This window comes from Pseudochelatococcus lubricantis, assembly GCF_042432495.1.
Taxonomy (GTDB): Bacteria; Pseudomonadota; Alphaproteobacteria; order Rhizobiales; family Beijerinckiaceae; genus Pseudochelatococcus; species Pseudochelatococcus lubricantis.
In genome coordinates this window covers 1-57,671 of the sequence record NZ_JBHLXC010000002.1, presented here as the reverse complement: position 1 = coordinate 57,671, position 57,671 = coordinate 1, and the positions used below count along the sequence as shown (strand labels likewise).

The 57,671-nt window shown below is 66.5% G+C and carries 49 protein-coding genes (1 of these 49 running past the window's edge); 31 read left to right on the top strand and 18 right to left on the bottom strand.

Annotated features, from left to right (window positions below; all coding sequences use genetic code 11):
- Positions 1-200: the 5' portion of a class I SAM-dependent methyltransferase gene (locus tag ACFFJ7_RS03170; RefSeq protein WP_377590734.1), read on the bottom strand. 589 nt of this gene lie to the left of the window's left edge; the window shows 200 of its 789 coding nt (coding positions 1-200); it begins with the start codon at positions 198-200; its stop codon lies off the left edge, out of view.
- A 139-nt stretch (positions 201-339) separates the two neighbouring features.
- On the opposite strand from ACFFJ7_RS03170, the gene gloB reads away from it, so the two are divergent.
- A complete protein-coding gene (gloB, locus tag ACFFJ7_RS03165) occupies positions 340-1,110 on the top strand; it encodes a hydroxyacylglutathione hydrolase (RefSeq protein WP_377590733.1) in 771 nt (256 codons plus the stop codon).
- Positions 1,111-1,181: 71 nt separating this feature from the next.
- Here the strand turns inward: gloB and phbB are convergent, their stop codons facing one another.
- Positions 1,182-1,916 (bottom strand): acetoacetyl-CoA reductase, encoded by a 735-nt coding sequence (phbB, locus tag ACFFJ7_RS03160; RefSeq protein ID WP_166954860.1) that lies wholly within the window; start codon positions 1,914-1,916, stop codon positions 1,182-1,184.
- Between the two features lie 528 nt (positions 1,917-2,444).
- Positions 2,445-3,623: an acetyl-CoA C-acetyltransferase gene (locus ACFFJ7_RS03155; protein WP_166954767.1), complete on the bottom strand. Its 1,179-nt coding sequence runs from the start codon at positions 3,621-3,623 to the stop codon at positions 2,445-2,447.
- A 329-nt stretch (positions 3,624-3,952) separates the two neighbouring features.
- On the opposite strand from ACFFJ7_RS03155, the gene phaR reads away from it, so the two are divergent.
- Positions 3,953-4,555: a polyhydroxyalkanoate synthesis repressor PhaR gene (gene phaR / locus ACFFJ7_RS03150; protein WP_166954769.1), complete on the top strand. Its 603-nt coding sequence runs from the start codon at positions 3,953-3,955 to the stop codon at positions 4,553-4,555.
- 3 nt (positions 4,556-4,558) lie between these two features.
- Here the strand turns inward: phaR and ACFFJ7_RS03145 are convergent, their stop codons facing one another.
- From ACFFJ7_RS03145 to tkt, 5 genes are all read right to left on the bottom strand, one after another.
- Entirely contained in the window at positions 4,559-4,951 is a 393-nt protein-coding gene (locus tag ACFFJ7_RS03145; protein ID WP_246225382.1) for a GNAT family N-acetyltransferase, read from the bottom strand.
- 177 nt (positions 4,952-5,128) lie between these two features.
- Positions 5,129-6,193, bottom strand: coding sequence for a class II fructose-bisphosphate aldolase (gene fba, locus ACFFJ7_RS03140; RefSeq protein ID WP_377590732.1), 1,065 nt, complete (start codon positions 6,191-6,193; stop codon positions 5,129-5,131).
- Between the two features lie 75 nt (positions 6,194-6,268).
- A complete protein-coding gene (locus ACFFJ7_RS03135) occupies positions 6,269-7,498 on the bottom strand; it encodes a phosphoglycerate kinase (RefSeq protein ID WP_377590731.1) in 1,230 nt (409 codons plus the stop codon).
- Between the two features lie 53 nt (positions 7,499-7,551).
- On the bottom strand, positions 7,552-8,559 hold the full coding sequence (gene gap / locus ACFFJ7_RS03130) for a type I glyceraldehyde-3-phosphate dehydrogenase (protein WP_166954775.1): 1,008 nt from the start codon (positions 8,557-8,559) through the stop codon (positions 7,552-7,554).
- A 69-nt stretch (positions 8,560-8,628) separates the two neighbouring features.
- Positions 8,629-10,620, bottom strand: coding sequence for a transketolase (gene tkt / locus ACFFJ7_RS03125; protein WP_377590730.1), 1,992 nt, complete (start codon positions 10,618-10,620; stop codon positions 8,629-8,631).
- 216 nt (positions 10,621-10,836) lie between these two features.
- On the opposite strand from tkt, the gene ACFFJ7_RS03120 reads away from it, so the two are divergent.
- The 20 genes from ACFFJ7_RS03120 to ACFFJ7_RS03025 all read left to right on the top strand — a co-directional run bounded on the left by ACFFJ7_RS03120 (position 10,837) and on the right by ACFFJ7_RS03025 (position 31,899).
- Positions 10,837-11,109 carry a DUF4164 domain-containing protein gene (locus ACFFJ7_RS03120; protein ID WP_166954779.1) on the top strand — a complete coding sequence of 91 codons (273 nt, stop codon included), beginning with the start codon at positions 10,837-10,839 and terminating at the stop codon, positions 11,107-11,109.
- A gap of 2 nt (positions 11,110-11,111) precedes the next feature.
- Positions 11,112-11,504, top strand: coding sequence for a cell division protein ZapA (locus ACFFJ7_RS03115; RefSeq protein WP_377590729.1), 393 nt, complete (start codon positions 11,112-11,114; stop codon positions 11,502-11,504).
- 79 nt (positions 11,505-11,583) lie between these two features.
- Positions 11,584-12,111 (top strand): crossover junction endodeoxyribonuclease RuvC, encoded by a 528-nt coding sequence (gene ruvC / locus ACFFJ7_RS03110; RefSeq protein ID WP_166954781.1) that lies wholly within the window; start codon positions 11,584-11,586, stop codon positions 12,109-12,111.
- Positions 12,108-12,725 carry a Holliday junction branch migration protein RuvA gene (ruvA, locus tag ACFFJ7_RS03105; RefSeq protein ID WP_377590728.1) on the top strand — a complete coding sequence of 206 codons (618 nt, stop codon included), beginning with the start codon at positions 12,108-12,110 and terminating at the stop codon, positions 12,723-12,725. The genes ruvC and ruvA overlap by 4 nt, the downstream gene beginning before the upstream one ends.
- Positions 12,722-13,795: a Holliday junction branch migration DNA helicase RuvB gene (gene ruvB / locus ACFFJ7_RS03100; protein WP_377590727.1), complete on the top strand. Its 1,074-nt coding sequence runs from the start codon at positions 12,722-12,724 to the stop codon at positions 13,793-13,795. Before ruvA ends, ruvB begins: the two co-directional genes overlap by 4 nt.
- Positions 13,785-14,273 carry a tol-pal system-associated acyl-CoA thioesterase gene (gene ybgC / locus ACFFJ7_RS03095; protein ID WP_166954787.1) on the top strand — a complete coding sequence of 163 codons (489 nt, stop codon included), beginning with the start codon at positions 13,785-13,787 and terminating at the stop codon, positions 14,271-14,273. The genes ruvB and ybgC overlap by 11 nt, the downstream gene beginning before the upstream one ends.
- Before the next feature lie 315 nt (positions 14,274-14,588).
- A complete protein-coding gene (tolQ, locus tag ACFFJ7_RS03090) occupies positions 14,589-15,302 on the top strand; it encodes a protein TolQ (RefSeq protein WP_166954789.1) in 714 nt (237 codons plus the stop codon).
- Positions 15,303-15,321: 19 nt separating this feature from the next.
- Positions 15,322-15,795 (top strand): protein TolR, encoded by a 474-nt coding sequence (gene tolR / locus ACFFJ7_RS03085; RefSeq protein WP_166954791.1) that lies wholly within the window; start codon positions 15,322-15,324, stop codon positions 15,793-15,795.
- Positions 15,796-15,806: 11 nt separating this feature from the next.
- Positions 15,807-17,036 carry a cell envelope integrity protein TolA gene (gene tolA / locus ACFFJ7_RS03080; protein ID WP_377590726.1) on the top strand — a complete coding sequence of 410 codons (1,230 nt, stop codon included), beginning with the start codon at positions 15,807-15,809 and terminating at the stop codon, positions 17,034-17,036.
- Between the two features lie 157 nt (positions 17,037-17,193).
- A complete protein-coding gene (gene tolB / locus ACFFJ7_RS03075; RefSeq protein ID WP_377592057.1) occupies positions 17,194-18,516 on the top strand; it encodes a Tol-Pal system beta propeller repeat protein TolB in 1,323 nt (440 codons plus the stop codon).
- Positions 18,517-18,671: 155 nt separating this feature from the next.
- Positions 18,672-19,187, top strand: a complete 516-nt coding sequence (gene pal / locus ACFFJ7_RS03070) for a peptidoglycan-associated lipoprotein Pal (protein ID WP_377590725.1) — start codon at positions 18,672-18,674, stop codon at positions 19,185-19,187.
- A gap of 177 nt (positions 19,188-19,364) precedes the next feature.
- Positions 19,365-20,411 (top strand): tol-pal system protein YbgF, encoded by a 1,047-nt coding sequence (gene ybgF, locus ACFFJ7_RS03065; protein ID WP_377590724.1) that lies wholly within the window; start codon positions 19,365-19,367, stop codon positions 20,409-20,411.
- 40 nt (positions 20,412-20,451) lie between these two features.
- Entirely contained in the window at positions 20,452-21,564 is a 1,113-nt protein-coding gene (tilS, locus tag ACFFJ7_RS03060) for a tRNA lysidine(34) synthetase TilS (RefSeq protein ID WP_377590723.1), read from the top strand.
- Between the two features lie 163 nt (positions 21,565-21,727).
- Positions 21,728-23,641 (top strand): ATP-dependent zinc metalloprotease FtsH, encoded by a 1,914-nt coding sequence (ftsH, locus tag ACFFJ7_RS03055; protein WP_166954801.1) that lies wholly within the window; start codon positions 21,728-21,730, stop codon positions 23,639-23,641.
- 207 nt (positions 23,642-23,848) lie between these two features.
- Positions 23,849-25,216, top strand: coding sequence for a phosphoglucosamine mutase (gene glmM / locus ACFFJ7_RS03050; protein WP_166954803.1), 1,368 nt, complete (start codon positions 23,849-23,851; stop codon positions 25,214-25,216).
- A gap of 121 nt (positions 25,217-25,337) precedes the next feature.
- Positions 25,338-26,099, top strand: a complete 762-nt coding sequence (locus tag ACFFJ7_RS03045; RefSeq protein WP_377590722.1) for an outer membrane protein — start codon at positions 25,338-25,340, stop codon at positions 26,097-26,099.
- A 401-nt stretch (positions 26,100-26,500) separates the two neighbouring features.
- A complete protein-coding gene (locus ACFFJ7_RS03040) occupies positions 26,501-26,713 on the top strand; it encodes a hypothetical protein (protein WP_377590721.1) in 213 nt (70 codons plus the stop codon).
- Between the two features lie 64 nt (positions 26,714-26,777).
- On the top strand, positions 26,778-29,093 hold the full coding sequence (locus tag ACFFJ7_RS03035; protein ID WP_166954807.1) for a DUF3141 domain-containing protein: 2,316 nt from the start codon (positions 26,778-26,780) through the stop codon (positions 29,091-29,093).
- Between the two features lie 27 nt (positions 29,094-29,120).
- Complete coding sequence (locus tag ACFFJ7_RS03030; RefSeq protein WP_166954809.1) at positions 29,121-30,542, top strand: bifunctional enoyl-CoA hydratase/phosphate acetyltransferase; 1,422 nt, start codon at positions 29,121-29,123, stop codon at positions 30,540-30,542.
- A gap of 106 nt (positions 30,543-30,648) precedes the next feature.
- Positions 30,649-31,899 carry an acetate/propionate family kinase gene (locus ACFFJ7_RS03025; RefSeq protein ID WP_377590720.1) on the top strand — a complete coding sequence of 417 codons (1,251 nt, stop codon included), beginning with the start codon at positions 30,649-30,651 and terminating at the stop codon, positions 31,897-31,899.
- A 90-nt stretch (positions 31,900-31,989) separates the two neighbouring features.
- Here ACFFJ7_RS03025 and ACFFJ7_RS03020 read toward each other — a convergent pair whose 3' ends face one another.
- The 3 genes from ACFFJ7_RS03020 to ACFFJ7_RS03010 all read right to left on the bottom strand — a co-directional run bounded on the left by ACFFJ7_RS03020 (position 31,990) and on the right by ACFFJ7_RS03010 (position 34,214).
- Positions 31,990-32,406: a YkvA family protein gene (locus ACFFJ7_RS03020; protein WP_246225383.1), complete on the bottom strand. Its 417-nt coding sequence runs from the start codon at positions 32,404-32,406 to the stop codon at positions 31,990-31,992.
- An 88-nt stretch (positions 32,407-32,494) separates the two neighbouring features.
- Positions 32,495-33,547, bottom strand: a complete 1,053-nt coding sequence (locus ACFFJ7_RS03015) for an aldo/keto reductase (RefSeq protein WP_166954870.1) — start codon at positions 33,545-33,547, stop codon at positions 32,495-32,497.
- Between the two features lie 64 nt (positions 33,548-33,611).
- Positions 33,612-34,214, bottom strand: coding sequence for an arylesterase (locus tag ACFFJ7_RS03010; RefSeq protein ID WP_166954872.1), 603 nt, complete (start codon positions 34,212-34,214; stop codon positions 33,612-33,614).
- A gap of 279 nt (positions 34,215-34,493) precedes the next feature.
- On the opposite strand from ACFFJ7_RS03010, the gene ACFFJ7_RS03005 reads away from it, so the two are divergent.
- The 3 genes from ACFFJ7_RS03005 (at position 34,494) to ACFFJ7_RS02995 (ending at position 38,664) form a co-directional block, all read left to right on the top strand.
- A complete protein-coding gene (locus ACFFJ7_RS03005; RefSeq protein ID WP_377592054.1) occupies positions 34,494-35,174 on the top strand; it encodes an ABC transporter ATP-binding protein in 681 nt (226 codons plus the stop codon).
- Positions 35,175-35,177: 3 nt separating this feature from the next.
- Positions 35,178-37,751 (top strand): ABC transporter permease, encoded by a 2,574-nt coding sequence (locus ACFFJ7_RS03000; RefSeq protein WP_377590719.1) that lies wholly within the window; start codon positions 35,178-35,180, stop codon positions 37,749-37,751.
- 124 nt (positions 37,752-37,875) lie between these two features.
- Positions 37,876-38,664, top strand: coding sequence for a Bax inhibitor-1/YccA family protein (locus tag ACFFJ7_RS02995; RefSeq protein ID WP_166954817.1), 789 nt, complete (start codon positions 37,876-37,878; stop codon positions 38,662-38,664).
- A 59-nt stretch (positions 38,665-38,723) separates the two neighbouring features.
- On the opposite strand, the gene ACFFJ7_RS02990 is transcribed toward ACFFJ7_RS02995, so the two are convergent.
- A complete protein-coding gene (locus ACFFJ7_RS02990; RefSeq protein ID WP_377592051.1) occupies positions 38,724-39,113 on the bottom strand; it encodes a DUF2794 domain-containing protein in 390 nt (129 codons plus the stop codon).
- Positions 39,114-39,842: 729 nt separating this feature from the next.
- Here ACFFJ7_RS02990 and ACFFJ7_RS02985 point away from each other — a divergent pair.
- The 4 genes from ACFFJ7_RS02985 to nhaA all read left to right on the top strand — a co-directional run bounded on the left by ACFFJ7_RS02985 (position 39,843) and on the right by nhaA (position 48,900).
- Positions 39,843-44,693, top strand: a complete 4,851-nt coding sequence (locus tag ACFFJ7_RS02985) for an NAD-glutamate dehydrogenase (RefSeq protein WP_377590718.1) — start codon at positions 39,843-39,845, stop codon at positions 44,691-44,693.
- A 218-nt stretch (positions 44,694-44,911) separates the two neighbouring features.
- The gene (gene nspC, locus ACFFJ7_RS02980; RefSeq protein WP_377592049.1) at positions 44,912-46,012 is read left to right on the top strand and encodes a carboxynorspermidine decarboxylase; all 1,101 of its coding nucleotides are present in this window, start codon (positions 44,912-44,914) and stop codon (positions 46,010-46,012) included.
- 48 nt (positions 46,013-46,060) lie between these two features.
- The gene (locus ACFFJ7_RS02975) at positions 46,061-47,338 is read left to right on the top strand and encodes a saccharopine dehydrogenase family protein (RefSeq protein ID WP_377590717.1); all 1,278 of its coding nucleotides are present in this window, start codon (positions 46,061-46,063) and stop codon (positions 47,336-47,338) included.
- Positions 47,339-47,550: 212 nt separating this feature from the next.
- On the top strand, positions 47,551-48,900 hold the full coding sequence (nhaA, locus tag ACFFJ7_RS02970; protein WP_377590716.1) for a Na+/H+ antiporter NhaA: 1,350 nt from the start codon (positions 47,551-47,553) through the stop codon (positions 48,898-48,900).
- On the opposite strand, the gene folK is transcribed toward nhaA, so the two are convergent.
- Genes folK through mnmA form a run of 5 tightly spaced genes read right to left on the bottom strand, consistent with a single transcriptional unit; the run spans position 48,901 to position 52,225 of the window.
- A complete protein-coding gene (gene folK, locus ACFFJ7_RS02965) occupies positions 48,901-49,392 on the bottom strand; it encodes a 2-amino-4-hydroxy-6-hydroxymethyldihydropteridine diphosphokinase (RefSeq protein WP_166954823.1) in 492 nt (163 codons plus the stop codon).
- Between the two features lie 4 nt (positions 49,393-49,396).
- On the bottom strand, positions 49,397-49,798 hold the full coding sequence (folB, locus tag ACFFJ7_RS02960) for a dihydroneopterin aldolase (RefSeq protein ID WP_377590715.1): 402 nt from the start codon (positions 49,796-49,798) through the stop codon (positions 49,397-49,399).
- Between the two features lie 8 nt (positions 49,799-49,806).
- Positions 49,807-50,325, bottom strand: a complete 519-nt coding sequence (locus ACFFJ7_RS02955; RefSeq protein WP_377590714.1) for an HPP family protein — start codon at positions 50,323-50,325, stop codon at positions 49,807-49,809.
- A gap of 52 nt (positions 50,326-50,377) precedes the next feature.
- A complete protein-coding gene (locus ACFFJ7_RS02950; RefSeq protein ID WP_166954827.1) occupies positions 50,378-51,028 on the bottom strand; it encodes a class I SAM-dependent methyltransferase in 651 nt (216 codons plus the stop codon).
- Positions 51,029-52,225 carry a tRNA 2-thiouridine(34) synthase MnmA gene (mnmA, locus tag ACFFJ7_RS02945; protein ID WP_166954882.1) on the bottom strand — a complete coding sequence of 399 codons (1,197 nt, stop codon included), beginning with the start codon at positions 52,223-52,225 and terminating at the stop codon, positions 51,029-51,031. It abuts the gene before it with no gap.
- A 321-nt stretch (positions 52,226-52,546) separates the two neighbouring features.
- Between mnmA and sciP the strand changes: the two genes are divergently transcribed.
- Entirely contained in the window at positions 52,547-52,822 is a 276-nt protein-coding gene (sciP, locus tag ACFFJ7_RS02940) for a CtrA inhibitor SciP (RefSeq protein ID WP_166954829.1), read from the top strand.
- Between the two features lie 130 nt (positions 52,823-52,952).
- Here the strand turns inward: sciP and ACFFJ7_RS02935 are convergent, their stop codons facing one another.
- Complete coding sequence (locus tag ACFFJ7_RS02935) at positions 52,953-53,621, bottom strand: S24 family peptidase (RefSeq protein ID WP_166954831.1); 669 nt, start codon at positions 53,619-53,621, stop codon at positions 52,953-52,955.
- Between the two features lie 829 nt (positions 53,622-54,450).
- Here ACFFJ7_RS02935 and polA point away from each other — a divergent pair.
- A complete protein-coding gene (gene polA / locus ACFFJ7_RS02930) occupies positions 54,451-57,420 on the top strand; it encodes a DNA polymerase I (protein ID WP_377592045.1) in 2,970 nt (989 codons plus the stop codon).
- The last annotated feature ends 251 nt before the right edge of the window (positions 57,421-57,671 follow it).

Genomic DNA, 57,671 nt, shown 5'->3' with positions numbered 1-57,671 from the left:
GCCGCCGGCATGAAGGCAAGGAGCCGGTCCGCGCTGCTGCGGTAGGCCGAGAGGTAGGGCGTGGCGTAGCCGAAGCCGAGCACGGTATGGCCGCGCGCATCCGGCCATATCCGCTCGACAGCCTTCTTCACAAGCCGGCGCGCGACTGTGCCGAGCGGGCTCGCGTAGAAATCTCTCAGTTCGACGATGTCCACATCCATGACCGATACAGCTTTAGACCATTTCCAGCGCCAGATGTAGTCTTGTATTATAAAGCGTAAATATCACGGGTGTGCGGGCGCCGGGAGAAAGATCGGCGGGCGGCTGCCGCTTTTCATACGGAACGGAGGCACTGGCACGATGACGGCTGAAACGCATGTATTCCTGGCCCGCACCGACAACATCGGTGTGCTGCTGCACGATCCGCAGACCGGCGCAACCGCCGCCATCGATGCGCCCGAGGAGGCCGCTGTCGTCGATGCGCTGGCGCGCACCGGCTGGCAGCTCACCGATATCCTCGTCACACACAAGCATGCCGATCATATCGACGGCATCCTGCCTCTGAAGCAACGCTTCCCCGCCGTCCGCGTCACCGCGCCCGCGCTGGAGCGGGACGCGATCCCGGCCGTCGACGCGACGGTGGAGGAGGGCGACAGTGTGCCGGTCGGCTCCCTGACGGCGCAGGTCATCGCCACGCCCGGTCACACGCGCGGCCATGTCGCCTACTGGTTCGCGCAGGACAGGGCGCTGTTCGCGGGTGATACGCTGTTTTCGCTTGGCTGCGGCCGTCTCTTCGAAGCCGACGCGGCAACGATGTGGGCGTCGCTCGAAAAGCTGCGGGCGCTGCCGGACGATACGCGCCTGTTCTGCGGGCACGAATATACGCTGTCGAACGCCCGTTTCGCGCTCGCCGTCGATCCGGACAATCCTGCGTTGCAGGCGCGCGCCGCCGCCGTCGAAGCCGCCCGCCGCGAGGGGCGGTTGACCGTTCCTTCCTTCCTTGGCGGCGAGAAGGTGCAGAATCCGTTCCTGCGCGCCGACGACGCGGCCTTCGCCGCCCGACTGGGGCTTGCGGGACAGGCACCGGCGCAGGTCTTCGCCGAGCTGCGGGCACGCAAGGACAGGGCATGAGCAGCAGACAAAGCCCCGGGGAAACTCCCCGGGGCAATCGTGAAACGTAGTGAAGGGCCTGTAAAGGCCGCTCAGCCGTTGGCGATGTACTGGGCGCCGTTGACGGTGAGCACCGATCCGTTGAAGAAGCTCGCCTTCTCGGAGGCGAGGAACGACACCGTGGCGGCAATTTCGTCGGCCCGACCGAGACGGCCAGTCGGGATGGTGGCGATGATCTTCTTCAGCACGTCCTCCGGCACGGCGGCGACCATCTCGGTGTCGATGTAGCCGGGCGCGATGACATTGGCGGTTATGCCCTTGGAGGCGTTCTCTTGCGCCAGCGCCTTGGTGAAGCCGATGATGCCGGCCTTGGCGGCCGAATAGTTCGTCTGCCCCGCCTGGCCCTTCTGGCCGTTGATCGACGAGATGTTGATGATGCGGCCCCAGCCGCGCGCCCGCAGGCCCTCGATCACCGGACGGGTGACGTTGAACACCGAATCGAGGTTGGTGCGCAGCACCTGCGACCACTGTTCATACGACAGGCGGTGGAACGTAGCGTCGCGCGTGATGCCGGCGTTGTTGACCACGATGTCGATGGGGCCGTGCTCCGCCTCGATCTTGGCGATGCCTTCCGCCGACGAAACCGGATCGGCGACGTCGAACTTGATGACCGGAATGCCAGTTTCGGCGTTAAACTTGGCCGCGGCCTCTTCGTTGCCTGCGTAATTGGCGACGACCTTGTGTCCGTCCGCCGCCAGTGCCTTGGAGATCGCCGCGCCGATGCCGCGCGTACCCCCGGTTACTATCGCTACCCGTGCCATGGTGATCCCTTTTCTTTTTTTGTGTGTGAGGCGGCACAGGTATTGTTGCTGAGGAGACCGATGCCGCCCGAAAGTTCTGCCAAGATCGCAGCTGTGGAGCCCTGATTCAGAACATTGTCAGGATATTACGAAACTTTAGCATTGTCTCCCGCTCAATCATTATTATGGATCAATTTTTTAGACTTGTTTCTATTGCGACTATTCAGGCGGAAGACAGAAAACGTTTACTCAAACCGAAATGCGCGCTCAGCCGGGGATAGCCGCCGGAACGCCGCGGAAAACTGCGTCATGCCAAGGCTCCCGATCCCCGGCCGCTCCGCGCAGGCTTGGCTCAAGCGCCGCACGGGCCAGTCCGATTTCCGATGAGTCGCGCCCGCCGGGAATCGGTCTTATGCTGTGGCCGCGAAATCATGTGCGCCAAGCGGACCGCCCCTTCGAGCGGACCGCCCCTTCGAAAGGCGCCGATCCGCTTCATCTTCCCGTCTCTTGTCGCTGCCAGGGGAGAAGCGTCTCACGCCTCTCCCCAAACCGGCTTTAGCGTTCGACGGTCAGCGCGACACCCATGCCGCCGCCGATGCAGAGCGTGGCGAGGCCCTTCTTGGCGTCGCGGCGCTGCATTTCGTAGAGCAGGGTGGTGAGGATGCGCGCGCCCGAAGCGCCGATGGGGTGGCCGATGGCGATGGCGCCGCCGTTGACGTTCACCTTCGACGTATCCCAGCCGAGATCGCGATTGACCGAGATCGCCTGTGCTGCGAAAGCCTCGTTGGCCTCGATCAGGTCGAGGTCCTCGACCTTCCAGCCGGCCTTCTCCAGCGCCTTGCGGGCGGAGGGGATGGGGCCGGTGCCCATGATCGCCGGGTCGACGCCCGCCGTCGCCCACGAGGCGACGCGCGCCAGCACCTTCAGGCCGCGGCGCTCGGCTTCCGCCGCCGTGGTGATGACGAGCGCTGCTGCGCCGTCGTTGAGGCCGGAGGCGTTGCCGGCGGTGACGGTGCCGTCCTTCGTGAAGGCGGGGCGCAGCTTGGCGACCGCGTCATAGGTCGCGCCGTCGCGGATGTACTCGTCGGTATCGACGATCACGTCGCCCTTGCGGGACTTCACGGTGACCGGCGCGATCTCGTCCTTGAACTTGCCGGCGTCGCGGGCGGCTTCCGCCTTGTTCTGCGAGGCGACGGCGAACTCATCCTGCTCCTGGCGGGAGATCTGGTACTTCTGCGCGACGTTCTCGGCCGTCTGGCCCATGTGGTAGCCGTTGAAGGCTTCCCAGAGGCCGTCCTTGATCATGGTGTCGATGAAGTTCAGGTCGCCCATCTTTTGGCCGGCGCGCAGGTAGGCGGCGTGGGGAGCGAGCGACATCGATTCCTGGCCGCCTGCGACGATGAACGTGGCGTCGCCCGTGGCGATCTGCTGGGCGCCGAGCGCAACGGCGCGCAGGCCCGAACCGCAGACCTGGTTCAGCGTCCATGCCGTCTTCTCGACCGGGATGCCGGCGTGAACGGCGGCCTGGCGGGCGGGGTTCTGGCCCTGAGCGGCGGTCAGCACCTGCCCGAGAATCACTTCGTCGACATCGCCCGCCTCGATACCGGCGCGGGCGATGGCGGCCTGAATGATCTGCGCGCCAAGCTCATGAGCCGGCACGGTTGCGAAGGAACCGTTGAAGGAGCCGACGGCGGAACGCGCTGCGGCGACGATGACGATATCGTTGAAGGCCATGAGATCAGTCTCCAGTTGAGCGTTTTTTAAAAAACGTTCTGCGGGGCTTTCTGCCCGGAGCGGGCGGTGAAAATCCTCCCCCCGTCGCTAATGTGGACGCGGCACGTGGGGCGTCAAGCGTTGAAACCGTGAAGGGGGCGCCCGTATCCCTCGCGAGAGCTGCGGACACCCGTGTGAAACCACACCGAAGCAACGGGTTGCTGCGAAAAGTGTTTGCCAGAACGCGCGAACGGCCTATCGTCCCCGACTCAGGGGCCGGAGCAATGACTTGCGTCAATTCGCAGGACGCTGCAAAAGACCGGCGGGGACAAGAGACGGTAAGGATGCTCATGGCGACCGATAAACAACCCACGGTTATCAAGAAGTACGCTAATCGCCGCCTGTACCACACGGGAACCAGCACTTATGTGACACTCGAGGATCTGGCCGGCATGGTGCGCCAGGGAGAAGACTTCATCGTCTTCGATGCGAAGTCGGGAGAGGACATCACCCGCTCGGTGCTGACCCAGATCATCTTCGAGGAAGAGGGCAAGGAGGGACAGTCCTTGCTGCCGGTCGCTTTCCTGCGCCAGCTCATCCGTTTCTACGGCGACAGCATGGAAGCGCTGGTGCCGAGCTATCTCGAATTCTCCATCGAGAATTTCACGCGCGAGCAGCAGAAGCTGCGCGAGAAGATGGCGCAGTCTTTCGGTCCCGCCGCCGCATTCCATGCCATCGAGGAGCAGGTGCGCTCGAATATGGCGATGTTCAGCGAAGCGCTGCGGCTGTTCACGCCTTTTCCGCAGAAGACAGCCGAGGACGAACGCCGCGTCGTGCCGCCCGTCACCGATGCGTCTGATCTCGAAGTGCTGAAGAAGCAGATGGCCGACATGCAGGCGCGCCTCGATGCGCTGGTGGGGCGGAAGGGGGAGCAGGACAAAAGCGGCGGCTGAAAATCAACGGCTGCTTCGCTCAAGGCGAAGCAGCATGCCAACCCGGCGAGCGGGGTCAAGGCCTCGCTCAATCTCCGATTGCAATACAGCAGCAAGGTCTGGTGGCAGCAAGGCGCCGCTGACTTCGCGAAAACCCAGCGATTCGTAAAACGGTCGGTTGAAAGGCGCGAAGCGGTCGGTCGTCAGCGTGGCCGTCCGCAAGCCCCTTCGCCTCGTTTCCGCGATGGCCGCCAGTATCAGCGCGCGGCCGATACCGCGCCCCTGCCAGCGCCGCCACACGTCGATCTCGCCGATATAAAGCGCCCCGTTGCGCGCCTCCGCGGCCAGAAACCCAAGCGGCGCATCGTTTTCATCCGCGGCCACAAACAGCAGGCCATCGGCGGCGCACCGTTCCATCAGGTCGCGCTGCGTTGCCGAAAGGTCGTCGGGCGGAATGGCGCCAGCCTCAATCAGCGCATGGGTGGCATCGATTTCAAGTGCCGCCAGGCGGTCCAGCTCGTCAAGCCGCCCGGCCCGGACAGGGCGGGACCAGACTGCTCTTGCCGGGGGGACCGCCGGCCGCGTCCATGCCGATCAGCCGAACGTGGGATCAAGCTCGCCCGAGGCGTAGCGCCTGGCCATAGTGGACAGCGGCAGCACCTTGATCTTCGAGGCGTTGCCGGCCGTGCCGAACTGTTCGAGACGCAGCTTGCACAGCTTCGTCATCGCCTCCATGGCGGGCTTCAGGTACTTGCGCGGGTCGAACTCCGCCTTGTCGGTGGCGAGCACCTTGCGGATGGCGCCTGTCATGGCGAGTCGGTTGTCGGTGTCGATGTTGACCTTGCGCACGCCATGCCGGATGCCGCGCACGATCTCTTCCACCGGCACGCCCCACGTCTGCGGCATCTCGCCGCCGTAGGCGTTGATGATGTCCTGCAGGTCCTGCGGCACGGACGAGGAGCCGTGCATGACGAGGTGGACGTTCGGCAGGCGCTTGTGGATTTCCTCGATGACGTTCATCGCCAGAATCTCGCCGTCCGGCTTGCGGCTGAACTTGTAGGCGCCGTGCGAGGTGCCCATGGCGATGGCAAGCGCGTCGACCTTGGTCTTCTTCACGAAGTCGACGGCCTGGTCCGGATCGGTCAGCAACTGGTCGTGCGAGAGCTTGCCCTCGGCGCCGTGGCCGTCTTCCTTGTCGCCCTCGCCGGTTTCCAGCGAGCCGAGCACGCCGAGTTCACCCTCGACGGAGACGCCGCCCCAGTGGGCGATATCGGAGACGCGCCGGGTGATGCCGACGTTATAATCATAGTCGGCCGGCGTCTTGCCGTCTGCGAGCAGCGAGCCGTCCATCATCACGGAGGTGAAGCCGTTCTGGATCGCCGTGACGCAGGTGGGCTCACCATTACCGTGGTCGAGATGCATGCAGACCGGGATGTGCGGGTAGATTTCCACCAGCGCGTCGATCAGGCGCGCCAGCACGATGTCGTTGGCATAGGCACGCGCGCCGCGGCTCGCCTGGATGATGACCGGCGCGTCGACGGCGTCGGCGGCGGCCATGATGGCGAGGCCCTGTTCCATATTGTTGATGTTGAACGCCGGCACGCCATAGCCGTGCTCTGCCGCGTGGTCGAGAAGCTGCCTCAGGGTAATGCGGGCCACGATCGTCCTCCTGAACGAAAGGTGTAAGCGTCTGCAATAACTCGCCGACGGCGCAGCGCCACCGGCGACCGTTCATCAAGCCTGCCCGGCTGCCGCACGGGCGCGTTCGGCCGCCAGCGACAGGGCGGCGATGCCGGGCAGGGGCTTGCCCTCCAGCCATTCCAGAAAGGCCCCGCCCGCGGTCGAGACATAGGTGAAATCTTCCACGGCGTTCGCCTTGTTGAGCGCCGCGATGGTGTCGCCGCCGCCGGCCACCGACACGAGCTTGCGTTGCCGCGTGCGCTCGGCCGCGTGGCGGGCCGCCTCGACGGTGCCCCGATCGAACGGTTCGAGTTCGAAGGCGCCGAGCGGCCCGTTCCACACCAGCGTCATGGCGTCGTCGATGGCGGCGCGCACCCGCTCGATGGACTGCGGGCCGATGTCGAGGATCATGCCGTCGTCGGGAATGGCGTCTAGGCCGTAGGCATGGCTTTCCGTGCCCGCCTTGAACTCCCACGCCACCACGCCGTCAACCGGCAGGATGACGCTGCAGGAGTGCTTTTCGGCAGCATCGAGAATGCGCAACGCCGTGGGCGCGAGGTCGCGCTCCGCCAGCGACTTGCCGACAGGCACGCCCTGCGCCAGCAGGAAAGTGTTGGCCATGCCGCCGCCGACCACGAGCGCGTCGACCCGGGTGACGAGGTTTTCGAGCAGCGCGAGCTTGGTGGAAACCTTCGCGCCGCCGACGATCGCCACCACGGGCCGCTGCGGTGTCTCCAGCCCCTTCGCCAGCGCCTCCAGTTCCGCCTGCATGGTGCGCCCGGCAAAGGCCGGCAGCACGTGGGCGAGCCCTTCTGTCGAGGCGTGGGCGCGGTGGGCGGTGGAGAATGCGTCGTTGACGTAAAGATCGCCAAGCTTCGCAAGGTCCGCGACGAAGGCAGGATCGTTCTTTTCCTCGCCGTCGTGGAAGCGCGTGTTTTCCAGCAGCACGATGTCGCCGTCGCCGAGCGCGGCAACAGCCTGTTCGGCGGCCTCGCCGACGGCCTCGTCGGCGAAGGCGACGGGCCGCCCGAGGATTTCGGCGCAGACGGGCGCGAGCGCGCGCAGGCTTTCCTTCGGGTCGCGGCCCTTCGGGCGGCCGAAGTGCGACAGGACGACCACGCGGGCGCCCCTGTCGGCGAGTTCGCCGACGGTCGTCATGGCGCGGGCGATGCGGGTGGTGTCGGTCACGCGGCCATCGTCATCCGTCGGCACGTTGAGATCGACACGGACGAGCACACGCCGACCTTTCACATCGGCGTCGTCCAGCGTGCGAAAAGCGGTCATCGGGCATAACTCCGGTCGTGGAAAAGGCGCGGCATCCGCCGCGCCTCAGGTGATCAGATCAACTTGCCGAGGAGAACGGCGACGTCCGACATGCGGTTCGAGAAACCCCATTCGTTGTCGTACCAGCTCAGCACACGCACCAGCTTGCCGTCTATAACCTTGGTCTGGTCCAGCGCAAAAATGGACGAGCGCGGATCGTGATTGAAGTCCACCGATACGTTGGGCTGGTCCGTGACGCCGAGAATGCCCTTGAGCGCCCCGCCAGCGGCGGCCTTGACCGCCTCGTTGATCTCCTGCACCGAGGTCGCGCGGCTTGCGACGAACTTGAAGTCGATCACCGAGACATTGGGGGTCGGCACGCGGATCGAGCTGCCGTCGAGCTTGCCGGCGAGTTCCGGCAGCACGAGGCCGACGGCCTTGGCTGCGCCCGTCGAGGTCGGGATCTGCGACAGCGCCGCCGCGCGTGCACGGTAAAGGTCCTTGTGCACCTGGTCCAGCGAGGGCTGGTCGTTGGTGTAGGAGTGGATGGTGGTCATGAAGCCACTCTCGATGCCCACCGCCTCATGCAGGACCTTGGCAACGGGCGCGAGGCTGTTCGTGGTGCACGACGCATTGGAGATGACGAGGTGCTCCTTCGTCAGCTTGTCGTGGTTCACGCCGTAGACGACGGTGAGATCGGCGCCGTCGGCGGGCGCCGAGACGATGACGCGCTTCGCGCCGGCCTCAAGGTGCGCGGCCGCCTTGTCACGGGCGGTGAAAATGCCCGTCGATTCGAGCGCGATGTCGATGCCGAGATCCTTGTGGGGCAACTGCGCCGGATCGCGCACGGCCGTGACCTTGATCGGCCCGCGGCCCACGTCGATGGTGTCGCCGTCGATCTTCACCTCGCCGGGGAACCGCCCGTGCACGGAATCGAAACGCAGCAGGTGGGCGTTCGTCTCCACGGGAGCGAGATCGTTGATCGCCACGACCTCGATGTCGGTGCGGCCGCTCTCGACAATCGCGCGCAGAATGTTGCGCCCGATACGACCAAACCCGTTGATTGCTACCCGAACCGCCATTTTCTCGTCTCCTCGCAATAGATGCTCACTCGGTTATTCTGGCTCGGCCGAATTTTACAGCCCATATCGTCAGCTATTGTGGCGCTTGATCACCTTTTCGACGACGGCTTCGGGCGTGATGCCGAAATATTTGTAAAGTTCCTTGTAGGGAGCGCTGGCGCCGAAGCCGCTCATGCCGACGAAAATGCCGTCCGAATCGATCACGGCATCCCAGCCGAAGCGCACGGCCGCCTCGATGGCGACCTTGATCCGGGCGTTGCCGACGACGGCCCTGCGCACGTCTTCCGGCTGTTCGAGGAAAAGTTCCAGCGACGGCACCGATACGACGCGCGCCGCGATACCCTGTTCCTTCAGCAGTTCCTGCGCCTTGAGCGCGATCTCGACTTCCGAGCCCGAGGCGAACAGCGAAGCCACCGCCACGCCTTCCGCGGGCGACAGTTCGTAGGCGCCGGTGGCGGAAAGGTTCTGCGGCGCGGGCTCGGTGCGCACGGTCGGCAGGTTCTGGCGGGTGAGGGCGAGCAGCGTCGGCCCCGTGGTGCGGCCAAGTGCGATCTGCCACGCTTCCGCCGTCTCCACCGCGTCCGCCGGCCGCAGCACGCGCAGGTTGGGGATGGCGCGAAGCGCCGCCAGATGCTCGACGGGCTGGTGCGTGGGCCCATCTTCGCCGAGACCGATGGAATCGTGCGTGAACACATAGATCGCCGGCGTTCCCGTCAGCGCAGCAAGGCGGATTGCCGGGCGCGCGTAGTCGGAGAACACAAGGAAGGTGCCGCCGGCCGGGCGGTAGCCGCCGTGCAGCAGGATGCCGTTCATCGCCGCGGCCATGCCGTGCTCGCGGATGCCGTAGTGGATGTAGCGCCCCGCATAGTCGCCGGGCGCGATCTCCTTCAGGCCCTTGGTGCGGGTGTTGTTGGAGGGCGTGAGGTCGGCGGAGCCGAGCAGCAGTTCCGGCACCTCGCCGACAAGCGCTTCCAGCGCCAGCTCGCTGGCCTTGCGGGTGGCGATGGCCGGCTTTTCGCCGTTGAAGCGGGCCTTCAGCGCATCGCTGGCCGCATGCAGGCGCCGCGTGTCGGGCTCGCCGGTGATGCGGCGGGCGAACTCGGTGCGCACCGCCTCCGACTCGCCGGCGAGCCGCTTCTGCCAGGCCTCGCGTGCCGCCCGCCCGCGTTCGCCGAATGTCCGCCACGCCTTCAGGATGCCGTCGGGCACCTCGAACGGGCCGTGGTGCCAGCCGAGGGCCTCCTTGGTGGCGAGTATCTCTTCCGCGCCGAGCGGCTCGCCATGAGCCTTCGACGTGCCCGCCTTCTTCGGCGAGCCGTAGCCGATGACGGTTTTCGCCGCGATCAGCGTCGGCCGGTCGGCATTGCGCGCGGCCTCGATGGCGGCGGCGATCGCGTCGGGGTCGTGGCCGTCGACATGCACCGCGTGCCAGCCCGCCGATTCGAAGCGCTTCGCCTGATCGACCGAATCGGAGAGCGACAGCGGCCCGTCGATGGAGATGCCGTTGTCGTCCCACAGCACGATCAGCCGGTTCAGCTTCAGGTGGCCGGCGAAGGCGATGGCCTCCTGGCTGATGCCTTCCATCAGGTCGCCATCGGAGGCGAGGACATATGTAAAGTGATCAACGAGGCCGTCGCCGTATTCCGCGTTGAGCAGCCGTTCGGCCAGCGCGAAGCCGACCGCCGTGGCGAGCCCTTGCCCGAGCGGGCCGGTGGTGGTTTCGACACCGGCGGTGACGAAGTTCTCGGGATGGCCGGGCGTCTTCGAATGGAGCTGGCGGAAGTGCCTGATTTCGTCGAGCGTCACGGAAGGTGCGCCCGTCAGGTACAGCAGCGCGTAGAGCAGCGCGGACCCGTGGCCGGCGGAGAGGATGAATCGGTCGCGGTCCGGCCAGCTCGGATTGGCGGCGTCGAACTTCAGAAAGCGGGAAAACAGGACCGTCGCGACGTCAGCCATGCCGAGCGGCAGGCCAGGATGGCCGGATTTCGCCTTTTCCACCGCGTCGATCGCCAAAGCGCGGATGGCGTTGGCAAGCTCTTTGTGCTCGACTTGTGCTGTCACGGGTGAAATCCTCTGATCGTCAAGTGCGGGTGTGGAGGAGCGGTCGGGTCCGGTGAACGCAGGCCGCAGGCCATGCTGATGAACTGGCTTGATAGCAGGCTGTATCCCCATGTCAAAAGGGAACATGACAATCAGACGTATTGACGCGCGGAAAACTGCCGTTCACCCTGCGGCGAAGTGCGTGTCGTCGTCATGTTCCGGTTCAGGGGCCATATTATGTCGCTTGCGGATGCGTTGAAAAGGCTCGACGCCGCCGTCGCGGCGCTGGAGAGAGCGACCGTGCGCAGGCTGGAACTGGACCGGCGCGGCGGCGACCTGCCAACCGAGCTTGCGCTGATGCAGGACGATCGCGCGCGCCTCGCCGTCGAGCTCGACGGGACGCTGGCGCGGCTGGCGCAGCTCGAAGCGGTGGCGGGAGACGTCGACGAGCGCCTCGCCACGGCGCTCGGCAAGGTAGAGAGCGTGCTCGCGGGCGAGCGGGGGATCTGATCGTGTCACATGGAAGCGGCGGCGCCGTCACGCATGTCAACGTCACCATCGCCGGGCGTCCATACCGCATGGCCTGCGACGCCGGCGACGAGGCGCGGATCGTGGCGCTGGCCGCGCGCGTCGATGCACGGATCGGGGAACTCGCATCGGCCTTCGGCACCATCGATGACCTGCGCCTCACCGTCATGGCCGCCTTTTCCATCGCCGACGATCTCGCGTCGGCCGACCGGCGCCTTGCCGAGCGGGAGGCCGAGATCGCGCAGCTGCAGGAGCAACTCGCCACGGAGAAGGAACGCGCCGGAGCGCAGGAAGCGCAGATCGCCGCCGCCGTCAACGCCGTCGCGGAGCGGGTGGAGAACATCACGGCCGACTTGACGCCCACCGTGCAGGCGTGATTGCCGCCGGACGGAGTTTTCCACGGAAGGGCGCGGGTGGACGGATGCGTTCCCCGTTTGTTTTTGTTACACGGACAGCATGACGGGAAGACACGTGATTCGCATTCTGGGGATCGATCCGGGCTTGCGCCGCACGGGCTGGGGCGCGATCGCGGTCGACGGGTCGCGATTGTCTTTTCTTGGCTGCGGCTGCGTGGAGTCCGACGGCGCGCTGTCGCTGGCGGAGCGGCTGCGCCAGCTGCACGACGGGCTCGCGCGGGTGCTCGCCGAGGCCGCTCCGGACGAGGTGGCAGTGGAGGAAACCTTCGTCAACAAGGATGCGCAGGCGACGCTGAAGCTCGGCCATGCGCGCGCCGTTGCCCTGCTGGTGCCGGCGCTCAGGGGGCTTTCGGTGTCGGAATACGCGGCTAACCAGATCAAGAAGACGGTGGTGGGCGTCGGTCATGCGGAGAAGGCGCAGATCGCGGCGATGATCCGCGTGCTGCTGCCGCTCTCGAACGCGAGGACGCCCGACGCGGCGGACGCGCTCGCCGTGGCCATCACCCATGCGCATCACCGCCGGGCGCGGGCGCTCTCGAACAGCCTGCTGGCGCGGGTGGCCCCATGATCGGCAAGCTCAGGGGCATCGTGGATTCGCAGGGCGAGGATCACGTCATCCTCGATGTCCATGGCGTCGGCTACATGGTGCATTGTTCCGCCCGCACCCTGCAGGCGCTGCCGCAGGCGGGGGAGACGGCGACGCTCGCCATCGAGACCGTGGTGCGCGAGGACATGATCCGCCTCTACGGCTTCCGGTCGGAGGCGGAGCGCGAGTATTTCCGCCTGTTGCAGACCGTGCAGGGCGTGGGCGCCAAGGTGGCGCTGGGAATTTTGACCGCGCTCGATCCCGCCGCGCTTACCGCCGCCATCGCGCGCGCCGACAAGACTGCGCTGGCGCGCGCGCCAGGTGTGGGGCCGAGGCTCGCGGTGCGCATCGCCACCGAGCTGAAGGACAAGGCGCCGGTCTTCGTGCCCATGCCGGGCGGGCCCGCCGCGCCGCAGCCCCCCGCCGTGGCGGACGATGCGCCGCAGCCGCTGGCGGATGCGGTTTCCGCGCTCGTCAACCTGGGCTATGGCGAGCCGCAGGCCGCGCGTGCCGTGAGCGCGGCGGTGGAACAGGCGGGTGAGGGCGCCGATGTCGCCCGGCTCATCCGCCTCGCGCTCAGGGAGCTTGCCTCATGAGCAAGGGCGTGCTCAGCCCGGAGCAGCGGGCGGACGATCAGGAACTGTCGCTGCGGCCGCTGGCGCTCGGCGAATTCATCGGGCAGGCACAGGCGCGGGCGAACCTTTCGGTATTCATCGAGGCGGCGAAGACGCGCGGCGATGCGCTCGACCATGTGCTGTTCGTCGGTCCGCCAGGGCTCGGCAAGACGACGCTCGCGCAGATCGTGGCACGGGAGCTTGGCGTCAATTTCCGCTCCACCTCCGGCCCGGTGATCGCCAAGGCGGGCGATCTCGCGGCGCAACTCACCAATCTCGACGAACGCGACGTGCTGTTCATCGACGAAATCCACCGCCTCAACCCGGCGGTGGAGGAAATCCTCTATCCGGCGATGGAGGACTACCAGCTCGATCTCATTATTGGCGAGGGGCCGGCCGCGCGTTCCGTCAAGATCGACCTGCCCAAGTTCACGCTCGTCGGCGCGACGACGCGGCAGGGCCTGCTGACGACGCCGCTGCGCGACCGCTTCGGCATCCCGATCCGGCTGCAGTTCTATACGGTCGAGGAGCTGGAACTCATCGTCACGCGCGGAGCGAAGGTGATCGGCATCGGCATGAGCGCGGATGGAGCGAACGAGATCGCGCGCCGGGCGCGCGGCACGCCGCGCATCGCCGGACGGCTGCTGCGCCGTGTGCGTGATTTCGCCGTGGTGGGCGGCTCCGACATCATCACCCGCACCATCGCCGACCGGGCGTTGCAGTTGCTGGAGGTTGACGGGGCGGGGCTAGATCTGATGGACCGGCGCTACCTCACGCTCGTGGCGCAATCCTTCGGCGGCGGGCCGGTCGGCATCGAGACTATCGCGGCGGCGTTGTCCGAGCCGCGTGACGCCATCGAGGAAATCATCGAGCCCTATCTGATCCAGAAAGGCTTCGTGCAGCGCACGCCGCGCGGGCGCATGCTGACGCCACATGCCTTCGGCCATCTCGGGATGGTGGTGCCAGGGGGCGGCGAGAGGCGCGACGAAAAGTCGCAGACGGCGCCATTCTCCGCCGGTCTGTTCGACGAGGAATCATCCGATGACGCATGACGACGCATCCAGCGGCCCAATTCGCCCGCGCGGCGACTGGCCTGATCTGGCCGGCCGGTTCGCGGGCGATACGCACATCCTGCCGGTGCGGGTCTATTATGAGGACACAGATTTTTCCGGCGTCGTCTATCACGCGGGCTACCTGCGCTTTCTGGAGCGCGGACGCACGGACAGCCTGCGCCTCTCCGGCGTGGGGCAGGGGGAGTTGCACGCGGGCGGCGAGGGGCTCATCTTCGCGGTGCGGCGCATCACCATCGACTATCATCGCCCGGCGCTGATGGACGACGTGCTGGAGGTGCGCACCCGCACGGAGGAGGTGCGCGGCGCCTCGCTCGTCCTCGCGCAGCGGATCGTGCGCGGGCAGGAGCTGATCGTCTCGGCCGATGTGCGGGTGGCGGCGATCGCTGGCGGACGCCCTGCGCGTATACCGGATGGGCTTCGGCAAGTGCTGGAGGGCGTGTCCGGCCCGCGTTCGTAACCGGGCGTTAACCGTAACGGGTGTTTTGTGTTGTAGCAGCGTCTCGCGGAGTGGCGGCGGCCGTCGAGACGGTCGGCCCTCATTTCGACAGATTCGCACGCGAGTTACAGACCGGTAATCATCAAAGGTGCGGCGTCGTCCCGACGTCCTGCGGATGCGATTCCGGCAGGCGGGCGAAAGGAAACCCTGCAGGAGGCGCTGCCGTCGCGCCGGCAATGTCCCTGCGGCGTTCGGGAGCGCGTTCGTGCCGGTCGGGTGATTCCCTTCGACGGACGGATGCTCGGGCGTCGTGACCGGAGTTTGAAAGGAATTTCGATGAATACCGCCGCTGTGGTCCAGACGGCCCTGCCATCTGCGGAGATTTCACTCTTCGGCATGTTCTGGCAGGCGCATATCGTCGTCAAGCTGGTGATGATGGGGCTCATTGCCGCCTCGGTCTGGTGTTGGGCGATCATCATCGACAAGTCGCTGCTGTTCGGCCGTTACCGCCGGTCCATGAACCAGTTCGAGGAAGTGTTCTGGTCGGGCCGCTCGCTCGACGAACTCTACCGCTCGCTGGAGGACCGGCCCGTGCACGGCATGCAGGCCCTGTTCCAGGCGGCGATGCGGGAGTGGCGGCGCACGTTCGACGGCCAACGGCGCGCCGTCGGCAGCCTGCAGCAGCGCATCGACCGGGCGCTCGACCTTGCCATCCAGCGCGAGGGCGAGACGCTGCAAGCCCGCCTCGGCGTGCTGGCGACGGTGGGATCGTCGGCGCCGTTCATCGGCCTTTTCGGCACGGTGTGGGGCATCATGACCAGCTTCCGCTCGATAGCGGCCTCCAACAACACCAGCCTCGCCGTGGTGGCGCCCGGCATCGCCGAGGCGTTGTTCGCGACGGCCATCGGCCTTTTCGCCGCCATTCCGGCGGTGATCGCCTACAACAAACTGCAGTCGGAAGCGACGCGGACGCAGGCCCGCCTCGAAGGTTTTGCCGACGAGTTCTCGTCGATCCTGTCGCGCCAGATCGACGAGCGCGTGGCCGCCTGAGCCGTTAAGGGAGTTTGCGATGGGCATGTCGGTTGGCGGAGCGGGAGCGGGCAGCACGCGGCGGGGACGCCGCGGCGCGCGCACACCCGCCGTGATGTCCGAAATCAACATGACGCCGTTCATCGACGTGATGCTGGTGCTGCTGATCATCTTCATGGTCGCGGCGCCGATGATGGTGGTCGGCGTGCCGCTCGACCTGCCGCAGACGGCAGCGAAGCCGCTCAACATGGAGCACAAGCCGCTGACGGTTTCCGTCGACGAGGCGGGGCGGATTTTCGTCGTCGATACAGAAGTGACGGACGGCGACATCGTCGAGAAGCTGCGGGCTGTCGCACCCGCGGGCGAGGAAGAGCGCATCTATGTGCGCGGCGCGAAGGCCGTTGATTACGGGCGCGTGGCGGAAGTCATGTCACTGATCACGGCGGCGGGTTTCAAGAAGGTGGCGCTGGTGACGGAGCCTGCCCCCGAAAAGCATGCCAGCGGATCGAACTGAGGAAGGGTGAGGTGCGCATCTCGAAGAACGAGCCCGGACTGCTCGCCTCGGCGATCGCGCATGGCGTGTTGCTGGTGGTCGGGCTCGTGGCTTTTTCATCGCCGTCGAAGTTCGCCGACCAGCAGGAGTCGATCGCCGTGGAAGTGATCTCGGAAGAGGCCTTCTCCACGATGACGCAGGGTGACCGCAAGGCGAAGACCGTGCAGGACAGCCCCAAGCCGCGTGTCGACAGGGTGGCCGACGTTGAGGAAACCCGGCCCGAGCCGGGGGAGGCGAAGCAAGACGTGCCCGCCCCCGTAGCGCGGCCGGTGGAGCAGGACAAGAGCGAGGACCGTGCGGCCGTGGAGCCGGCGCCGACGCCCGAACCCGCTACGCCGCCGCCCGCGCCCCAGCCGGTCGCCGAGCAGGCCAAGCCCGAACCTGCGAAACCCGAACCCGCGCCGCCGCTGCCCCAGCCGCGGCCGCAGCAGACCGCGCAGGCAGAGGTGACGAAGCCTGAGCCCGCGCCGAAACCTGAACCGAAACCGGAACCAAAGCCCGAGCCCAAACCGGAACCAAAGCCTGAACCCAAGCCAGAGCCGAAGCCGGAACCGAAGAAGCCTGAGCCTCCCCGGCAGGAGCCGAAACCGGAGCCCAAAAAGCCCGAGCCGCCGAAACCGGAACCGAAGAAACCCGAGCCCAGGAAGCCGGAGCCGAAGAAGCCTGAGCCCAGCGAGACGCAATCGAAACAGGCGGAGGCGAAAAAGCCGGCTGGCGGCAAGGAGCCGGTGAAGGCCGCCTCGCGCTCGCAGAACGATAAATCGTTCGATCCGAACGCGATCGAGAAGCTTCTGGCCAGCAAGGACACGGCGCAGTCGGCCGGTTCTTCCGGGCGCCAGAAACAGGCGGCCTCGGCGGGCACGCCCACAGGCAACGCACCCAAGCTCTCGCTGTCGCAGAGGGATGCCATCGGCAACCTGATGAAGGAGCAGATTTCGCGCTGCTTCTCCGCGCCGCCGGGGCTGGCGGATGTGCATACGTCGCCGCTGGTCCGGGTGTCGCTGAACGAGGACGGCACGCTCGCCGCGCCGCCGCAAGTCCTGAGCGGCGCAAACGATGCGGCTTCGCGCGCGTTCGCGGAAAGCCTGATGCGGGCGATCCGCCGCTGCGCGCCATACAGCTTCCCGGCGCAATATGCGCCCTATTTCCACGAATGGCGCGACTGGCGAATCGATGCCTCGCCCGGCGATTTTCTGGGCTGATCGGGGGACACGTGCCATGGCGGCATCGTTTGACGTAATTCCTTCATGCGAAACGGTATCCACTGGGCGCGCAAGTGCCGCGGCGGGGGCGGGCACGCCGCTGCCCGCGGCCTTGCCGGCCGGACAATCCGTGATCAAGAGACTGGCGACGATGAAGATGAAATTCCTGCTGTCCCGGATCGCCGCTGCCCTGCTGGCGATGCTTCCGGTCGGTCTGACCATTCCCGCCGCGCGGGCGGAAATCTCGATTACGCTCAACAGCGCGACATTCGCGCCGCTGCCCATTGCGGTCGTCGATTTCTCGGGCGATCCGGAGGTTGCCGCCGGCATTACCGAGGTCATTACCGCGAACCTGCGCCGCATCGGCTACTTCGCGCCGCTAGACCCCTCGACCTTTATCGAGAAGTCCGTCAACTTCGACGCCGTGCCGGATTTCGCGTCGTGGCAGAGCATCAACGCGCAGGGCCTCGTGACCGGCCGCGCCGTGCGCGAATCGGGCGGGCGTATCCGCGTGGAATTCCGCCTGTGGGACGTGTTCGCCGGCCAGCAGCTCGCCGGCCAGCAGTTCTATACGGACCCGGTGAACTGGCGGCGCATCGGCCATATCATTTCGGACGCCGTGCTCACGCGCGTCACCGGCCTCAAGGGCATGTTCGACACGCGGGTCGTTTTCGTCGACGAGACCGGCAGCAAGGAAAACCGCCGCAAGCGGCTTGCCGTTATGGATCAGGACGGCGGCAACCTCCGCTACCTGACGCGCGGCGAGGAGCTGGTGGTGTCGCCGCGCTTCTCGCCCGTGTCGCAGGAAGTCGCCTTCATGTCCCAGCGGCTGAATGAACGCACCCGCGTGCAGCTCCTCAATATCGAGACAGGGCAGCGCGAAGTCGTCGGCAGCTTCCCGGACATGACGTCGAGCCCCCAGTTCGCGCCTGACGGCCAGCGCGTGGTGTTGAGCCTGCAGCAAGGCGGCAACGCCAATATCTATGCGATCAACCTGCGCTCGCGCACCACGACGCGCGTCACCTCGACCAACGCCATCGACACGTCGCCCTCCTTCTCGCCCGACGGCAGCCGCGTCGTGTTCGAGTCGGACCGCGGCGGCGGACCTCAAATCTACGTGATGGGCGCGGATGGTTCCGGCCAGCAGCGCGTCTCCTTCGGCGAGGGGCGCTACAGCCAGCCGGTCTGGTCGCCGCGCGGCGACTACATCGCCTTCACCCGTCAGCGGGGCGGCCAGTTCGCGATCGGCATCATGAAGCCGGATGGCTCAGGCGAGCGCATCCTGACGGAGGGCTTCCACAACGAAAGCCCGACCTGGGCGCCCAACGGCCAATTCATCATGTTCTTCTCCGATCCCGGCGGACAGGGCGGCGGACGACTCTATATGGTGGACGTCACCGGCCGCGTGAGGACGCAGATACCGACGCCGTCCTACGCATCCGATCCCGCCTGGTCGCCGCTGCTGAGCGATCTGCGCTAGATCACGTCATCGTTTCACGGAAACACTGACATGATCTAATTCTTTGATTTCGAGCGATTATTATCGATCAAATGATTCCATTCGATCGAAACGCGCTCCAGGCTTTTCACGTCATACGGTTCAAGGCACCCCATTCAATTCCAGGAGATTAGACGATGTTCGGTATCAAGGTTTCCGCCGGTCTCAAGGCGGCTGCCGTCATCACGGCGACGCTGGCGCTCGGCGCGTGCGCTTCCAACAAGACGGACCAGGCGGGAGCCGGCGGCGCGGGAGGCCTTTACGGCGCGGGCGCGTCGACGCCGGGCTCCGCGCAGGATTTCGTCGTCAACGTCGGCGACCGTGTATTCTTCGAGACCGACAGCACCGACCTGACGTCGACTGCGGTCGCGACGCTCAACAAGCAGGCCGTGTGGCTGCAGCGCTATCCGCACTACACGTTCCTGATCGAGGGTCACGCCGACGAGCGCGGCACGCGCGAATACAACTACGCGCTCGGCGCCCGCCGTGCCCAGACCGTCTATGACTACCTCGTCTCGCGCGGCGTCACCTCGAACCGCATCCGCGTGGTCTCCTACGGCAAGGAACGGCCGGTCGCTGTCTGCAACGACATTTCCTGCTGGTCGCAGAACCGCCGCGCCGTCACTGTTCTCGACCGCCCGGCCGGCTCGTGACGACGGCTCGCCGGCGCGACAGCGGCGGCGGCCGCCGGACAGGGCGTGCCATCGGGCCGTTTCCCTCCCGGGAAGCGGCCCTGGCGGCGCTTTGAAATGACGCGGTGAATGGTTTCGGGTAAGAATGCCTGTCTGTGGTTTATGCCATCGTGTAGAAAAGGACGAGGTTCTTTGCTGATGACCGCACGTCGTTTGTTTTTTTCCCGCGCCGGGCTGGCGCTCGCGGCTCTCGTGCTGCCGGCGTTATTGCTCGTGGCGGCGGCCCTGCCCGCGAGGGCGCAGGACAGCACCGATTTCTTCCTGCGCCTGAACCGGCTGGAAAACCAGGTGCGCGAACTTTCCGGCACCGTCGAGAAGCTCCAGTTCGAGAATCGCCGCCTGCAGGACCAGTTGAAACGCTTCCAGGAGGACGTCGAATTCCGCTTCCAGGAGCAGCAGGGCTCGGGTGCGCAGCCCGCCCCTCCGAAGCAGAAACGGTCGGACCTCGGTCCGCAGGACGCTTCCCCGACGATACAAGCAACGACGCCGGCTCCGCCGGCGTCGTCTCTTCCGGCCGATGCAGCAGCAGCGGGAACGGAGATGCCGGCGCAGCCCGAGGGGGAGGCACTCGCCGCCGCCGGAGAAAGCACGGAAACGCGGGCCGAACCGCAGGTGAACGCATCCATCGCCGGCGAACAGCCTGCCGGGAGCTTTGCCGGGCCGGGGCGCCCGCTCGATCTCGGCGCCGTTGCCGGCGTCGCCTCCCGTCAGAGCCGTAACGGATCGGCGACGGCCAGCGACGGGACCGCCGGGGCGGAAGACGCCGCGCCGATTCCTTCCGTGGCCGCCACCGCGCCCGGCGATCCGCGTGCGAGCTACGACGCGGCAGTCGCCCTGATGCGCCGGCAGGCGTATGAGGAGGCGGAGATGAGCTTCCGCCAGTTCCTGCAAAGCCATCCGCGCGACAAGCTGGCGCCCGACGCCACCTTCAATCTCGGTGAGAGCTATTTCTTTCGCGGCCGCTACCGCGAGGCGGCGGAGCAGTATCTCAAGCTGAGCACCGCCTATGCCGACAGCCCCCGTGTGCCCGAGGGCATGCTGAAGCTTGGCATGTCGCTCGATGCGCTAGGCGCCCGCGATCAGGCCTGCGCGACGTTCTCCGAAACCACGCGGAAGTTTCCCAATGTCGGCGCCGACGTCAAGGCCGCGCTCGGCCGCGCCCGCAGCCGCGCCAATTGCGCCTGAGCCCCTGTTTTCGAAGAGACGCGCCGACCGCGCCGCATCCATGGCTGAAGCCGATCCATCCTTTGCCGACAGCGTTTTCTCCGCCCGCGGACCCTTCGCTGCAATCGCCGATGCGGACGTTGCCGCGTTGTTCGCGCCGCTGCTCGCGGCGCGCGGTCTGGTGCTCGCGGTTTCCGGCGGTCCCGATTCGCTCGCGTTGCTTCTGCTCGCCGCGCGCTGGCGGGAAGTGGCCGGGCGAGCATCCTTTCCGGCGATGACGGTCGCGACCGTCGACCATGCGCTGCGCGCCAGCGCCGCCGACGAGGCGCACATGGTGGCGCACCTCGCATGCGCCATGGGCTTGCCGGCGCGCGTACTGGTTTGGCGCGGGGAAAAACCCGCCCGAGGTATCCAGGAGGCGGCGCGCGCCGCGCGATATGGCCTGCTGGCGCAGGCGGCGCGTGAGGCCGGCGCGAGCCACATCGTCACCGCCCACCATGCCGACGATCAGGCGGAAACCGTGCTGATGCGCCTTGCTGCCGGCAGCGGCATCGGCGGGCTCGCGGCCATGCGCCCTTGCCGAGCGCTGGACGAGGCGACGGTGGGGGAGGGGGAGCCTCTTGTTCTGGTCCGGCCGCTGCTTGGACTGACACGGGCGCGACTGGACGCGATCGTGCGGGAGGCAGGCATCCAGGCCGTCGACGATCCCGCCAACCGCGACCCGCGTTTCACCCGTGCCCGGCTGCGCGCGCTGGCGCCGGAGCGCGAGGCGCTCGGCCTGACGACGGCGCGGCTTGGCCTGCTCGCCGCGCGCTGCGCCCGCGCGGATGCCGCGCTGGCGGCGGTCGCGGTGCAGCGATATGCCGCGCTCGCGCGCCATGAGGGCGACCGCCTGACGATCGGCGCGGATCTGTGGCGCGAGCCGGACGAGATCGTGCTGCGCTGCGTGGCGCTTGGCGTCGAGGCAGTCGCCGGGGGCGGGACGAATGCACCGCTGCGGCTCGAACGGCTGGAGCGCCTCGTCGAGGCGCTGCGCGACGCGGCGAAAGAGGGAAACATGCTGCGGCGCACGCTCCACCATGCCGTCGTCAGGATCGCTCGCAGCGGTGAACTCGATATCCGGCGGGAACCGGAGCGCCGCCGGGGCGTTGAAACGGGCAGTCGGAAGGCCTAAAACTGTCCGTCGGTTACAGGAGAACGGCCGGAAGATGGCGATTCTTGCCGGTTACTCCTATCAGGACCTTGGCAAGCGCGGCCACGGCACCTAGATTATCGCCAGATATGCTATCGTTCCAAAGGCGCTCAGCCTTTCAACCACGCGGGACAACAGACACACGATGAACCCCAATTTCCGGAATTTCGCCCTGTGGGTCATCATATTCCTGCTGGTGCTTGCTCTGGTCAGCCTGTTCCAGAACCCGGGTCAGCGCGGCAGCAGCAACGAGATCCCCTATTCCCAGCTTCTGAACGATGCGGAAAGCGGCGGCGTCGCTACCGTCACCATTTCCGGCCAGGAAATTACCGGCACGTACAAGACGGGCGGCACCTTCCGCACTTACGCGCCCTATGACCCCAGCCTCGTCAGCCGGCTGTCCGAGAAGGGCGTGCAGATCACGGCGCGTCCGCCCAGCGATTCGACGCCGTGGTTCATCGCGCTGCTGGTCAACTGGCTGCCGCTGATCGTCTTTATCGGCGCGTGGGTGTTCCTGTCGCGCCAGATGCAGAACGGCGCGGGACGCGCCATGGGCTTCGGAAAGTCGAAGGCCAAGCTTCTCAGCGAGGCGCACGGGCGCGTCACCTTCGAGGATGTCGCCGGCGTCGAGGAAGCCAAGGAAGATCTGCAGGAGATCGTCGAGTTCCTGCGCGATCCGCAGAAGTTCCAGCGCCTCGGCGGGCGTATCCCGCGCGGCGTGCTGCTCGTGGGCCCGCCCGGCACAGGCAAGACGCTGATCGCGCGCGCCGTCGCGGGCGAGGCGAACGTGCCGTTCTTCACCATCTCCGGTTCTGACTTCGTGGAGATGTTCGTCGGCGTCGGCGCTTCGCGCGTGCGCGACATGTTCGAACAGGCCAAGAAGAACGCACCTTGCATCATCTTCATCGACGAGATCGACGCGGTCGGCCGCCATCGCGGCGCGGGCCTGGGCGGCGGCAACGACGAGCGCGAACAGACTCTCAACCAGTTGCTGGTCGAGATGGATGGTTTCGAGGCCAACGAGGGCGTGATCATCATCGCCGCCACCAACCGGCCTGACGTGCTAGACCCCGCGCTGCTGCGCCCCGGCCGCTTCGATCGCCAGATCGTGGTGCCGAACCCGGACGTGCTGGGCCGTGAGCGTATCCTGCGCGTCCACGTGCGCAAGGTGCCGCTGGCGCCCGACGTCGATCTCAAGACCATCGCGCGTGGCACGCCGGGCTTCTCCGGCGCTGACCTGATGAACCTCGTCAACGAGGCGGCCCTGCTCGCGGCCCGCCGCGGCAAGCGCATCGTCACCATGGCCGAGTTCGAGGACGCCAAGGACAAGGTTATGATGGGCGCCGAACGGCGCACGCTGGTGATGAGCGAGGACGAAAAGCGCCTCACTGCCTATCACGAGGCCGGCCACGCCATCGTGGCGCTCAACGTGCCCGCGACCGATCCTGTGCACAAGGCCACCATCATCCCGCGCGGGCGGGCGCTCGGCATGGTCATGCAGCTCCCGGAGCGCGACAAGCTCTCCATGAGCTACGAGCAGATGACCTCGCGGCTTGCCATCATGATGGGCGGGCGCGTGGCGGAGGAACTCATCTTCGGCCACGACAAGGTGACCTCCGGCGCCGCCTCCGACATCCAGCAGGCGACGCGGCTCGCGCGCGCCATGGTGACGCAGTGGGGCTTCTCGGAGGAACTCGGCACCGTCATGTACGGCGAGAATCAGGACGAGGTGTTCCTCGGCATGTCGGTCGGGCGCCAGCAGAATGTGTCGGAAGCCACGTCGCAGAAGATCGATGCCGAAATCCGCCGCTTCGTGGAGGCGGGGCTGCGGGAGGCGCGGCGCATCCTGACCGAGAAGAGCGCCGACCTCGAAGCCCTGGCGCAGGGGCTGCTGGAGTACGAGACGCTGACGGGCGACGAGATCGTCAACATGCTCAACGGTAAGCCGCCGGTGCGCGACTCCGGCGAGCCCACGCCCTCGCGCGGTTCGCCGGTGCCGTCGGCCGGGCGCAACAAGCCCAAGGACGAGCCGGGGCTGGAGCCGCAGCCGCAGTCGTAGCAGCCCGCGCCCGTCGGCGCTTCCTGCATCGTCATGTCATGAACGGCCGGAACCATCCGGCCGTTTGCCTGTGGGGTGACATTTTTGCTTACAATTTTTGAACAGATTTCAGCGTATGGCGGCTTCTTTACGGTTTATTCAGCCAAACGGGACGCATATTCTGCGCAGGCAACCCGATAGACAGGCTCAGCGCAGGTGAAAAGACAGATGACGCGAAGCTATTTCGGAACCGACGGCATCCGTGGCCGCGCCAATGCGGCCATCACGCCGGAACTGGCCCTGAAAGTCGGGCAGGCGGCCGGGCTGATCTTCCAGCGCGGCGATTATCGCAACAGGGTGGTGATCGGCAAGGACACACGCCTTTCAGGCTACATGATCGAGAATGCGCTGGTTGCCGGCTTCACGTCGGTGGGCATGGACGTGCTGCTGCTCGGCCCCATGCCGACGCCGGCCGTGGCGATGCTGACCCGTTCCATGCGCTGCGACCTGGGCGTGATGATCTCCGCCTCGCACAATCCTTATGAGGATAACGGTATCAAGCTGTTCGGGCCCGATGCGTACAAGCTGTCCGACGATGTCGAGGCAGAGATCGAGGCGCTGATCGGCGCCGATCTGCGGCTGCGGCTCGCTTCGCCGGAGCGCATCGGCCGGGCCAAGCGCATCGAGGGCGTGCATGCGCGCTACATCGAGTTCGCCAAGCGCACCCTGTCCTACGGCAGGGGGAACGGCGGCGGGGCCGGCCTCGGCCTCGATGGCCTGCGGATCGTGGTTGACTGCGCCAACGGCGCCGCCTACCGCGTCGCGCCCGAGGCATTGTGGGAACTCGGCGCCGATGTCGTCACCATCGGCGTGGACCCGGACGGCTTCAACATCAACCGGGATGTGGGCTCCACCGCACCGGGCGCGTTGATCGCCAAGGTGCACGAGACGCGCGCCGACATCGGCATCGCCCTCGACGGCGACGCCGACCGGGTGATCGTGGTCGACGAAAAGGGCAGGGTCGTCGACGGCGACCAGTTGATGGCGGCCATCGCCACCCAATGGAAGGAAGACGGGCAGTTGTCGCGGCCGGGCGTGGTGGCGACGGTGATGTCCAACCTCGGTTTCGAGCGCTACCTGCGCCATATCGGCCTCGACCTGGCGCGCACCGCCGTGGGCGACCGCTACGTGCTGGAGCGGATGCGGGCCGAGGGCTACAACCTCGGCGGCGAGCAGTCGGGACATGTCATCATGTCCGACTACGGCACGACGGGGGATGGCCTGCTGGCCGCGCTGCAACTGCTGACGGTGGTGCGCCGGCGCAACCGACCGGTGAGCGAGGTCTGCCACCTGTTCGAGCCGCTGCCGCAGGTGCTCAAGAACGTGCGTTTCGCCAAGGGTGCCGCGCCGTCCGACGCCGTGATCTCGCCGGTCATCGAACGTGGTCGCGAGCGGCTGGGCGAGGGCGGGCGGCTGGTTGTGCGGCCCTCGGGCACGGAACCTGTCATCCGTGTGATGGGCGAGGGCGATGACCGCGATCTCGTCGACGAGGTGGTCGACGATATCGTTCAGGCGCTGGCGAAGGCTGTCGCCTGAAGGAGCTTTCCCCATCCATCCCCATGGTTAACGAACAAGGTTAATTTCTTGTTTACCATGATGGGTAAAAGTGCCTCCGGGTCCCTTGCGAGTTCAGGGGCCGGATGGAGGCGCGCGACAGATGGCGACAGGGAATTCGTGGTGCGGTGCGGCGGCGCTGGTGACGGTGCTGGCCTTGTCCGAAGTGGCTGCGCCCGGTGCGGCGCGGGCCGGCGACAATCTGCTCCAGCCCGAATTCTCCGATGGCGCGACCTTCACGGCCGCTGCCGATGGCGCCCTGCCCGACGCACCGGACCTCGATTCAATCCCGTTCTTCAGCACACCTGACCACGCGGCCTATTTCAGGATCGACACCGGCTTCGGCGCGCTGGCCGCCGGCGATGCGCTCACCGCGAACGGGCGCTTCAACCCGACGTTGTCCGGGCCGGTGATCGCGGGCGTCGGCGTCGGCTACAAATTCGGTTTTCTGTTGCGTGGCGACGTTACGGCCGAATATCGCTTCCGCGCCCGGGTGCGGACGCCGGACGGCATTCATGCGCATCTATCTGGCGCGAATGTGATGGCCAATGTCTATGCCGACATCGGCACGTGGTATGGCGTCACTCCTTATATCGGCGCGGGTGCCGGCATCGGCTGGGACAGATTTTCCCGCCATGATGCCTTCGGCTCCGGCGGAACGCGCTCCGGCTTCGTCTGGGCGCTGATGGGCGGGTTCGCCGTCGAGGTCACGCCGTCGGTGACGATCGATGTGGGATACCGTTATCTCGATGCCGGCACGCGCCGCGCGCCGGGCCTTGCCCTGAAGGAAAGCGGCTCGCACGACCTGCGCATCGGCCTGCGCTGGCGTTTCGGCGCAACCGCCGATGCGGCGAGTCTGCCGTAGCGGGAGCGTGATGCGGAAGGCTCGCCCGTTGCTTGACCGGACGCTTGAACGGAGAGCGGGATAGCGATTCCGGGAGCGGCGAATCCTGCCCGAGGGGCCCTGCGTCTCGTCCGCTTGTCCATCGAAAACAACTGTCTGTGTTTCTCCACCTGTATTCCCCTGGCGGCGCGTCCGGCTGCGACCTGTGGTTGCATGCCTCGGCTTCCGCATGCCCTCGGTACGGGGGTGAATTATCGTCCGGAATCCGCTGCACGCGCGGCGGCTGTCATGTCACCGTTATTGGGTTATGGCACAGACTTGCGGAATGGCGGGTATCGTTCTTTTGCAACCCGGAATTTTGCCCCCGGTTTGTGTAGCGTCAAGGCACGTCAACGCAAATTCGGGTGGAGTATCCGGCAAGCATGGGCGATGCGCGGCGGACGTTGAGGCATTTCTGTTTCCCCGGACGGCTCGAATGCTTTCAGCGTTTCTGTTTTTATTGCGCTTTCGGCGGGCAAGGGCGGGTATCCGTTCCTTCCGGCGGCGCATGGCAGGATATCGGCCGTGGTCGGATGTGCATGCTGATCGTGTATGCAGAATGGCGTATTCACCGGCGCGTGCGCCGGACGGTCTGACGGGATTGGTGGCTGACCGGCGATGGTGCCGGCCATAGATGCAGCAATGGATGGAGAGTGGGACATGACGCAGACAGATAACGTTCTGAATGAACGGATTGCACAGGTCGCGAAGATCGTCGACGATCAGATCTCGACCGCGCAGCGACTGGCGAACAATCTGTCCGAGAGCAGCCGGGCGATCGTCTCGACCCACACCAACGAGGCCATCGATCGCTTCTCGCGCAACCAACAGACGCTGGTCGCGATCGACCCGCTGACGCTCGGCAAGGACTGGGTCGAATACGCCGCCGACGCGGTGGAGCGCGGCGTGCTGTACCTCGACATCCTGCGCCAGCGCGGCAACAACTATCTCGCCCATGAGGCGGCCGGCATGCCGCCGGTGCTCGACTTCGAGTATGAGACGATCGTCGACGGCCGCTCGCTGGCGCGCCCCGTCAACTACTCGCTGCTGCGCATCCTGCCGCCCCCCGGCGTGACGGTTGACGACACGAAGCGCCCCTTCGTGGTGATCGATCCGCGTGCCGGTCACGGCGCCGGCATTGGCGGCATGAAGCCCGTCAGCCAGGTGGGCGTCGCGCTGCATGCGGGCCATCCCTGCTACTTCGTGGTGTTCCGTCCGAAGCCGGAACCGGGCCAGACCATCGCTGACGTCTGCGAGGCCGAGGGCCTGTTCCTGAACGAAATCGCCGAGCGCCACCCCAAGGCGCCGCGTCCGGTCGTGATCGGCAACTGCCAGGGCGGCTGGGCCAGCATGCTGCTCGCTTCCTCCAACCCGGAGAAGACGGGCGCCGTCGCCATCAGCGGCGCGCCGCTGTCCTACTGGGCCGGCAAGGAAGGCGGCAGCCCGATGCGCTATTCCGGCGGTCTTGGCGGTGGCGTGGTGCCCGCGCTGATCTCGTCCGACCTCGGCAATGGCGTGTTCGACGGTTCGTCGCTGGTGACCAACTTCGAGAACATGAGCCCCGGCAACACCTGGTGGAAGAAGTACTACAACCTCTACGCCAAGGCGGACACGGAAGGCCCGCGCTTCCTTGAGTTCGAGCGTTGGTGGTCGGGCTTCTTCTTCATGAACGAGGCCGAAATCCGCTGGATCGTCGAGGACCTGTTCATCGGCAACAAGCTGGGCACCGGCGTGTCCAAGCTCGGCCACAAGAACATCGACCTGCGCGACATCGCCTGCCCGGTGATCGTGTTCGCCTCGGTGGGCGACAACATCACCCCGCCGCAGCAGGCGCTGAACTGGATCGTCGACCTGTACGGCTCGACGGAGAACATCAAGGCGCGCGGCCAGCGCATCATCTACATCGTCCACAAGACCATCGGCCACCTGGGCATCTTCGTCTCGGCCAAGGTCGCCGGCCGTGAGCACGGCGCCATCACCGACACCATCGAGGCCATCGAGGCGCTGTCGCCGGGCCTGTACGAGCTGGTGCTGGAGGACGGCGAGGACCGCCTGCACATCAGCCTCGAACCGCGCACCATCGACGACATCAAGGCGCTCGACGACGGCCGCTCGGAAGATGCCGCCTTCGCCGCCGTGGCGCGCTACTCGGAACTCGGCGCCCAGTTCTATGAACTGACGATGCGTCCGATCATCCGCTCGCTGGTGACGCCGCAGAGCGCCGACCAGTACTTCAAGTCGGCCTGGCCGCGCGTGCAGCGCGTCTCGGTCTCCGACCAGAACCCCCTCGTCGCCCCGATTGCCGGCATGGCGGAGCAGGTGCGCGAGAACCGCCACGCGGTGAAGCCGAACAACCCGTTCTTCGCGCTGCAGAACGTGTGGGCGGATGCCATCGAGAACACGCTCGACACGTGGCGCGACATCGGTGACGCCCTCAAGGAGTTCGCCTTCATCTCGATCTACGACACCCCGTGGATGCAGGCGGTCGGTAACGAGGAGCTGCGCCGCCGCGCCACGCAGAGCGACAACCCTGAGGAAGATCTGCGCGCCCGCGCCGAGGTGCAGGCTATCCTGGGCCGCGTGGCCGAGGGCGGCTTCGCCGAAGGCGTCGTGCGTATCCTGATCTTCCTGGCGAAGGCTCGTGGTGGCGCGGTGCGCCGCACCCGCCTCGCCCGTTCCGCGCAGGTGCTGACGCAGACGGCGCCGTTCGACACCCTGAGCGAACCCGCCCGCGCGCGTCTCATCCACGAGCAGAGCGTGATCGTGGAACTGGAGCCCGGCGAAGCGCTCGCCACGCTGCCGGACCTCATCAAGGACCCGAACGAGCGCCAGCGCGCCATCGAAGTGGCGGTTTCCATCGCCGGCCCGACGCGCGAGGAGATCGATCCTTCCGCGCTCGTCAAGCTGCAGGAAATCGAAGCGACTTTCGCCGCTGCCCCGCATACCCGGCCGGTTGCGATCGCAGCCGCGGAATGACCGCCGGTCGCTGAAGGAGACAGGACCATGACGGAACAGACGACCGTTCGCAACACGACCTGGGATGAACTCCAGGTTGGCGACGAGGCTTCGGTGGAGCGCACCGCTTCTGCGCAGGACTTCTACCTGTTCGCGCACGTGACGGGCAACATCAACCCGGCCAACCTGCCGGGCAACGAGGGGGCGCAGCCGCTTGCGCCCTCCATGTGGATAGGCTCGCTCATCTCGGCCGTGCTGGGCAACCGCCTGCCGGGGCCGGGCACGCTCTACCGCGTGCAGAACCTCGCCTTCCACGAGCGCGTGCATCTGGGCGAGAAGCTCATTGCTTCCGTGCGCTGCACGCAGAAGGGCGAAAAGCCGCTCGCGACCTTCGAGACGCGGGTGACGAAGGAAGGCGGCGCGCTGGTCGCGGAAGGCATCGCGGAAATCGAGGCGCCCATCGAGACGATCGTGGCGGATGCGCGCCAGCTTCCGGAACTGATCCTCGACGAGCATGACCACTTCGGCAAGCTGGTGGCGATCGCGGCGCAGCTGCCGCCGCTGCCGACCGCCGTCGTGTCGCCTGACGACCACAACTCGCTCGGCGGCGCGGTGCTGTCGGCGCGCAAGGGCCTCATCATCCCGATCCTGATCGGCGACCGCGTGGCCATCGAGAAGGCGGCGCAGGAACTTGGCGTCGACATCAGCGGCTACAGGCTGATCGAGATCGAGAGCCACCGCGCCGCCGCGGCCAAGGCCGTGGAGCTGGTGCACTCGGGCGAGGCCCGCGCGGTGATGAAGGGCAATATCCACTCCGACGAACTGCTCGGCCAGGTGGTGAAGAAGGAAGGCGGTCTGCGGGGCTCCCGCCGCATCAGCCACACCTTCGTCATGGACGTGCCCACCCTCGACCACCTGCTGTTCATCTCGGACGCGGCCATCAACATCGCGCCCGACCTGCTGACCAAGGTTGACATCACGCAGAGCGCGATCGACCTCGCCATCGCCTGCGGCATCAAGGAGCCGCGCGTGGGTGTGCTGTCGGCGGTGGAGACGGTCAACGTCAACATCCCCTCGACGCTCGACGCCGCCGTGCTGTCCAAGATGGCCGAGCGCGGCCAGATCCAGGGCGGCATCGTCGACGGTCCGCTCGCGATGGACAACGCGATCGACATGGAAGCCGCGCGCACCAAGGGCATCGCCTCGCTGGTGGCTGGCCGCGCCGAAATCCTCGTGGTGCCGAACCTTGAGGCGGGCAATATGCTGGCGAAGGAACTGACCTTCGTGGCACGCGCGGAAGCCGCCGGCCTCGTGCTGGGCGCCAAGGCGCCCGTGATGCTCACGAGCCGCGCCGACGACGACCGGGCGCGTCTGGCTTCGGCGGCTCTGGCGCAGCTCTATGACTACTGGCGCCGCAACGGCAGGGCCTTCGAGCCCGCCGAGCAGACCGTCGCCGACGCCGCGGAATGATGCGATCGGGGCCGGTTCCTCAGGGGACCGGCCCTCTTTTTCGCGCGGTTTCCGCCCCGAAAGTTCTTGCCGTGCTGCAAACTATCGCCTCGCCAAAGGATTTCCCATGTCCAAGACCCTGATCGTTCTGAACGCAGGTTCATCCTCCATCAAGTTCGTGGTGTTCGACGTTACCGAAGGCAAACCGGTCAATATGGCGACGGGGCAGGTCGAGGGCCTCGGCGCCTCGGTCTCCCGCTTCACCGCCAAGGACGGCGAGGGCCAGTCGCTCGGCGAGAAGGACTTCGACAAGGCGAGCGGTGCGATTTCGACGCACACGCAGGCGGTCGACCTGATCCTCAAATGGATTGACGACACCTTCCCCGGCACCGAGGTCGTGGCCGTTGGCCACCGCGTCGTGCACGGCGGCGTGCGCTTCACCAAGCCGGTGCAGATCAATGACGACGTCGTCGCGGCGCTGGAAGAGCTGACGCCGCTCGCGCCGCTTCATCAGCCGCACAACGTCGCCGGCATCCGCGCCGCGCAGGCGGCTTTTCCGGGCGTGCCCCAGGTGGCGGTGTTCGATACCTCGTTCCACCGCGGCCATCCCTTCGTCAACGACACTTTCGCCATTCCGCGCGAATACTATAACGAGGGCGTGCGCCGTTACGGCTTCCACGGCGTGTCCTATGAATACGTCACCCGCCGCCTGAAGCAGATCGCCCCGCTCGATGCGGAAGGTCGCGTGGTGATCGCCCATCTCGGCAACGGCGCCTCGATGTGCGCGGTGCGCTACGGCCATTCCATCGCCTCTACGATGGGTTTCTCGGCGCTCGACGGCCTGCCGATGGGCACGCGCTGCGGCAACCTCGACGCGGGTGTGCTGCTCTACCTGCTCGACCAGAAGGGCCTGTCGTCGTCCGAAATCCGCGAGATCCTCTACTCGAAGTCCGGCCTGCTCGGCCTTTCCGGCATTTCGCAGGACATGCGCGAGCTTGAGGCTTCCGACAAGCGCGAGGCGCGTGAGGCGATCGACTACTTCGTGTTCCGCGTGCGCCGTGAAGTGGGCGCGCTCTCGGCCGCGCTCGACGGCCTCGACGCGATGGTGTTCTGCGGCGGCATCGGCGAGAACTCCTGGCGCGTGCGCGAGCGCGTGCTGCAGGGCATGCAGTGGATCGGCATCGACCTCGACGAGGAGGCCAACCACCGCAACGCCCGCCTTATCTCCTCGCCGCTGTCGCGCGTGCGCGTCTACATCGTGCGCACCAACGAGGGCCTGATGATCGCCGAGCACACACTGACCGTGCTCGGCCTTGCCGCGCCGGAAATCCAGGCCTTCTCGGCCGACGGCACGGCTGCTCATCGCCCCAGCGCCTGAAGGCTCTCCGGTTTTTCGCTTTCGGGCTGAAGCGAAAAACGTCGCGATCATGAATACAAGTCGGGGCGGGCAAGCAAAGCCCGCCCTGCTTCATTTCCTGTCGGAGAGGATGTCCCGCGCGCGTTCGCGGTGCTCGGGCCTGATCGAACCTGCCACTGCGCCGAACGCCGCCGCGAGCACGGCGATGTCGTCGCCGTAGCCGAGTATGGGCAGAATGTCCGGCAGGGCATCGAAGGGCAGGATGAAGTAACCCAGCGCGCCGAGCAGCAGATAGCGCACCCGCGCCGGTGTCTGCGGATCCTTCGCGCAGAGGAACGCCGCCACCAGATCCTCCGCGAAGGGCGTGTTGTTGACCACACGCCGCAGCGATTTCCAGAACGAGCGTGTGACGCTTTCCTCGTCACGCGCAGCGCGGCGCATGGCGTCCATCTCTTCCCCCGTCAGGGGGCGGGCAAGGGGCTCTTCCACCGGGCCGTCTCCCAGCATGTCTCGATAACCGTCATTCATGGCCGGCCGGACTCATCCCGGCCGGGCCGCCCCCATGAAATGGTGGATCCCGACCCGCGCGACAAGCGTCGGCGTTGCCTTTTCCCGTTCAGGGGCAGGGATTGCCGTTGCGCAGGTGGATGGTGTTGATCCGTTCCTCGATCTCGGGCGTGATGTCGATGTCAGCGGCATCGATGTCGGCCTTCAACTGCGCGATCGACGTCGCGCCGATGATCGTCGAGGTGACGAAGGAGCGGCTGTGCACGAAGGCGATGGCGAGCTGCGCCGGATCGATGCCGAGTTCCGCCGCGAGGTCCAGATAGGCGTCGATGGCGCTCTCCGCGCCGGGCGTTTCATAGCGCTGCAGGCGGTCGAAGAGGCGCTTGCGGGATCCCTCTGGCAGCGCGCCGTTGCGATACTTGCCGGTGAGATAGCCTTGCGCCAGCGGCGAATAGGCCAGCAGGCCGACCTGCTCCCGCAGGGCGATTTCCGCAAGCCCGGTCTCGAAGACCCGGTTGACGAGCGAATAGGCGTTCTGGATAGATTGCACGCGCGCCTGCCCGCGCACCTCGGCGTGATGCAGAAACGTCATCAGCCCCCACGGGGATTCGTTGGAGACGCCGATGTAGCGCACCTTGCCCGCTTTCACGAGATCGTCGAGGGCGTCGAGAGTCTCGGGGATCGGGTTTTCCTGCACCTCGCCGCGCGTATCGCGAAAAACAGTGGGGACGGAGCCGAAGACGGGAACCGCGCGGTCGGGGAAGTGAAGCTGGTAGAGATCGATATAGTCGGTCTGCAGCCGGCCTAGGCTCTTGTCGACGGCTTCGAAAATCTGCTTGCGGCTGAGTTCGGTCGTCGCGCCGTCGTCGCGGAACCAGGTGTTGGGCGAGCGGCCGACTACTTTCGTCGCCAGAACGACCTTGTCGCGGTTGCCGCGCGCCTGGAACCAGTTGCCGATGATGCGCTCGGTGCTGCCCTGCGTCCCGGCGCGGGGCGGAATGGCGTAAAGCTCGGCGGTGTCGAGGAAGTTGATGCCGCGCTCGAAAGCGTAGTCGAGCTGCGCGTGGCCTTCCTCCTGCGTGTTCTGCTCGCCCCATGTCATGGTGCCGAGCGTGATGCTGGGGACGGTGAGGTCCGTGCGGCCGAGTTTGCGGTATTGTATCGGCATTGTGCCTCCGAAGGAAGGATGACAGGAAACCGGACGGGTGGGCGGCCCGAGGCGGGGTTCAGCGCGCTGCCTGCAGCGAGACGATGAATTTCTCGACAGTTGGCAGGATGCGCTCGACGATGGTTTTCACCCCGGCTTCGTTGGGGTGGAGGCCGTCCGGCAGGACGCGGGCGTTATCTCCAGTTACTCCATCGAGAAAGAAGGGGTAAAGCACGAGATCGTGCTTGCTGGCAAGCTCGGTATAGATTTTCTCGAACCGTTCCGCATACGCCTGCCCCAGATTGGGCGCGGCGCGCATGCCGGCGAGCAGCACGGCGATGTTGCGTGCCTTGAGGCGGGTGATGACGGCGTCGAGCGCTTGCCGGGCGATGGCGGGATCGATGCCGCGCAGCATGTCGTTGGCGCCGAGCTCCAGAATGACGGCGTCCGTGCCGTCTGGCACCGACCAGTCGAGCCGCGCGAGACCGCCGGTCGTGGTATCGCCCGAGACGCCGGCGTTGGCGATGCTGACGTTGTGCCCCCGCGCGCGCAGCGCCGCTTCGAGCAGTACGGGGAAGGCGCTTTCCGGCGGCAGGCCGTAGCCGGCGGTGAGGCTGTCGCCGAACGCGACGATGCGCAGCGGCGTCTGCGCGCTGGCGGGGAGGGGGGCGAGGCCGGTCATGATGAAGGCTGCGATAGTGGCGAAGAGGGCGATGAAAGCGGGAAAGCCCGGCGCCGCCGGTACGCGCTGATCACGATGATGTTTATGAACGGATGGCCGGCGCACGCTGCACTCCCTTGTCGTTTTCCGGATAGGACGTTTATCCTGCACTTATGCGACAGTGTCGATGCAACAATTCGGGGCCTGTGCGCCCCTGTTCATTTTGCCGAAAGCAGTCCCTCCATGACGATCGCCCCCGCGCATGACGCCTCCCCCGGTTCCGCTGCCGATGCTCCGGCCATGGTGCGCCTGCGCGCGGTGCGCCTCAGCCTCGGGCGCGGCGCCGCGCGGGTGGAGGCGCTGAAGGGCGTGTCGCTGGACGTGCGCGCGGGCGAGGCGGTGGGGCTCGTCGGCACCTCAGGCTCCGGCAAGTCGAGCCTGTTGATGACGCTGGCCGGGCTGGAGCGCGCCGATTCCGGCCGGGTGATCATCGACGGCCACGACATCACGGATCTCGATGAGGACAGTCTGGCGCGTTTTCGCGGCCGCCATATCGGCATCGTGTTCCAGTCGTTCCATCTGGTGCCGACCATGACCGCGCTGGAGAACGTGGCGCTGCCGCTGGAGCTGGCGGACACGCCGCAGGCCTTGCCGCGTGCGCGCAAGGCGCTGGAGCGGGTGGGCCTCGGCGCGCGCCTCGGCCATTACCCCGCGCAACTGTCCGGCGGGGAGCAGCAGCGCGTGGCTATCGCGCGCGCCGTGGTGGGCCGCCCGCCGCTGATCGTGGCCGATGAGCCTACCGGCAACCTCGACGAGGCGACGGGCGCGGCCATCGTCGACCTGCTGTTCGCGCTGCGCCGCGACGAGGGAGCGACACTGGTGCTGGTGACGCACGATCCGGAACTGGCGGCGCGCTGCGACCGCACGGTGCGGCTGCGATCGGGGCTGATCGAGCACGATCCGGCGGCACAGGCGGGCTGAGCGATGCACGGATCGTTCGGGAACGAGAGCCATCCCCGCCGCTTGGCGCTGATCCTGCGCGTTGCCATGCGCGACATGCGCGGCGGGCTTCGCGGGTTCGGCATCTTCCTCGCGTGCATCGCGCTGGGCGTTGCCGCGATTGCCGGCGTCGGGTCGGTCGCCAGCGCGCTTTCCGACGGTCTGGGCCGGGAAGGGCGCGCCATTCTGGGCGGCGACGTGGCGGTGGCGCTGACGCAGCGGCCGGCGAACGACCGGGAGCGGGCCTTCCTCGCCGCGCAAGGGACCGTCTCGGCGGTTGCGGACCTGCGCGCCATGGCGGTGGCGGAGAACGGCGAGGCGGTGCTCGTCGAGCTGAAGGCCGTCGACGATGCTTATCCGCTCGTCGGGGAGCTGGCGACGACACCGCCGCTGGCGCGCTCCGCGATGCTCGACGAGGCGCAGGGGCGTTTCGGCGCGCTGGCCGATCCCGCCCTGCTGGCGCGGCTCGGCATCGGCGTGGGCGGCAGCCTGCGGATCGGTGAACTGACTGTGGAGGTGCGAGCGGCGCTCGACAGCGAGCCGGACAAGATCGCGGCCGGTATCGGCTTCGGCCCGCGCCTCATGGTTTCCGACGCAGCGCTCGCGCGTGCGGGCCTGCTGCAGCCCGGCAGCATCGTGCGCCATTCCTACCGGCTGCTGCTGCCTGGTGGCGAGGCGGACGATGGCGCGCTCGTCCGTTTCGAGGAGCGCGCGAAGGCGGCGTTTCCCGACGACGGCTGGCGTGTCCGCGACCGGCTCAACGCCGCGCCCCAGCTTGAGCGCAACATCGGGCAGTTCACGCAATATCTGACGCTTGTGGGCATGACGGCGCTGCTCGTCGGCGGCGTGGGGGTGGCGAATGCCGTGCGCGGCTTCGTCGACCGCCGGCGCGTCACCATGGCGACGCTGAAGGCGGTGGGCGCCTCGGGCAGCCTCGTTGTCGCCATCGCGCTCGCTGAAGTCATGCTGATCGCGGGGCTTGGCATCCTGCTCGGCCTTGCCACAGGGGCGGCGATGCCGTTCGTGGCGGCGTGGGCGGGGCAGGGGCTGCTGCCGCTGCCCATCGAGGCGCGGCTGGCGTCCGGCCCGTTGCTGGCGGCGGCGCTCTACGGCGGGCTGACGGCGCTCGCGTTCTCGCTGGTGCCGGTGGGGCGGGCGCATGACGTGCCGGTGGCGGCGCTGTTTCGCGATCATGTCGAGGCGGCGCAAACGCCCGTGCGGCGGCGATACCGGATCGCCGCCATCGCGGCCGGCGCGCTGCTGGTGCTGGTGGCGCTCGCGCTGGCGCACAATCCGCGCGTGGCCGCCGTGTTCCTGCTGGCGGCCGGGCTGGCCTTCCTGCTGCTGCGCGCCGTGGCTGCAGGGCTGATGCGGGCGGCGCGCGCTATGCCGCCGTTCGGCGGCCCGACGGGACGGCTGGCGCTCGCCAACCTGCACCGGCCGGGCGCGCTGACGCCGGCGCTCGTGCTCTCGCTGGGGCTCGGTGTGACGCTGGTCGTGACGCTCGCCCTCGTCGACGCCGGCCTGCGGCGGGAACTCACGCGCGCGCTGCCGGAAAGGGCGCCGGCCTTCTTCTTTCTCGACGTGCAGGCGCAGGATGCGGATGCTTTCGGCGCCTATCTGAACACGGTCATACCGGGCGCCGTCGTCGAGAAGGTGCCGATGATCCGCGGGCGTATCGTCTCCCTCAAGGGCATCCGCGCGCAGGACTACACGCGGCCTGAGGAAGTGGCGTGGGTGCTGGAGGGCGACCGCGGCATCACCTTCGCCGAGTCGCTGCCTGAGGGAAGCCGGCTCGTGGCGGGCGAGTGGTGGCCGCCCGGCTATGCCGGGCCGCCGCTCGTTTCCTTCGACGCCGAGATTGCGCGGCAACTGGAGCTCGGCGTGGGCGACGCGGTCGTCGTCAACGTGCTGGGCCGCGAGGTCGCGGTGACCGTCGCCAACCTGCGCACGGTGGAATGGCGCTCGCTCGGCATCAACTTCGTCATGGTATTCTCGCCCAACACCTTCGCCGGCGCGCCCTATACGCTGCTCGCCACGCTGACGGAACCGGCGGGGGCCGATCCCGCCCGCAGCCTTTCGCTCGTGCGTGGGGTCGCGGCGCGCTTTCCGGCCGTCACCAGCGTGCGGGTGCGCGATGTGCTGGAGGCCGTCAACGACATGGTGGGGCAACTTGCCGTCGCCATCGCGGCCGCGAGCACGGTGGCGCTCGCGGCGAGCGCGCTGGTGCTCGGCGGGGCGCTCGCGGCCTCGCACCGGGCGCGGCTCTACGACGCCGTGATCCTGAAGACGCTCGGCGCCACGCGCGGGCACCTGCTGCGGGCCTACCTGCTGGAATACGGCCTGGTTGCGGGCGCCTCGGCTGCGGTGGGCTTTCTGGCGGGCAGCGCCGCGGCGGTGCTGATCATGACGCAGGTGATGCGCCTGCCGCTGACATACCAGCCCGCGCCGGCGCTCGCCACCGCGGCGGTGGCCGTCATCGTCGCCGTGGCGCTGGCGCTTGCGGGCACGTGGCGCATCCTCGCGCAGAAGCCGGCCCCCTATTTGCGGGAGCGCTGACATCCGGCGGGATTAACGCACTGTAACGTCAAATATCTTGTATCGGGCTGCGATGCAGACCATATTACCGGCAACGTCCGTCAAGGTGGCGGGTGCGACTTTCAGGGTTTCGGGAGAGGGTCTCATGTCAAATTGGAACCAGAATACGCCGGCTTACGAGCGCGGCGTGGCCCGGGCCGGTCGCGCGGAAATCGATCAGGGTTTGCGCGCCTTCATGCTCGGCGTCTACAACAACATGGTGCTGGGGCTTGCCGTCACCGGCGTTGCCGCGCTTGGCGTGTTCCTGGCGGCCGTCACCAACGATCCCGCGTCGGCGGTGGCGCAGGTGAACGGCGGCATCATGCTGACGTCCTTCGGCCACGCGCTGTTCGTTTCGCCGCTGAAGTGGGTGGTGATTCTCGCGCCGCTGGCGATGGTGTTCTTCATCAGCGCGCGCATCGCGCGCTTCCAGCCGGCGACAGCGCGGCTGCTGTTCCTCGGCTTCGCCGCGCTGATGGGCGTGTCGATCTCGTCGATCTTCCTCGTCTACACGCAGTCCTCCATCGTGCAGGTGTTCTTCATCACGGCGGCCGCGTTCGGGGCGCTGAGCCTCTACGGCTACACGACGAAGCGCAGCCTGTCGGGCATGGGCTCGTTCCTGATCATGGGCCTGTTCGGCCTGATCATCGCCTCGCTGGTGAACCTGTTCCTGCAGTCGAGCGGGCTGCAGTTCGCGGTCTCGGCCATCGGCGTGCTGATCTTCGCGGGTCTGACCGCCTATGACACGCAGCGCATCAAGGAAATGTACTACGAACTCGATGCCGGCGACGTGGCGGCAAAGAAGTCGGTGCTCGGCGCGCTCAGCCTGTATCTGAACTTCATCAACATGTTCATGATGCTGCTGCAGCTCTTCGGCCAGCAGCGCAGCAACTGACCGGCAGCGCCATTTCATGACAACGCGGCCCCGGCATTCGTGCCGGGGCTTTTTCATGTTCAGCGCACGATTTTCAGCGGCCGGTCGAGCACGGCGAGCACGCGCGCCAGCTCGGCGCCGCGCTTGAGGATGAGGCCGGAGGCCGCCACCGCCGCGTATTGCCCCTGCTTGCGGGCGAGGCGTGGCGTTTTCTCGATGCGGTAGAGCGGCACCTCCGACGAGCGGCGGTAGACGGAGAAGATCGCCCGGTCGCGCAGGAAATCGAGCGCATAGTCGCGCCATTCCCCGCCCGCGACCTTGCGGCCGTAAAGGCCGAAAATCTGCCGCAATTCACCCTGATCGAAGGTGACGACGGCTGCTTCGGCAGGTGAGGCAGGGGCAGGCGAGGCAGGGGCAGGTGAGGCAGGGGCAGGTGAGGCCGGAACCGGCGCGAGCGCTTTCGGGGTAATCCGGGCGTTGAGGGAGACGATGGCGGCGCTGCCGCCGGATTCGCCGGGACGGCCGGCGGCATATGCCTCGCCGTGCAACGCCCCGCTCTGCTCGGGCTCTTCCCCTCCCGCCTCGCTCAACCGCGCCTCCTGCGTCAGAAACAGCTCTCTGCGGAAACAGCCATGCCCAGGATGCCTTGCTGTCGCACCGTTGTCATGATGGCGGTGCCAGCCGTGGGATGCAAGTGCGAAAGCTGCCCCGCGCGCAAGGCTCGCATGCGGTGGTGGCAGGGCGATGAAATGCCCCGATATTGCCGCGCGGCGGGCGAGGGTTCGCCGCGATGCTGCCCCAATCTCCGGCGATAGTCTTTACCGTCATCCAGATGGTCTGGCGGTTCGCTTTACCGACTTTCATAGCCCCCCAGCCCCCTCGGTAAGGAAGAGGGCCGGATCATCTGGATGCAATACTTTTCCAAGTTTCATCCATCTTCAGTCTTCTATCGCGATCGACTTTGTCTCCACGCCCGCGACCGGCTCCTCCGGCGCGGGCGTATTTGTATCCGCAGGCCGCCGCGCGGCTCCGTGACATGTTCCTCGCATTGCTACTTTTTTATGCACAAGGAAAGGGCAGGCTGCTTTCATTCCCCGTCCGGTGTGTCAGAATGCCCGTGCGCGAACGCGGCATGAACGTCGTGCCGGCGCAGGATATGTCATCTGCTCCTTGGCGGCGGCAGGTAACGGGAGGAAATCGTGACGGTATCGGACTTGATCGCACGGGTCGAAGGCGGGTTGTCTGAGGAGGGCGCTTCGGCGCCCGGCTGGTTTGTGGAAGCCCTTCTGGGGCAGGTGGCGGCGGAGGACCTCACCGTCTATCCGGAAACATTCCTTGCCGCGCTCGTGGAAGAGGCGTTCGGGCATCTGACGCAGCGGCGTCTGCGCGGGCAGCCGAGCATTCGCCTCACCGATCACGAAACGGAGACGACCACCGGCGCGCGCCAGATCACGGTTGTGGAGATCGTCAACGATAACAGGCCGTTCCTGCTCGACTCGACGCTGGCGGCGGTGGTCGACCTCGGCTTCGAGCCGCTGCTGGTCGCCCATCCCATCATCGAGGTGGCGCGCGACGAGACCGGCGGTGTGCTTTCCGTGCGGGGCGAGGCCGGGGCGGAAGTGCCGCCGGCGGGCGTGAGCCGCGAGAGCCTGATCCACATCCACCTGCCGCGCATCGAGGACGAGGAGGCGCGGGAGCGCCTGGCCGACGAACTGACGCGCGTGTATGCCGACGTGTCGAGCGCTGTCGGGGACTGGCCGGCAATGCGCGCGCGGCTCGTCGCCACGCTGACCACGTTGCGCGAAACGCCGCCGCCGTTGCCTGGCGAGACGCTGAGCGAGGCCGTTGCCTTCCTGCAATGGCTGGTCGATGACAACTTCACCTTCCTCGGCATCCGCGAATACCGCTTCCGGGCCGACACCGTCGCCGATCCGGTGGCGGGCACGGGGCTTGGCATTCTGCGCGATCCGGACATGCGTGTGCTGCGGCGCGGGCGCGAACTCGTCGTCATGACGCAGGAAATCCGGGAGTTCCTGCAGAAACCGGTGGCGCTGATCATCGCCAAGGCCAACGTCAAGTCGCGCGTGCACCGGCGGGTGCACCTCGACTACATCGGCGTCAAGCTGTTCGACGACGTCGGCGAGGTGGTGGGCGAGCTGCGCATCGTCGGCCTGTTCACCGGCAACGCCTATACGCAGTCGACGACGGCCATCCCTTACCTGCGCCAGAAGGTGGCGGAAGTGGTGCGCCGGGCGGAATTCGACCCGGCGAGCTATTCCGGCCGCGCGCTTCTGCACGTGCTCGACGATTATCCACGCGACGAGCTGTTCCAGATCGATGTCGGCACGCTTTATGACTTCGCGCACGATATCCTGCGCCTCACCGAGCGCCCGCGTGTGCGCGTGCTGTCGCGGCTGGACGAGTTCGGCCGCTTCGTGTCGGTGCTCGTCTACGTGCCCAAGGACCGTTACAACACGGATACGCGCGCCCAGATCGGCGCGTTTCTGACGAGGCTCTATCAGGGCCGGCTGTCGGCGACTTATCCGTCCTATCCGGCGGGGCCATTGGCGCGCATCCACTACATCATCGGGCGCGACGACGGCGACACACCGGTCATCGACCGTACGACGCTTGAAGCGGGGATCGCCAGCCTGATCCGCACCTGGGGCGACTCGCTCCGCGAGGCGCTTTCCCGCCATGTCGGCGGCGCGCGGGGCCGGCAGCTCGCTGTGACCTACGGCGAGGCGTTCGGCGGCGCCTACCGCGAGGCATTCTCGGGCGAGGCGGTGATCGATGACATTGCCGGCATCGAGGCGCTGGCGCCCGAGCATCCGCGCGCGGTGAAGTTCTACAGGCGCGAGGGCGACCCGGAGATGCGCGTCGGCCTCAAGGTGTTCTCGCGTGGCGCGCCGACGCCGCTGTCCGAGCGCGTGCCGTTGCTCGAAAAGCTCGGCTTCAGGGTCGTCAACGAGCGAACCTACCGCGTGGTGCCGCGCGGCGCGGAGCCGGAGGCGCGGGTGTGGCTGCACGACATGACGCTGGAACGCGCGGCGGGCGGGGCCATCAACATCGAGCGGGCGAAGGCCGAGCTTGAGGCGGCGCTGATCGCGCTGTTCGAGGGGCAGGCGGAGTCGGACGGCTTCAACGTGTTGGTGCTGGAGGCCTCCCTCGGCTGGCGCGATGCGGCTATCCTGCGCGCCTACGGCCGGTATCTGCGCCAGATCGGCGCGCCGTTCGGGCAGGAATACCTGGCGCAGACGCTGGCGCACCATCCGGAAATCACGGCCCGTCTCGTCGCGCTGATCGGCGCGCGCTTCAATCCGGATCTCGACGGCGGGGAGGATGTCGATCGCGCGGCGCGCGAGGCGGAGGTGCGGGCCGATATCGAGACGCGCCTGCAGGGCGTTTCCAGCCTCGATGAGGACCGCATCCTGCGTCGCTTCGCCAACCTGATCGCGGCCACCGTGCGCACCAACATCTTCCAGCGCGGCGCACAGGGCGGCCCCCGCGACACCATCGCCTTCAAGTTCGAATGCGCGAAGGTGGAGGGGCTGCCCAAGCCCGTGCCGCTCTACGAGATCTTCGTCTATTCGCCGCGCGTGGAGGGCGTGCACCTGCGCTTCGGCAAGGTGGCGCGCGGCGGCCTGCGCTGGTCCGACAGGCCGCAGGACTTCCGCACCGAGGTGCTCGGCCTGGTGAAGGCACAGCAGGTGAAGAACGCGGTCATCGTGCCGGTGGGCGCCAAGGGCGGCTTCGTGCCGAAGCGCCTGCCGCCGGCGAGCGACCGCGCGGCGTGGCTGGAGGAAGGCCGCGGCGCCTACCGCGTGTTCATCGCCAGCCTCCTCGACCTCACCGACAACCGGGCGGGCACCGAGATCGTGCCGCCGCCGCGCACCGTGCGCCACGACGGCGACGATCCGTATCTTGTCGTTGCGGCGGACAAGGGCACCGCGACCTTCTCGGACCTCGCCAACGAAATCTCGCTGGAGCACGGCCACTGGCTCGGCGATGCCTTCGCCTCGGGCGGCAGCAACGGCTACGATCACAAGGGCATGGGGATCACCGCGCGCGGCGCGTGGGAAGCGGTGAAGCGGCATTTCCGCGAGATCGACATCGACATCCAGACCACCCCCGTCACCGTTGCGGGCGTGGGCGACATGTCGGGCGACGTATTCGGCAACGGCATGCTGCTGTCGCAGGCGCTGAAGCTTGTCGCCGCTTTCGACCACCGCGATATCTTCCTGGATCCCGATCCCGATCCCGCGACGGCCTGGGCGGAGCGCAAGCGGCTGTTCGAGCTGCCGCGTTCGAGCTGGCAGGACTACGACCGCGGGTTGATCTCCACGGGCGGCGGCGTGTTTTCGCGATCGGCCAAGACTATTCCGTTGTCGGAGCAGGTCCGCGCGCGGCTCGGCATCGACAAGGCGGAGGCGACGCCGCAGGAGCTGATCTCGGCCATCCTCAGGGCCTCCGTCGACCTGCTGTGGTTCGGCGGCATCGGCACCTACATCCGCGCCTCGGGCGAGAGCGACGACAAGGTGGGCGACCGCGCCAACGACTCCATCCGCATCGCTGGCCGCGATGTGCGGGCGCGCGTCATCGGCGAGGGCGCCAACCTCGGCGTCACCCAGCAGGGGCGCATCGAGGCGGCGCGCAGGGGCGTGCGCATCAACACGGACGCCATCGACAACTCGGCGGGCGTGAACACCTCGGACGTAGAGGTGAACCTCAAGATCGCGCTCAGTATTCCCGAGAGCGACGGACGGCTGAGCGGAGAGGAGCGCAACGCGCTGCTGGCGCAGATGACGCCGGAGGTGGCGCAGCTTGTGCTCGTCACCAACTACGAGCAGCCGCGCGCCATCTCGCTGATGGAACGGCGCGGGGCCGGGGAAATCGGCTACGCGCGCCGCTTCATCCAGGTGCTGGAGGCGGCGGGCCGCCTTGACCGGGCCATCGAGTACCTGCCCGACGACGCGGAACTGGCGGCGCGTGAGAAGCGCGGCGAGGGGCTGACGCGGCCGGAAATCGCGGTGCTGCTGGCCTATGCGAAGCTCGCGCTCTACGACGCGATTCTGGAATCCGGCGTGCCGGACGACCCCTACGTGGCGCACGAGCTGGAACAGTATTTCCCGCCGGAGCTGGGTGAACGCTTCCCCGACGCCATCGAGCACCACCGCCTGCGGCGCGAGATCATCGCGACGCGGTTGTCGAACGCGATCATCAACCACGCGGGCCCGACCATCGTCACCAAGGTGGCGGACCAGACGGGAGCGGACGCGCCGACGTTGGCGGCAGCCTACATCGCGACGTGGGCGTCGCTGGGGCTCGACGGGATCGTGCGCGGCATCGATGCGCTCGACGCGCGCATCGGCGCGGGCGAGGGGGCGGTGAGCGGGGCGACGCAGCTGGCGCTCTATGCCGACGTTCAGGACATGCTTGTGGACCGGCTGGTGTGGTTCAGCCGCAACGTCGATTTCTCGGCGGGCGGCATCGAGGCTGTGGTGACGCGCTACCGGGCGGGCGTTGAGGCTATCGGGCACGTTCTCGACACGACGGCCGGGGCCGAGGCGCCCGACCCGCGGGTGGCGGAACTGCTGGCGCGCAACGTGCCGGAGGCCATGGCCGAACAGCTTGGGCGCCTCGAAGCGCTGGTGGAGGCGCCGGACATCGTGCGCACGGCGGCGCGGGCCGGCCATCCCGTTGAGGAGGTGGCGCGGGTGCATCTGGCGCTCGCGGACGTGTTCGCCTTCAACGAGCTGGCACAGGCGGGCCGCGACATCAGCCTGCCGGATTATTACGACCGGCTGGCGCTGGAGCGGGCGGTCACCGCGCTTGCGGACGCGCACGTGCGGCTGACGTCGGAAATCGTCGCCGACGGCGAGGGCGAGGGCGAGGGCGCGGGCGACGAGGCCGTGGCGCAATGGCAGCAGCGGCGCGCGGGCGACGTTGCCCGCATCCGAGACGCTGTCGACAATATCCGTGCCTCCGGCCTCACCCTCTCAAGGCTCATCGTCGCCGCGAGCCTCGTCGGCGATCTCGCGCGCGGATAAGCCCGCGCAACACCGCCGCAACACAACGCGCGCGCCCTCCGGGACGCGCGCGTTTTCGCGTCCAGGGCCGGGTTCGGAATTCGTCCTTGAATTTCAGGCGATTGGAAGATAAAACAGCGCCAGCGGTTTCTGGTGTTTTCCAGAACAGGCGCAAGGTGACCGTGAGCGCCGCATAATTTCTCGACAGCAAGGATGTGGAATTGAACGACAGATCGAACCTGCAGACACCGTATTACCTGATTGACAAGGAAAAACTTCTTCGCAACATGGAAGTAATAGCCAAGGTTCGCGAGAAGTCGGGCGCAAAAGCTTTGCTGGCTTTGAAATGCTTCGCGACCTGGTCGGTGTTCGATCTGATGCGTCAGTATATGGACGGGACGACATCGTCGTCGCTCTATGAGGCCAGGCTCGGCCGGGAGAAGTTCGGCGGCGAGACCCACGCCTACAGCGTGGCCTATGCCGAGAACGAGATCGACGAGGTGCTGGCGCAGGCCGACAAGATCATCTTCAATTCCATCGGGCAGCTCGCGCGGTTTTCGGCACGTGCGCAGGCACGCGGCGTCCGGCAGGGGCTGCGTGTCAACCCCGGCGTCAGCAGCTCCGGCTTCACCCTGGCCGACCCCGCGCGCCCCTTCAGCCGTCTGGGCGAATGGGACGTGGAGAAGGTCGAAGCCGTGATGGGGCAGATCTCGGGTTTCATGATCCATAACAACTGCGAGAACGCCGACTTCGCGCTTTTCGACGACATGCTCGGGCAGATCGAGGGCCGTTACGGTGCGCTGCTGCAGCGTCTCGACTGGATCAGCCTTGGCGGCGGCATCCATTTCACCGGCGAGGGGTATCCGGTCGAGGCCTTCGCGGAGCGGCTGAAGGCTTTCGCCGACAGGCATGGCGTGCAGATCTATCTGGAGCCGGGCGAGGCCGCCATCACCAACAGCACTACATTGGAAGTGACGGTGCTCGACACCATGTTCAATGGCAAGAGCCTCGCGATCGTCGACAGTTCCATCGAAGCGCACATGCTCGATCTGCTGATCTACCGGCAGAACGCCAAGATGAAGCCCAATGATGGCGCGCACTTCTATGAGATATGCGGCAAGTCCTGCCTCGCCGGCGATATCTTTGGCGAGTTCAGCTTCGAGAAGCCGCTCCAGGTCGGCGACAGGCTGTCGTTCGAGGACGCCGCCGGCTACACGATGGTGAAGAAGAACTGGTTCAACGGCGTGAAAATGCCGTCCATCGCCGTTCGCCAACTCGACGGCACTGTGGATGTCGTCAGGGAGTTCGGCTTTGATGACTTCGCAGGCAATCTTTCGTAAGTTTGCCACCGATACTTTTACCCACATACATGGAGAACCCCGCGTGAAATGAAAAAGAACGTCCTCATTATCGGTGCTGGAGGTGTAGCACAGGTCGTCGCCCATAAAGCCGCGCAGAACAACGATATTCTCGGCGATATTCATATCGCCTCCCGCAGCATCGCCAAATGCGAGAAGATCGTCGCGGAGGTGCTGGAGAAGGGCAGCCTCAAGGTGCCCGGCGTGCTGAAGGCGCATGCGCTCGACGCGCTCGACATCGAGGCGACGAAGGCGCTGATCCGCGAGACGGGTGTCGAGATCGTCATCAATGTCGGCTCGGCCTTCGTCAACATGTCGGTGCTGCGCGCCGTGATTGACACCGGCGTCGCCTATATCGATACGGCCATCCATGAGGACCCGGCGAAGATCTGCGAAACGCCGCCGTGGTACGGCAATTATGAGTGGCATCACGGCGATGAATGCGCCGCGAAGGGCATCACGGCCATCCACGGCGCGGGTTTCGATCCCGGAGTCGTCAACGCCTATGCAGCGCTCGCCGTGCAGGATTACTTCGATCAGGTCGATTCCATCGACATCATCGACGTCAATGCCGGCAGCCACGGACGTTACTTCGCCACCAACTTCGATCCGGAGATCAATTTCCGCGAGTTCACGGGGCAGGTCTATTCGTGGCAGAACGGCGAATGGCAGACCAACCAGATGTTCGAGATAAGCCGCATTGACGACCTGCCGGTTGTGGGCGAGCAGACGACCTATCTCTCCGGCCACGACGAGATCCACTCCCTGTCGCGCAACCTGCCCGTGAAGGATATCCGCTTCTGGATGGGCTTCGGCGCGCATTACATCAACGTGTTCACGGTGCTGAAGAACCTCGGCCTCCTGTCCGAGCAGCCGGTGATGACGGCGGAGGGGCTGGAGGTCGTGCCGCTCAAGGTGGTCAAGGCGGTGCTGCCCGATCCCTCGTCGCTCGCGCCCGACTACACGGGCAAGACCTGCATCGGCGATCTCGTCAAGGGCACCAGGGACGGCGCGGCGCGCGAAATCTTCATCTATCAGATCTGCGACCATAAAGAGTCCTACGACGAGGTCGGCAGCCAGGCGATCTCCTACACCGCGGGCGTGCCGCCCGTCGCGGCGGCCATCCTGATCGCCAGGGGCGACTGGGACGTGAGACAGCAGGTCAACGTGGAGGAGCTGCCGCCGCATCCCTTCCTCGACCTGCTGAACCGTATCGGCTTGCCGTCGCGCATCCGGGACGGAGAGGGAGATCGGGCGCTGGAATTCACGCAGGCCGAAGACGGCCGGTGGAGCGTCGCCGGCGCGTAGCAGAACCGGACAGGCGGGCGCGTCGGCGCGCCCGCATCCCGGTGGCCGTTGCGCCGGTGGCGGGGAGGGGAGCTGTTCGCGCCCGGCCGGCCGGGGGAAATTGTCAAATCGCATTCGACCCTGTAAGCCAATAGGCGGGTGCCGTCGCGGCATGCGGCCTGGCGGCAGGACGGTTGTGCTGGTCGGGCCGCCAGCACGGGAGAAGCGAACCCATGATCCGCCCCTTGTCCGAAACAGCCCCAACCCGTGCCCAGATCGTCACGCAAAAAGCGTTCCGTGCGATCGAGCATTTCATGCATATCGAGGCGGTGAGCGGCATCGTGTTGCTCGTCGCCGCGGCCTTCGCGCTGGCGTGGGCCAGCTCGCCCTGGGCGCACAGCTACCACGACCTCTGGCATACGCCGGTCTCGATAGGGATCGGCGATCTCGTCTTTTCCAGAAGCCTGCATTTCTGGATCAACGACGTGCTGATGACGGTGTTTTTCCTCGTTGTCGGCATGGAAATCCGGCGCGAGATCCACGACGGCGCGCTGGCCAGCCTGAGGCTTGCGGCGCTGCCGATCGTCGCGGCGCTCGGCGGCGTGACGGCGCCGGCGCTGATCTACCTCGCCATCAACGGCGATCCGCTTCTGCGTCACGGGTGGGCAGTGCCGACGGCCACCGATATCGCCTTTGCCGTGGGCGTCATGGCGCTTCTCGGCAGGTCGATCCCCGGCAACCTGCGCATCCTGCTGCTGGCGCTGGCGATCATTGACGATATCGTGGCCGTCATCATCATCGCGCTGTTCTATTCGGGCGGGCTCGACTACAGCGGCCTCATGATCGCGGCGCTCGGCATTGTCGCCGTGCTCGGCCTGCAGTGGATAGGCATCGGCAATGCCTATGCCTATGTCGTGCCGGGCGCGATCATCTGGCTCGGCCTGCTGCAGACCGGGGCACATCCGACGCTGGCTGGCGTCGTCCTCGGGCTGATGACGCCGGTGTTTCCGATGCGGGCGCAGGAGAACCCGCTGACCGTCGCGGAGCGCGCGATGCACGAATGCGTGGAGAATGCGCGCGCCGGTGGCGGACGGGCCGATGTGCTCATCCGGCCGCTGCGGCAACTGCGGCTGGCGCAGCGCGAACTCGTGCCGCCGGTCGTGCGCGTGCAGCAGGCGCTGCATCCGTGGGTGGCCTTCGGCATCATGCCGCTCTTCGCGCTGGCGAACGCGGGTGTCAGCCTCGGTGATGTCGACGCCGCCGCTCCCGGTTTCGGCCCGGTGATGTTCGGCGTCGCGCTAGCGTTGGTCGTTGGCAAGCCGCTCGGCGTCATGCTGGCGTGCTGGGCAGCGGTGCGGCTTGGCATCAGCCGGCTGCCGCCGCAGGTGACGTGGCCGGGCGTGCTGCTTGTGGGGCTGCTCGCCGGCATCGGCTTTACGATGTCGATCTTCATCGCCAACCTCGCCTTCGACGATGCGACGCTGCTGGCCGCGGCGAAGTTTGGCGTGCTGCTCGCTTCCACCTCGGCCGCTGTCCTTGGCCTGATCTACGGTCTGTATTATGCCCGCGCGTCGGCAGGCTGATCAGGGCTCGTCGTCGGGCATGGCGGAGATGCCGGCATCCGTGAACCGACCCGCGAGTTGGCCGACGGGCCGGCCGCCGATCCGCAGGTCGCCGGCGATCTCGGCGAGGGGAATCAGGACAAAAGCCCGTTCGAGAAGATGGGGATGGGGCAGCGTCAGCGTGTCGCTGGCGATCGGCAGGCCGTCGTAATCGAGCAGATCGATATCGATGATGCGCGGCCCCCATTTGCGGAGGCGTTTCCGGCCCATGGCGCGCTCGACATCGAGGCACACCTCCAACAGCGCATGGGGCGAGAGAGTGGTGTCGACGGCGGCGCAGGCGTTGACGAACCAGTCCTGATCCGTGTCGCCCCACGGCGGAGTGCGATAGTCGCGCGAGCGCGCCGCCACGGCGACGCCCGGCAGGGCGGCGAGTCTCGCCAGCGCTTCGGCGATCATGGCGCGCTTGTCGCCCATGTTGCTGCCGAGGCCGAGATAGGCGCGTGCGGACATCGCGTCAGGCGCCGGGGCGAAAGCGTGTGATCTCGACCGCGACGTTGTCGATGATGGCGGGGATGGGGGCCGCCGGCTTCTCGACGCGCACGGTGACGCGCACGAGTCGCGACACGGTGGCGAGAAGGGCCGAGGCGATGGCCTCCGCCAGTCCTTCAAGGGTGTTGAAACGCTGGCCAGTGCCCACGCTCTGCACGGTCTCGGTCATCCCCGCGTAGCAGGCGGTGCTGTTCCAGTCATCGTTGCGTCCGGCTTCCCGAAGGTCGAGCCCGACGTCGAGCGATATGAAGAAGCGCTGCCCCAGCTTCGCCTCTTCGGCATGCAGGCCGTGATAGGCAAAAAGCGCGATGCGACTGACGATGATGCGGTCCGCGGGAAGCGGCCCGCCGGGAGATGGCTGGTTCATGGATCGTGTCAGACCTTCCGTACCGGATAGATATGTCCGGAGACAAGCCGGTGATAGAGAAGCGCGAAGGCGACAATCACGACGGCGCCCGTCGCCACCGGGGTGACGAGGTACCACAACCCGTAGCCGCCGCCAATCACGATGACGGGATTGCCGGCTCCCGGTGGATGCAGGGTGGCGGTAACCGCCATCGCGAAGATGGCGAGGCCGACGCCCGCCGCCATGGACAGGGGTGTCTGCCCGAACACGGACAGCGACAGCAACCCGGCGGCGGCGGACAAGATATGCCCGCCGATAACGTTGCGCGGCTGTGCCAGCGGGCTCTGCGGCAGGGTCAGCACCAGCACGCACGACGCGCCGAAGGAGGCCATCAGAAACAGGGCGTGCGCATATTGCCCGGCGCTCGCCAGCCCGAAGATGACAACGGCGCTGCAGCCGCCGACGACCGCGCCCTCCTGCGTTCGCCGCACGACGGGATAGGCGCGAAGCCGGATCATGTAATCGAGCAGCAGGCGGGGCCTTGACACGACGGGATGTCTTTCACGGAACCGGCGGGCTTCACCAGGCGCGGCGGGGCGCTCACCCCACCTTGCGCACGCGGATGATCTTGAAGAAGCCGAGCGGGAACGCCGGCCGCACCTCGACCAGCGACGCGGCGGGATGCTGCTCCGCCCACGTCTCGATGCGGCGCGTCTTGAACGCCGAACTCCAGCCGAGTTTGCGCACCGCCGGCGCGACCGCCTCCTCGGCACGGGCGATCGGCCCGTCATCGACGCCAAAATGGTTCGCCAGGATGATTTCGCCGCCCGGCCGCAACACGCGCAGGAATTCGTCGAGCGCCCGTTCGGGATGCGGCACAAGCGTGATCAGGAACTGCGCCACCACGGCGTCGAACGCGGCATCGGGAAAGCCCAGCCGGCAGGCGTCCATCACGGTGAGCAAGCGCACATGGGAAAGCTTGTGCTTTGCCACCTTGTCCTGCGCCCGGAGCAGCATGTGCTCCGAAATGTCGAAGCCGATGACATTGGCCTGCGCCGGATAATCCCCGAGCGACAGGCCGGTGCCGACGCCAGCCTCCAGCACCTTGTTGCCGCAGGCGAGCGCGGCCGCCACTGCGTCCCGCCGCGCGGAAGCGGTCAGTCCATCATAGACGATATCGTAGATGGGCGCCCAGCGCGCGTAGGCTTTGCGCATCAGCGAGGTGTCGGGGCCGTCGGCAATCGTGCTCATTCACAGGGGTTCCGTTACGGTTGCAAGCCTGGGTGACGTGGCGGGAGGCACCACGAGCGGAACGAGAGGGCGTGTGCGCCGGATGGTGCCGCCGCCGAGAACGCGCGCGCGCGGCTCCTCGCTCTCGTAAATGACGCACGCCTGCCCGGGCGCGACCCCGAGTTCGGCGACGGGCAGCGTGATGACGGCGCCCTCGCCGGTCATCTGCAGGAAGGCCGGATGGGGCGGGCGGGTGGAGCGGACCCGCACCGCGACCTCGACAGGCTCGCCGCCCGGGACGAGCGGCGTCTCGCCGAGCCAGTTGAGGTCGCCCAGCGTGATCGCGCTCGTCGCCAGCATGTCGCGCGGCCCGACGATGACACGCGCGTTCTCGGCGTCGAGCTTCACGACGTAGAGCGGCTCGCCCGTCGAGAGGCCGAGGCCCTTGCGCTGGCCGACGGTGAAATGGATGATGCCGCTGTGCCTGCCCAATACGCGGCCGTCGGCATGGACGATGTCGCCCGGCAGTACAGCCTTGGGGCGCAGGCGCTCGATGATGTCCGCGTAGCGGCCGTCGGGAACGAAGCAGATGTCCTGGCTGTCGTGCTTGTCGGCGATCTCAAGGCCGAACTCGCGCGCCAGCGCCCGCGTCTGCGGCTTCGTCAGGTCGCCCAGCGGGAAGCGCAGGATCGACAGCTGCTCGGCGGTGGTGGCGTAGAGGAAGTAGCTCTGGTCGCGGTCGGGGTCGGCGGCGCGGTAGAGCGCCCGCCCGTCCACGGCGCCGGGAGCCGGCCGGCTCGCGACATAGTGGCCTGTGGCGAGGACGTCGGCGCCCAGATCGCGCGCAGTGTCGAGCAGTTCGGTAAACTTGATCGACCGGTTGCATTCTACGCAGGGGATCGGCGTCTCGCCGTTGAGGTAGCTGTCGGCGAATCGTTCGATGACCGCGTCCCGGAAGCGTGACTCGTAATCGAGCACATAATGAGGGATGCCGATTCGCTCGGCGACACGGCGGGCATCGTGAATGTCCTGACCGGCGCAGCAGGCGCCCTTGCGGTGGATGGCTGCGCCATGGTCGTAGAGCTGGAGCGTGATGCCGATGACCTCGTATCCCTCGCGCGCGAGCATGGCCGCGACCACGGATGAATCGACCCCACCGGACATCGCCACGACGACCCGCGTGTCGCGCGGGGCCTTGGGCAGATCAAGACTGTTCAACATTACTTTCGCCTCTTGCGCGTCCTTGCGGACACGCGCGCTGCTGCCTCTATACCTGTCCCGTGCCGTTCCCGCCAGTCCCGCGATGCATCAGCCTGCGGCAGGGGAGGGCGATTTCGGAAGAAACATAATTATAAAATATTATCCATCTTCTGTTCTTGAAAGGGCAAGCTGAAGCGCGGGCACGGCCTTTAGGCAATTCTTAAATGGAACCCTTTAGCGTCGCAGATTGACGTAGATCGGTTGAGGGGCGCCACTTGAGCCGGATCGGTCTAGTCGGATCTGTCGAATTGGGTCAGTCAGAATAATGTGAGCGTATCAATGACCGAACTTTTTCGCCCGCGTGTAAAATACGTCATCGGACCGGACGGCAGTCCGTTGACGATAGCAGATCTTCCGCCTACGACTACCAAGCGATGGGTCATCCGGCGCAAGGCCGAGGTCGTGGCGGCCGTCCGTGGAGGACTCCTCAGCCTGGACGAAGCCTGCCAGCGCTATACGCTGACTGTGGAGGAGTTCCTGAGCTGGCAGCAATCCATCGACGAACACGGCCTGGCGGGCCTGCGCACGACGCGCATCCAGCACTACCGGCAATAGAGCGGCGCTGCGGCCCGCGGCACGGCGGGCGAAACGGTTTTCCGAAAACGACAATGGCCAGCCGGACGATCCTCCCGCTGGCCATATCATTTTATACGTCCAAATTGTTTTATACGGCGGGGCCGGGGAGCTACACCGTGCGCCCGAACCAGCGCACGCGGCCCTCGATGACAAGGCGTCCCGCATCCTCCGCCGATACCGTCTCGACCTCGTAAGCAGGATTATCGTTCCGCAGCACCAGCGAGCCGTCGTGGCGGAGTTGCACGCGCTTGACGAGCAACCGCCCGCCCACGAGCAGCACATAAATGCCGTGATCGATGATCTGCCCTACCGAACGGTCGATGAGCAGGAGGTCGCCGTCGCGGATCGTCGGCTCCATGCTGTCGCCGCCGAAGGCCAGCAGGCAGGCGTGGCGCGGGTCGGCGCCGATGCCGCGCAGCCAGCTTTCGCGCATCGCGATCGCGGACGACTGGCTGCCATCCTGCCCGATGCCGCGCGCGGCATCGGCCGCCTCGAACTTCGGCACGTAGACGAACTGGTTGCCGCTGCCCGATCCGGGCGGCTGCAACGTCGGCTCGTCGCCGCCGAACAGGATCCAGTCGGCGGAAACGCCTGTCGCCTGCGCGAGCGCCTTGACGACGCTCGCCGGCGGCTCCGCGCCAGAGAAATACCGCTGCAGCGAGCGAATGGACTTGTCCGTCGCCGCCGCGGCCTTCTGGCCGCCCAGACGCTCGAACAGGAAACGGATCCTACGTCCGATATCCGGATCGCGATCCGTGCGGGAAACGTCATCTTTCACTGCATTCGGTTCTAGCAGTCTTTCTGATTTACCAGTCATGGCGCGCATCAACCACTGATAACATAAACGGATGGGGGATCGGGCGTCCACCGAGGACGCGAAACCGACACGGAATTCGTTGCAATCGCATTGCCGATGGCATCGGCATCAGTCGGGACGCCGTCCCACCTGCGGAACCGCCGGAACCTGGCATTCAGGTTCAAGGGGCGGCCATGGGCCAAGCTATGAGCCAAGCCATGAGCCAAGCCATGGGCCAACCTTTCGCCACGCCGTTGAGCGAGCCGCGACATAACGGGTTACGACACATCCGGGCAGGCAGACGTCTATTTATTTCGCGATACAAGGCCAGATGCGGATCTGAACCGGGAAAAACCGGTATATGCGGGCCGAAACCTGTCATGCATCCTGACGTCTCCTCTCGTCGCTATTTTTCCCACTGCATACGCCATTATCAGCTTAAAACTGCATATATGTCAATTTTAATGTACGGCTCCGCTTATTAAATATCGATTGCGGACACTATGTCATCCCCGATAGTAATATATATGTCGCCGTTCGCGCCATATATGGACAGTAAGCTTATTACGGAAGGGCGGTTCCGTGCCGAACATCTGTATTGCAATTAGTGCAGGAATTTTGAAATAGCCGCAGATATGTCGCGTGCATCGCGCCGCATCCCGGAAACGCGGAGCAGCTCCGACCGCGCCACGGGCGCGTGCGCGGACGGCCTCAATTTGACTACCTGTCGGCGCGCAAAACGGGGTATGAATGAAGCATGAATGCGACCGATGCTCCCACTGCCACGCCGCCGCGCGCCGACACCGACAGGATGTCCGGACATATCCGTATGCCGGGCAAGGGCGATCACGTCTTCCTCGTCGACGGCTCGTCGTTCGTCTTCCGCGCCTATTTCCAGTCCATGAATCAGGACAGGAAGTACAACTACCGCTCCGACGGCCTGCCGACGGGCGCGGTGCGCCTGTTCTGCACGAAGCTGTTCCAGTTCATCCGCGACGGCGCGGTGGGCATCCTGCCAACGCATCTCGGCATCATCTTCGACAAGTCGGAGAACTCGTTCCGCAAAGAACTGTATCCGCCCTACAAGTCGAACCGGCCGCCGCCGCCCGATGATCTGGTGTCGCAGTTTCCGCTTATGCGCGAGGCGGTGCGCGCCTTCGGCCTCACCCCGGTGGAGCAGGACCGTTACGAGGCCGACGACCTGATCGCGACCTATGCCCGCCAGGCCTCCGAGGCCGGGGCGGACGTGCTCATCATTTCCGCCGACAAGGACCTGATGCAGCTGATACGCCCCGGCATCGCGATGTACGATCCCGCGTCCGGCACCCAGTCCAAGGGCAGCTACCGGGCCGAGCGGAAGATAGGCGAGGAGGAGGTCGTCGCCTATTTTGGCGTGTCGCCGGACAAGGTCGTGGACGTGCAGGCGCTGGCGGGCGATTCCACCGACAATGTGCCCGGCGTTCCCGGTATCGGCATCAAGACGGCGGCGCAGCTCATCGGCACCTACGGCGATCTCGATACGTTGCTGGAGCGCGCGGGCGAGATCAAGCAGCCCAAGCGGCGCGAGGCGCTGCTTGAGAACGCCGAGACCGCCCGCCTGTCGCGCCGGCTCGTGAAGCTTGTCGACGCGGTCGATGTAAACTGCCCGCTGGAGAAGCTCGTCCTGAAGGCGCCGGATCCGCGGCAGTTGATCGGATTTCTGAAGGCGCTGGAGTTCACGACCATCACGCGCCGGGCGGCCGAGATATATGACGTCGATCTGGAGAGCGTCGCGCCGGCGGATATCGGCGTGTCGGCGCCCGTGCGCGCGGAGGAGCCACCGCCCGCGGAAGACAAGCCGGAGGATGACGCCGGCGGTCCAGTCGATGTCGCGGCGCGGGCGCTCGCGCGCCAGCAAGGCATGCCGGTCGACACCGGCGCCTATGAAACGGTGACGACCCTGGAGGCGCTAGACCGTTGGATCGCGGAAGCGCGCGAGCGCGGAATCGTGGCGGTTGATACCGAGACCAACGCGCTCGACGCAATGGCGGCCGATCTCGTCGGTATGTCGCTCGCCACCGCGACCGGGCGCGCCTGCTATATTCCGCTGCAGCACCGCGCGGCCGATACGCAGGCGGGCCTGTTCGGCGGCGATGTCTCGCCGGCCAGTGAAGCCGATGGTCTCACGCAGCTTCCCGTTCGGGAGGTGCTGGAACGGCTGAAGCCTCTGCTGACGGACCCTGGCGTGCTCAAGATCGGCCAGAACTTCAAGTTCGACTGGCTGTTGTTCGCCCGTCACGGCATCGAGGTGACGCCATGCGACGACACGATGCTGCTCTCCTATGTGCTCGACGCCGGGCGCGGCACGCACGGCATGGATGCGCTGTCGGAAAAGCATCTCGGCCATAGTCCCATCACTTTTACGGATGTCGCCGGCAAGGGCCGGCAGGCCGTGACCTTTGACAAGGTGGCGATCGACCGCGCGACTGCCTACGCGGGCGAGGATGCCGATGTCACGCTGCGGCTGTGGGAGGTGCTGAAGCCACGAATCGTTTCCGAGAGCAAGGCGACCGTCTACGAAACGCTGGAGCGCCCGCTCGTCGGGGTGCTGGCGCGCATGGAGCGGCGCGGCATCATGATCGACCCCGCGCAACTCGCGCGCCTGTCGGGCGAGTTCGCGCAGCGGATGGGGGCGCTGGAGGACGAGATCCACAAGCTCGCCGGCGAGAGCTTCAACATCGGTTCGCCAAGGCAGCTCGGGGAAATCCTGTTCGGGCGCATGGGCCTGCCGGGCGCGAAGAAGACGGCGACAGGCCAGTGGGCGACGGGTGCGGGCGTGCTTGAGGAGCTTGCCGAACAGGGGCATGAGCTGCCCGCACGCATTCTCGACTGGCGGCAGCTATCGAAGCTGCGCTCTACTTATACGGAAGCGCTGCCCGGCTTCATCAACCCGCAGACGCGGCGAGTGCATACCTCGTTTGCGTTGGCCGCGACGACAACGGGGCGACTCGCCTCGTCCGATCCGAATCTGCAGAACATTCCGATTCGCACCGAGGAAGGCCGCAAGATTCGCAAGGCCTTCGTGAGCGAATCGGGCTGGAAGCTCGTTTCCGCCGACTATTCGCAGATCGAGCTGCGGCTGCTTGCTCATGTCGCCGACATTCCGCAGCTACGCAAGGCGTTCGAGAACGGTATCGACATCCACGCCATGACGGCTTCCGAGATGTTCGGCGTGCCGGTAGAGGGCATGGACCCGTCGATCCGCCGGCGCGCAAAGGCGATCAACTTCGGCATCATCTATGGAATCTCGGCTTTCGGGCTGGCGAATCAGCTTGGAATCAGCCGCGAGGAATCGGGCGCCTATATCCGCCGCTACTTCGAGCGATTCCCCGGGATTCGCGACTACATGGAAGAGACGAAGCGATTCGTGCGCGAGCACGGCTTCGTGAAAACCGTGTTCGGGCGGGTGTGCCACTACCCGCAGATCTATTCGAAGAATGCGTCGGAGCGGGCGTTCGTGGAGCGGCAGGCCATCAACGCGCCTCTGCAGGGAGCGGCCGCCGACATCATCCGCCGTGCGATGGTGCGGATGGAGCCTGCGCTGGCAAACGCGGGGCTTTCGGCGCGCATGCTGCTGCAGGTGCACGACGAACTCGTGTTCGAAGTGCCGGACGCCGAGATAGACGCCGCCATCCCGCTCATCCGGCAGGTCATGGAGCACGCCCCTCTGCCGGCTGTGAAACTCAAGGTTCCGCTTGGGGTTGAGGCGCGCGCGGCCACGAACTGGGACGACGCGCACTGACCGCTCCCGGCGTGACCGCCGTATGTCTGATTTGTGTATGCCTGTGGATAATTATTTGAGGGATTGACGTTATTGTGGGTGTGACTTAGATAGGGGTCACACCGGCGCTGCGGGCGGTTTGAGAGATTGGTTGCGGCGGCTGGGTTTTATTTTTCTGTGAGCGGAATTGATTGTTTTGCCCGACTTGCGAGGGTTGGGTTGACAATTTGTTTTTGTCTTATAGAGTTGGCTATCTGATTTGGCCTGTTATG

Coding starts and splice junctions, on each gene's coding strand:
- gloB (WP_377590733.1), top strand. CDS start 340: ATGACGGCTGAAACGCATGTATTCCTGGCCCGCACCGACAACATCGGT.
- ACFFJ7_RS03155 (WP_166954767.1), bottom strand. CDS start 3,623: ATGGCCTTCAACGATATCGTCATCGTCGCCGCAGCGCGTTCCGCCGTC.
- phaR (WP_166954769.1), top strand. CDS start 3,953: ATGGCGACCGATAAACAACCCACGGTTATCAAGAAGTACGCTAATCGC.
- ACFFJ7_RS03145 (WP_246225382.1), bottom strand. CDS start 4,951: ATGGAACGGTGCGCCGCCGATGGCCTGCTGTTTGTGGCCGCGGATGAA.
- ACFFJ7_RS03135 (WP_377590731.1), bottom strand. CDS start 7,498: ATGACCGCTTTTCGCACGCTGGACGACGCCGATGTGAAAGGTCGGCGT.
- gap (WP_166954775.1), bottom strand. CDS start 8,559: ATGGCGGTTCGGGTAGCAATCAACGGGTTTGGTCGTATCGGGCGCAAC.
- ACFFJ7_RS03120 (WP_166954779.1), top strand. CDS start 10,837: ATGTCGCTTGCGGATGCGTTGAAAAGGCTCGACGCCGCCGTCGCGGCG.
- ruvC (WP_166954781.1), top strand. CDS start 11,584: ATGACGGGAAGACACGTGATTCGCATTCTGGGGATCGATCCGGGCTTG.
- ruvA (WP_377590728.1), top strand. CDS start 12,108: ATGATCGGCAAGCTCAGGGGCATCGTGGATTCGCAGGGCGAGGATCAC.
- ruvB (WP_377590727.1), top strand. CDS start 12,722: ATGAGCAAGGGCGTGCTCAGCCCGGAGCAGCGGGCGGACGATCAGGAA.
- ybgC (WP_166954787.1), top strand. CDS start 13,785: ATGACGCATGACGACGCATCCAGCGGCCCAATTCGCCCGCGCGGCGAC.
- tolQ (WP_166954789.1), top strand. CDS start 14,589: ATGAATACCGCCGCTGTGGTCCAGACGGCCCTGCCATCTGCGGAGATT.
- tolR (WP_166954791.1), top strand. CDS start 15,322: ATGGGCATGTCGGTTGGCGGAGCGGGAGCGGGCAGCACGCGGCGGGGA.
- tolB (WP_377592057.1), top strand. CDS start 17,194: ATGAAATTCCTGCTGTCCCGGATCGCCGCTGCCCTGCTGGCGATGCTT.
- pal (WP_377590725.1), top strand. CDS start 18,672: ATGTTCGGTATCAAGGTTTCCGCCGGTCTCAAGGCGGCTGCCGTCATC.
- ybgF (WP_377590724.1), top strand. CDS start 19,365: ATGACCGCACGTCGTTTGTTTTTTTCCCGCGCCGGGCTGGCGCTCGCG.
- tilS (WP_377590723.1), top strand. CDS start 20,452: ATGGCTGAAGCCGATCCATCCTTTGCCGACAGCGTTTTCTCCGCCCGC.
- ftsH (WP_166954801.1), top strand. CDS start 21,728: ATGAACCCCAATTTCCGGAATTTCGCCCTGTGGGTCATCATATTCCTG.
- glmM (WP_166954803.1), top strand. CDS start 23,849: ATGACGCGAAGCTATTTCGGAACCGACGGCATCCGTGGCCGCGCCAAT.
- ACFFJ7_RS03045 (WP_377590722.1), top strand. CDS start 25,338: ATGGCGACAGGGAATTCGTGGTGCGGTGCGGCGGCGCTGGTGACGGTG.
- ACFFJ7_RS03040 (WP_377590721.1), top strand. CDS start 26,501: ATGGGCGATGCGCGGCGGACGTTGAGGCATTTCTGTTTCCCCGGACGG.
- ACFFJ7_RS03035 (WP_166954807.1), top strand. CDS start 26,778: ATGACGCAGACAGATAACGTTCTGAATGAACGGATTGCACAGGTCGCG.
- ACFFJ7_RS03030 (WP_166954809.1), top strand. CDS start 29,121: ATGACGGAACAGACGACCGTTCGCAACACGACCTGGGATGAACTCCAG.
- ACFFJ7_RS03025 (WP_377590720.1), top strand. CDS start 30,649: ATGTCCAAGACCCTGATCGTTCTGAACGCAGGTTCATCCTCCATCAAG.
- ACFFJ7_RS03020 (WP_246225383.1), bottom strand. CDS start 32,406: ATGAATGACGGTTATCGAGACATGCTGGGAGACGGCCCGGTGGAAGAG.
- ACFFJ7_RS03010 (WP_166954872.1), bottom strand. CDS start 34,214: ATGACCGGCCTCGCCCCCCTCCCCGCCAGCGCGCAGACGCCGCTGCGC.
- ACFFJ7_RS03005 (WP_377592054.1), top strand. CDS start 34,494: ATGGTGCGCCTGCGCGCGGTGCGCCTCAGCCTCGGGCGCGGCGCCGCG.
- ACFFJ7_RS03000 (WP_377590719.1), top strand. CDS start 35,178: ATGCACGGATCGTTCGGGAACGAGAGCCATCCCCGCCGCTTGGCGCTG.
- ACFFJ7_RS02995 (WP_166954817.1), top strand. CDS start 37,876: ATGTCAAATTGGAACCAGAATACGCCGGCTTACGAGCGCGGCGTGGCC.
- ACFFJ7_RS02975 (WP_377590717.1), top strand. CDS start 46,061: ATGAAAAAGAACGTCCTCATTATCGGTGCTGGAGGTGTAGCACAGGTC.
- nhaA (WP_377590716.1), top strand. CDS start 47,551: ATGATCCGCCCCTTGTCCGAAACAGCCCCAACCCGTGCCCAGATCGTC.
- folK (WP_166954823.1), bottom strand. CDS start 49,392: ATGTCCGCACGCGCCTATCTCGGCCTCGGCAGCAACATGGGCGACAAG.
- folB (WP_377590715.1), bottom strand. CDS start 49,798: ATGAACCAGCCATCTCCCGGCGGGCCGCTTCCCGCGGACCGCATCATC.
- ACFFJ7_RS02950 (WP_166954827.1), bottom strand. CDS start 51,028: ATGAGCACGATTGCCGACGGCCCCGACACCTCGCTGATGCGCAAAGCC.
- sciP (WP_166954829.1), top strand. CDS start 52,547: ATGACCGAACTTTTTCGCCCGCGTGTAAAATACGTCATCGGACCGGAC.
- polA (WP_377592045.1), top strand. CDS start 54,451: ATGTCCGGACATATCCGTATGCCGGGCAAGGGCGATCACGTCTTCCTC.